The 57,671-nt window shown below is 29.2% G+C and carries 52 protein-coding genes and 1 other annotated feature; of the genes, 42 read left to right on the top strand and 10 right to left on the bottom strand.

Going from position 1 to position 57,671, the window contains the following annotated elements; genetic code table 11:
• The first annotated feature begins 45 nt into the window (after positions 1–45).
• On the top strand, positions 46–3,471 hold the full coding sequence (locus N4A48_RS13680; RefSeq protein WP_293666854.1) for a pyruvate carboxylase: 3,426 nt from the start codon (positions 46–48) through the stop codon (positions 3,469–3,471).
• Positions 3,472–3,505: 34 nt separating this feature from the next.
• Here the strand turns inward: N4A48_RS13680 and N4A48_RS13675 are convergent, their stop codons facing one another.
• A complete protein-coding gene (locus tag N4A48_RS13675; protein ID WP_330665139.1) occupies positions 3,506–5,719 on the bottom strand; it encodes a multicopper oxidase family protein in 2,214 nt (737 codons plus the stop codon).
• Positions 5,720–5,938: 219 nt separating this feature from the next.
• On the opposite strand from N4A48_RS13675, the gene N4A48_RS13670 reads away from it, so the two are divergent.
• The 30 genes from N4A48_RS13670 to N4A48_RS13525 all read left to right on the top strand — a co-directional run bounded on the left by N4A48_RS13670 (position 5,939) and on the right by N4A48_RS13525 (position 40,619).
• On the top strand, positions 5,939–7,612 hold the full coding sequence (locus N4A48_RS13670; protein WP_293666853.1) for an AAA family ATPase: 1,674 nt from the start codon (positions 5,939–5,941) through the stop codon (positions 7,610–7,612).
• A gap of 91 nt (positions 7,613–7,703) precedes the next feature.
• Entirely contained in the window at positions 7,704–8,093 is a 390-nt protein-coding gene (locus N4A48_RS13665; protein WP_293666852.1) for a ribosomal maturation YjgA family protein, read from the top strand.
• An 82-nt stretch (positions 8,094–8,175) separates the two neighbouring features.
• Positions 8,176–9,129 carry a tetratricopeptide repeat protein gene (locus N4A48_RS13660; protein WP_293666850.1) on the top strand — a complete coding sequence of 318 codons (954 nt, stop codon included), beginning with the start codon at positions 8,176–8,178 and terminating at the stop codon, positions 9,127–9,129.
• Positions 9,116–11,062, top strand: coding sequence for a YgiQ family radical SAM protein (locus N4A48_RS13655; RefSeq protein WP_293666848.1), 1,947 nt, complete (start codon positions 9,116–9,118; stop codon positions 11,060–11,062). The genes N4A48_RS13660 and N4A48_RS13655 overlap by 14 nt, the downstream gene beginning before the upstream one ends.
• A gap of 418 nt (positions 11,063–11,480) precedes the next feature.
• Positions 11,481–13,529: a methyl-accepting chemotaxis protein gene (locus tag N4A48_RS13650; protein ID WP_293666846.1), complete on the top strand. Its 2,049-nt coding sequence runs from the start codon at positions 11,481–11,483 to the stop codon at positions 13,527–13,529.
• Between the two features lie 126 nt (positions 13,530–13,655).
• Positions 13,656–15,221, top strand: a complete 1,566-nt coding sequence (gene murJ / locus N4A48_RS13645; protein ID WP_293666844.1) for a murein biosynthesis integral membrane protein MurJ — start codon at positions 13,656–13,658, stop codon at positions 15,219–15,221.
• A 180-nt stretch (positions 15,222–15,401) separates the two neighbouring features.
• Positions 15,402–15,680, top strand: a complete 279-nt coding sequence (locus N4A48_RS13640; protein ID WP_293666842.1) for a hypothetical protein — start codon at positions 15,402–15,404, stop codon at positions 15,678–15,680.
• 50 nt (positions 15,681–15,730) lie between these two features.
• Positions 15,731–16,354, top strand: a complete 624-nt coding sequence (locus N4A48_RS13635) for an HNH endonuclease (protein ID WP_293666840.1) — start codon at positions 15,731–15,733, stop codon at positions 16,352–16,354.
• Positions 16,355–16,823: 469 nt separating this feature from the next.
• Positions 16,824–17,546 carry a glycerophosphodiester phosphodiesterase gene (locus N4A48_RS13630; RefSeq protein ID WP_293666838.1) on the top strand — a complete coding sequence of 241 codons (723 nt, stop codon included), beginning with the start codon at positions 16,824–16,826 and terminating at the stop codon, positions 17,544–17,546.
• 555 nt (positions 17,547–18,101) lie between these two features.
• A complete protein-coding gene (locus N4A48_RS13625) occupies positions 18,102–19,472 on the top strand; it encodes an alanine/glycine:cation symporter family protein (RefSeq protein WP_293666836.1) in 1,371 nt (456 codons plus the stop codon).
• 899 nt (positions 19,473–20,371) lie between these two features.
• Complete coding sequence (locus N4A48_RS13620) at positions 20,372–21,043, top strand: MgtC/SapB family protein (protein WP_293666834.1); 672 nt, start codon at positions 20,372–20,374, stop codon at positions 21,041–21,043.
• A 565-nt stretch (positions 21,044–21,608) separates the two neighbouring features.
• Positions 21,609–22,145, top strand: coding sequence for a DUF6155 family protein (locus N4A48_RS13615; protein ID WP_293666832.1), 537 nt, complete (start codon positions 21,609–21,611; stop codon positions 22,143–22,145).
• Positions 22,146–22,365: 220 nt separating this feature from the next.
• Entirely contained in the window at positions 22,366–22,800 is a 435-nt protein-coding gene (locus N4A48_RS13610) for an RrF2 family transcriptional regulator (RefSeq protein ID WP_293666831.1), read from the top strand.
• A 12-nt stretch (positions 22,801–22,812) separates the two neighbouring features.
• Positions 22,813–24,003 (top strand): cysteine desulfurase NifS, encoded by a 1,191-nt coding sequence (gene nifS, locus N4A48_RS13605; RefSeq protein WP_293666829.1) that lies wholly within the window; start codon positions 22,813–22,815, stop codon positions 24,001–24,003.
• On the top strand, positions 24,000–24,446 hold the full coding sequence (gene nifU, locus N4A48_RS13600; RefSeq protein ID WP_443081762.1) for a Fe-S cluster assembly scaffold protein NifU: 447 nt from the start codon (positions 24,000–24,002) through the stop codon (positions 24,444–24,446). Before nifS ends, nifU begins: the two co-directional genes overlap by 4 nt.
• A 139-nt stretch (positions 24,447–24,585) precedes the next feature.
• Positions 24,586–25,671, top strand: a complete 1,086-nt coding sequence (mnmA, locus tag N4A48_RS13595) for a tRNA 2-thiouridine(34) synthase MnmA (protein WP_293666825.1) — start codon at positions 24,586–24,588, stop codon at positions 25,669–25,671.
• Positions 25,672–25,741: 70 nt separating this feature from the next.
• A complete protein-coding gene (locus N4A48_RS13590; RefSeq protein WP_293666823.1) occupies positions 25,742–25,930 on the top strand; it encodes a hypothetical protein in 189 nt (62 codons plus the stop codon).
• A 54-nt stretch (positions 25,931–25,984) separates the two neighbouring features.
• Positions 25,985–26,208 (top strand) — a binding site (T-box leader).
• A 98-nt stretch (positions 26,209–26,306) separates the two neighbouring features.
• Entirely contained in the window at positions 26,307–28,946 is a 2,640-nt protein-coding gene (gene alaS / locus N4A48_RS13585) for an alanine--tRNA ligase (protein WP_293666821.1), read from the top strand.
• A gap of 85 nt (positions 28,947–29,031) precedes the next feature.
• Positions 29,032–29,289, top strand: a complete 258-nt coding sequence (locus tag N4A48_RS13580) for an IreB family regulatory phosphoprotein (RefSeq protein WP_293666869.1) — start codon at positions 29,032–29,034, stop codon at positions 29,287–29,289.
• Positions 29,290–29,299: 10 nt separating this feature from the next.
• On the top strand, positions 29,300–31,441 hold the full coding sequence (locus N4A48_RS13575; protein ID WP_293666819.1) for a hypothetical protein: 2,142 nt from the start codon (positions 29,300–29,302) through the stop codon (positions 31,439–31,441).
• 66 nt (positions 31,442–31,507) lie between these two features.
• Complete coding sequence (locus N4A48_RS13570) at positions 31,508–32,458, top strand: aldo/keto reductase (protein WP_293666818.1); 951 nt, start codon at positions 31,508–31,510, stop codon at positions 32,456–32,458.
• Positions 32,459–32,467: 9 nt separating this feature from the next.
• Complete coding sequence (ruvX, locus tag N4A48_RS13565) at positions 32,468–32,887, top strand: Holliday junction resolvase RuvX (RefSeq protein WP_293666816.1); 420 nt, start codon at positions 32,468–32,470, stop codon at positions 32,885–32,887.
• A 70-nt stretch (positions 32,888–32,957) separates the two neighbouring features.
• Complete coding sequence (locus tag N4A48_RS13560; protein ID WP_293666814.1) at positions 32,958–33,218, top strand: DUF1292 domain-containing protein; 261 nt, start codon at positions 32,958–32,960, stop codon at positions 33,216–33,218.
• Positions 33,219–33,578: 360 nt separating this feature from the next.
• Entirely contained in the window at positions 33,579–35,465 is a 1,887-nt protein-coding gene (gene cooS / locus N4A48_RS13555) for an anaerobic carbon-monoxide dehydrogenase catalytic subunit (protein ID WP_293666812.1), read from the top strand.
• Between the two features lie 18 nt (positions 35,466–35,483).
• Positions 35,484–36,263: an ATP-binding protein gene (locus N4A48_RS13550; protein ID WP_293666810.1), complete on the top strand. Its 780-nt coding sequence runs from the start codon at positions 35,484–35,486 to the stop codon at positions 36,261–36,263.
• Positions 36,264–36,376: 113 nt separating this feature from the next.
• Positions 36,377–37,615, top strand: coding sequence for a hypothetical protein (locus N4A48_RS13545; RefSeq protein WP_293666808.1), 1,239 nt, complete (start codon positions 36,377–36,379; stop codon positions 37,613–37,615).
• Positions 37,616–37,745: 130 nt separating this feature from the next.
• On the top strand, positions 37,746–37,964 hold the full coding sequence (locus N4A48_RS13540) for a FeoA family protein (RefSeq protein WP_293666807.1): 219 nt from the start codon (positions 37,746–37,748) through the stop codon (positions 37,962–37,964).
• An 11-nt stretch (positions 37,965–37,975) separates the two neighbouring features.
• Positions 37,976–39,838 (top strand): ferrous iron transport protein B, encoded by a 1,863-nt coding sequence (feoB, locus tag N4A48_RS13535; RefSeq protein ID WP_293666805.1) that lies wholly within the window; start codon positions 37,976–37,978, stop codon positions 39,836–39,838.
• A gap of 77 nt (positions 39,839–39,915) precedes the next feature.
• Complete coding sequence (locus tag N4A48_RS13530) at positions 39,916–40,062, top strand: hypothetical protein (protein WP_293666803.1); 147 nt, start codon at positions 39,916–39,918, stop codon at positions 40,060–40,062.
• A gap of 122 nt (positions 40,063–40,184) precedes the next feature.
• Positions 40,185–40,619, top strand: a complete 435-nt coding sequence (locus N4A48_RS13525; protein ID WP_293666801.1) for a Fur family transcriptional regulator — start codon at positions 40,185–40,187, stop codon at positions 40,617–40,619.
• Positions 40,620–40,652: 33 nt separating this feature from the next.
• Here the strand turns inward: N4A48_RS13525 and N4A48_RS13520 are convergent, their stop codons facing one another.
• Entirely contained in the window at positions 40,653–41,393 is a 741-nt protein-coding gene (locus tag N4A48_RS13520; RefSeq protein ID WP_293666799.1) for a metal-dependent hydrolase, read from the bottom strand.
• 208 nt (positions 41,394–41,601) lie between these two features.
• Between N4A48_RS13520 and N4A48_RS13515 the strand changes: the two genes are divergently transcribed.
• Positions 41,602–43,263, top strand: a complete 1,662-nt coding sequence (locus N4A48_RS13515; protein ID WP_293666798.1) for a ribonuclease J — start codon at positions 41,602–41,604, stop codon at positions 43,261–43,263.
• 133 nt (positions 43,264–43,396) lie between these two features.
• Complete coding sequence (locus N4A48_RS13510) at positions 43,397–44,539, top strand: D-alanyl-D-alanine carboxypeptidase family protein (RefSeq protein ID WP_293666796.1); 1,143 nt, start codon at positions 43,397–43,399, stop codon at positions 44,537–44,539.
• Positions 44,540–44,691: 152 nt separating this feature from the next.
• Here N4A48_RS13510 and N4A48_RS13505 read toward each other — a convergent pair whose 3' ends face one another.
• Positions 44,692–45,339 carry a YhcN/YlaJ family sporulation lipoprotein gene (locus N4A48_RS13505; protein WP_293666794.1) on the bottom strand — a complete coding sequence of 216 codons (648 nt, stop codon included), beginning with the start codon at positions 45,337–45,339 and terminating at the stop codon, positions 44,692–44,694.
• Positions 45,340–45,423: 84 nt separating this feature from the next.
• Positions 45,424–45,672 carry a hypothetical protein gene (locus tag N4A48_RS13500; RefSeq protein WP_293666793.1) on the bottom strand — a complete coding sequence of 83 codons (249 nt, stop codon included), beginning with the start codon at positions 45,670–45,672 and terminating at the stop codon, positions 45,424–45,426.
• 209 nt (positions 45,673–45,881) lie between these two features.
• On the opposite strand from N4A48_RS13500, the gene N4A48_RS13495 reads away from it, so the two are divergent.
• From N4A48_RS13495 to scpB, 3 genes are read left to right on the top strand one after another with little or no spacing between them, the layout of a single operon-like run.
• Positions 45,882–46,475: a site-2 protease family protein gene (locus N4A48_RS13495; RefSeq protein ID WP_293666791.1), complete on the top strand. Its 594-nt coding sequence runs from the start codon at positions 45,882–45,884 to the stop codon at positions 46,473–46,475.
• Positions 46,476–46,485: 10 nt separating this feature from the next.
• The gene (locus N4A48_RS13490; RefSeq protein ID WP_293666790.1) at positions 46,486–47,190 is read left to right on the top strand and encodes a segregation and condensation protein A; all 705 of its coding nucleotides are present in this window, start codon (positions 46,486–46,488) and stop codon (positions 47,188–47,190) included.
• A 4-nt stretch (positions 47,191–47,194) separates the two neighbouring features.
• Positions 47,195–47,722 (top strand): SMC-Scp complex subunit ScpB, encoded by a 528-nt coding sequence (gene scpB / locus N4A48_RS13485; RefSeq protein ID WP_293666788.1) that lies wholly within the window; start codon positions 47,195–47,197, stop codon positions 47,720–47,722.
• 91 nt (positions 47,723–47,813) lie between these two features.
• Here the strand turns inward: scpB and N4A48_RS13480 are convergent, their stop codons facing one another.
• The 4 genes from N4A48_RS13480 to N4A48_RS13465 form a co-directional block, all read right to left on the bottom strand.
• On the bottom strand, positions 47,814–48,611 hold the full coding sequence (locus N4A48_RS13480; protein ID WP_293666786.1) for an ABC transporter permease subunit: 798 nt from the start codon (positions 48,609–48,611) through the stop codon (positions 47,814–47,816).
• Between the two features lie 33 nt (positions 48,612–48,644).
• Positions 48,645–49,442 carry an ABC transporter permease subunit gene (locus tag N4A48_RS13475; RefSeq protein WP_293666785.1) on the bottom strand — a complete coding sequence of 266 codons (798 nt, stop codon included), beginning with the start codon at positions 49,440–49,442 and terminating at the stop codon, positions 48,645–48,647.
• A gap of 3 nt (positions 49,443–49,445) precedes the next feature.
• Complete coding sequence (locus N4A48_RS13470; RefSeq protein ID WP_293666783.1) at positions 49,446–50,330, bottom strand: ABC transporter ATP-binding protein; 885 nt, start codon at positions 50,328–50,330, stop codon at positions 49,446–49,448.
• A 277-nt stretch (positions 50,331–50,607) separates the two neighbouring features.
• Entirely contained in the window at positions 50,608–51,147 is a 540-nt protein-coding gene (locus tag N4A48_RS13465) for a helix-turn-helix domain-containing protein (protein WP_293666782.1), read from the bottom strand.
• Between the two features lie 259 nt (positions 51,148–51,406).
• On the opposite strand from N4A48_RS13465, the gene N4A48_RS13460 reads away from it, so the two are divergent.
• The 4 genes from N4A48_RS13460 (at position 51,407) to N4A48_RS13445 (ending at position 54,620) form a co-directional block, all read left to right on the top strand.
• Positions 51,407–52,006: a hypothetical protein gene (locus tag N4A48_RS13460; RefSeq protein ID WP_293666781.1), complete on the top strand. Its 600-nt coding sequence runs from the start codon at positions 51,407–51,409 to the stop codon at positions 52,004–52,006.
• 2 nt (positions 52,007–52,008) lie between these two features.
• Complete coding sequence (gene ytfJ, locus N4A48_RS13455) at positions 52,009–52,488, top strand: GerW family sporulation protein (protein WP_293666780.1); 480 nt, start codon at positions 52,009–52,011, stop codon at positions 52,486–52,488.
• A gap of 156 nt (positions 52,489–52,644) precedes the next feature.
• Positions 52,645–53,592 carry a sulfide/dihydroorotate dehydrogenase-like FAD/NAD-binding protein gene (locus N4A48_RS13450; RefSeq protein WP_293666779.1) on the top strand — a complete coding sequence of 316 codons (948 nt, stop codon included), beginning with the start codon at positions 52,645–52,647 and terminating at the stop codon, positions 53,590–53,592.
• Positions 53,589–54,620, top strand: coding sequence for an FAD-dependent oxidoreductase (locus N4A48_RS13445; protein ID WP_330665138.1), 1,032 nt, complete (start codon positions 53,589–53,591; stop codon positions 54,618–54,620). The genes N4A48_RS13450 and N4A48_RS13445 overlap by 4 nt, the downstream gene beginning before the upstream one ends.
• A 14-nt stretch (positions 54,621–54,634) precedes the next feature.
• Here the strand turns inward: N4A48_RS13445 and N4A48_RS13440 are convergent, their stop codons facing one another.
• Both N4A48_RS13440 and N4A48_RS13435 read right to left on the bottom strand, forming a co-directional pair.
• Positions 54,635–56,227: a recombinase family protein gene (locus N4A48_RS13440; protein WP_293666778.1), complete on the bottom strand. Its 1,593-nt coding sequence runs from the start codon at positions 56,225–56,227 to the stop codon at positions 54,635–54,637.
• 106 nt (positions 56,228–56,333) lie between these two features.
• On the bottom strand, positions 56,334–56,609 hold the full coding sequence (locus N4A48_RS13435) for a helix-turn-helix domain-containing protein (protein WP_293666777.1): 276 nt from the start codon (positions 56,607–56,609) through the stop codon (positions 56,334–56,336).
• A gap of 412 nt (positions 56,610–57,021) precedes the next feature.
• Between N4A48_RS13435 and N4A48_RS13430 the strand changes: the two genes are divergently transcribed.
• Both N4A48_RS13430 and N4A48_RS13425 read left to right on the top strand, forming a co-directional pair.
• Complete coding sequence (locus tag N4A48_RS13430) at positions 57,022–57,150, top strand: hypothetical protein (RefSeq protein ID WP_293666776.1); 129 nt, start codon at positions 57,022–57,024, stop codon at positions 57,148–57,150.
• Positions 57,151–57,187: 37 nt separating this feature from the next.
• On the top strand, positions 57,188–57,493 hold the full coding sequence (locus tag N4A48_RS13425) for a hypothetical protein (protein ID WP_293666775.1): 306 nt from the start codon (positions 57,188–57,190) through the stop codon (positions 57,491–57,493).
• Positions 57,494–57,671: the final 178 nt, after the last annotated feature.

Below are 57,671 nucleotides of genomic sequence, written 5' to 3'. Positions count from 1 at the left end.
TATATGTTAATATAAAGATATAATTCGAAGAAAGAGGGGTTAGATATGGTTAAGAAATTTAAAAAAGTATTGGTAGCTAATAGAGGAGAAATAGCAATAAGAATATTTAGAGCATGTTCAGAATTAGGAATTAGGACTGTAGGGATATACTCAAAGGAAGATAAGTATAGTCTTTTTAGAAGTAAATCAGATGAATCATACCTAGTAGGAGAAGATAAGGGACCTATTGAAGCTTATCTAGATATGGAATCTATAATTCATATAGCAAAGAAGAAGCATGTAGACGCTATACATCCTGGATATGGATTCTTATCAGAAAATGCAGAATTTGCTAGAATGTGTAGAGAGAATGGTATTGAATTTATAGGACCATCTCCTGAGGTTATGGATAGAATGGGAGATAAAATAAACTCTAAAAAGGTTGCTAAAGAAGCAAATGTACCTACAATACCTGGAGTTGACCATTCTATACAAACTGCAGAAGAAGCAAAAGTAATAGCAAAACAAATAGGATATCCTATTATGCTTAAAGCTTCTAACGGTGGTGGCGGAAGAGGTATGAGAGTAATAGAAAAAGAAGAAGATTTAGTTTTAGAATTTGATAGAGCTGTTAGTGAATCTAAAAAAGCATTTGGGAAGGCTTGTATATTTATAGAAAAGTACTTGAAAAAACCAAAACATATAGAGGTTCAAATACTTGGAGACAAGCATGGTAATATAGTTCATCTTTATGAAAGAGATTGTTCTGTTCAAAGAAGACATCAAAAGATAATAGAATTTGCTCCGGCATTTGGACTTAGCCAAGATGTTAGAGATAGAATATGTGAAGATGCTCTAAAGCTTGCAAATCATGTAGGGTATCATAGTGCAGGAACTCTTGAGTTCTTAGTTGATGCTGATGAAAACTATTATTTTATAGAAATGAATCCTAGAATACAGGTTGAACATACTGTATCTGAAATGGTAACTGGAATTGATATAGTTCAAAGTCAAATACTTGTAGCTCAAGGTTATAAATTAGATAGTGAAGAAATAAACATAAAGTCTCAAGATGATATAAAGGTAAACGGATATTCAATACAGTGTAGAATAACTACAGAAGATCCTAAAAACAACTTTATGCCAGATACAGGTAAAATACATGTTTATAGAACAGGATCAGGATTTGGTATAAGACTTGATGGAGGAAATGGATTTACAGGGTCTGAAATAACGCCTCATTATGATAGTTTATTAGTTAAGACTATATCTTGGGATAGAACATTTAAAAACTCTATAAGAAAAATGCTAAGATCTATAAAGGAGATTAGAATAAGAGGGGTTAAGACTAATATAGGATTTTTGGTAAATGTATTAAATCACTCTGATTTTGTAGAAGGTAAGTGTGATACTAAGTTTGTTGATGAAACAGAAGAATTATTTGATATAAAAGAAAGTAAAAACAGAGGAACAAAGCTTTTACAATTCATAGGTAATGTAACAATTAATGAAGCTAAAGAAGCTAAGCAAGACTTTGATATGCCAAAAGCACCTAAGATAGATGAATCTATAGTAATGGAAGGTTCTAGAGATTTATTTAAAAAGCTTGGAACTAAAAAGTTTATGGAGTATGTTAAGGATGAGAAGAAGCTACTTATAACTGATACTACTATGAGAGATGCTCATCAATCATTATTTGCTACTAGAGTTAGAACTAACGATTTGTTAAAAGTATCAAAAGCAGTAAGCCATAATATGAATGATTTATTCTCTCTTGAGATGTGGGGAGGAGCAACTTATGATGTTGCATATAGATTCCTTAAGGAGTCACCGTGGCTAAGACTTGAAAAGCTTAGAGAAAATATACCTAATGTAATGTTCCAAATGCTTCTTAGAGCTTCTAATGCTGTTGGATATAAAAACTACCCAGATAACGTATTAAAAGAGTTTATTAAAGAATCATCAAATAAAGGAATAGATATATTTAGAATATTTGATAGCTTAAACTGGATTGAGAACATGAGACTTCCTATATACGAAGCTTTAAATACAGGAAGTTTAGTAGAAGGTACAATATGCTATAGTGGAGATATATTAGATTCTACTAAACTTAAGTATACTACTAAATATTATGTAAATATGGCTAAAGAACTTCAAAAAATGGGAGTTCATATGATAGCTATAAAAGATATGGCAGGACTTTTAAAGCCATATGCAGCATACGAACTTGTAAAGGCATTAAAGGAAGAAGTAGAAATTCCAATTCATCTTCATACTCATGATACTAGTGGAAATGGATTATCAACACTTTTAATGGCATCACAGGCTGGAGTTGATATAGTAGATACTGCTGTTGAATCTATGGCAGGACTTACAAGTCAACCATCAATGAATAGCTTAATAGAAGCATTAAGAAATACAAATAGAGATACTAAAATAAATCTTGAAGGAATACATGAAATAGGAGAATACTATAGAGAACTTAGAAAGGTATATTCTAAATTTGAAAGTGACTTAAAAACATCATCAGCAGAAATATACAAATATGAAATACCTGGAGGACAATATACTAACTTAAAGCCACAAGTTGAAAGCTTAGGACTTGGAAATAAGTTTAAAGAAGTAAAAGATAATTATAAAGAAGCTAATGAAATATTAGGAGATATAATAAAAGTTACACCTTCATCAAAAGTAGTTGGAGATTTATCTATATTCATGACTAAAAATAATCTTACTAAAGAAAACATAGTTACAAAAGGAGAAGAAGTTTCATTCCCGGATTCTGTAGTAGATTACTTTAAAGGAATGATAGGTCAACCAGAAGGTGGATTCCCTAAGGATTTACAAAAGGTTGTTTTAAAAGGAGAAGAGCCTATTGATGTAAGACCTGGAGAGCTTTTAGAAGATGTAAACTTTGATGAAATTAAGAAAATGTTAGACGAGAAATTCCATATGAATACTAATATGAGAAATATAATAAGCTATTGTCTATATCCTAAAGTATATGAAGAGTACTTATCTCATCTTAATGAGTATAATGATGTATCAAAGCTTGAGAGTGATGTATTCTTCCACGGACTTAATAAAGGAGAAGAATGTGAAGTAGAAATAGAGCCAGGTAAGGTTCTTACTATAAAACTAGTAGAAATAGCAGACGCTAAAGAAGACGGAAAGAGAACTCTTACATTTGAATTAAATGGTATGAGAAGAGAAGTTGAAATAGAAGATAAGAACTTTGCTATGAATGTAAAAACAGTTCTTAAAGCTGACCTTAACAACAAGATGGAAGTTGGAGCAAGCATTCCTGGAAAAGTTGTAAAGGTATTGGTTAAAGAAGGAGACGAAGTTAAAGAAAACCAACCTGTTATAATAATAGAAGCTATGAAGATGGAGACGACTATAGTTTCTAGAACTAATGGAGTTATAGATAAGGTTTATGTAAAGGAAGCTGATGTAGTTTCTGATAGAGAATTATTAATATCTATGAAATAATATAAAAAGAATCCTCAATTTGTGAGGATTCTTTTTATACACAACATTTTCTGATACAAATCTTAACAATATCCTTTTCCACAAAATTATAAGCTAAAGGCTCGTGTGTAATAGGATGCGTTCCAAAATTTTGAGTATGAGCAAAAACTTCACATAATATAGTTGAACCTACAATTCTAAATTCGTCACCTTCATTAGCATCTTCTCGGTCAATCATACACTCAAAAGGAACATCATCTACAATTTCTTTTTCCTCCTCAATGCCATTATCTAAAGCCGCAATATAGCTAATAGTTCGGCGAATAAAACCACTGATAACAACACTCTCAGGGCATACTTTTTCAATTTCAGCATAAACTGAGTTTTTATGAACAATAGGTAAATCTCTTAGAGCAGGTGGAACTAATTGAGTACTTCCCTCCACAATAACTTGGCAACAAGACTGCGGATTAGCTTCATTTTTATTACAAGAGGTAACTATAAGAGGTCTCATCATTTCATTATCCTCATGGTCTAAAATATGACAATGCCATACATATCCAGGACCAAATGTAGGGTCAAATGGAAATAAATTTACCCCTGGCTTAACTTTGTTAGGACTAGCATCCTGTGGTGCAAATCTAAGCTTAAGTCTAGTTACTTGTCCTGGTAGCATTATAACAGTATCTTTCCATCCACGCTCATTTAAAGGTGGATCAATAGGGTTACCTTCCAGGAATGGATCAACTGGTAATGGTATTGTTGGATGGTTAAGAGGAGGTTCACCATTGAGTCTAGTCCATTCTTCGCGATATGCTACATTATCAAAGTTCTGCTGATTTTTAACCTGGAATTGTATCAAGTGTATGTGGATTGGATGTGCACCATTAGTTAGATTCACAATTTCCCACTCAACCGTTGATCCCACTATAGGCAATTCTGAAATAGGGGAACCCCATGTCTGTCCATCCAGCAGTACCTCAAGTGCGCCTCCAGGTCCTCGTACCACATTTAGGGTTAAGATTTTTTTTGGCACATCTGGAGTCAGTACAGGTATTTTATTCAACTTTGCAGGAAGTTTATTTGGTGGTACTACAGCTGTATCAAGTACAGTGAACTGCATAATTTGCCCAACTGTCTCAGGATCTGGTACTCTACCATTTGGGAAAGGTGCATTAGCATCATTAGTCATAATAATAGTTGTTTCTGGCTCTAACATAGAAAAATCAATTAAGATATCAGCGCGCTCTCCTGGTGCAATTAGTAGTTCAGTCAACGTTACTGGAAAAGGTAGAAATCCTCCATCAGAACCAATTTGAATAAAAGACTGTTCATTTGAAAGTTTCAGGTTATAGGTTCTGGTATTTGACCCGTTAAGAAGTCTAAATCGGTATTGTCTTCTTTCTACATTCAAATTAGGCCATACCCTTCCATTTACCATAATAGTATTACCTATAAATGCAGGTCTCCAATAAGGATGAACATCAGGATTGACACCATTGCTAGGAAATAATAATGATCCATCCTCATTAAATGAACGATCCTGGATAACTATAGGAATTTCATATGGACCATTTGGAAGAAGTGGAGATATTTTATTATTTGGGTCTCTTAACAAATAAAACCCTGAAAGGCCTGCATATGCTCCAAGTCGTGTAGTTCCTAGGGCATGATCATGATACCAAAGGGTAGTTGGCTCTTGTGTGTTAGGATAGGTATAACGTGATTTTAAAAATGCTGGCCCCTTTTTTTCTTCTCCTGTTGTAAACCAGGCATCTGGACCACCATCAGAATCAGATCTAACCTCTGCACCATGTAAATGTGTAACAAGAGGAACTGGGCTCTGCGCTAAAGTATATCCAGGTGGAAATGGTAGAAATGGTGGTGTAGGTGTTGGTATATTATTGGGGTTTGCCCAATGTAGTGTAGGGTCTACTGCAAATAAATTTGGTTCAGTAATATTATTTACCCACTGTACATTGGCAGGGATTCCTCGAACAGTTTCAAAGGTGGCCCCTGGAGTACCACGAAAACAAGAAATTTCACCTGTACATGGATCTTCAACATTACCTTCATATCCCCAAACTGTTGTCTGAGGGAACGGAGTAGGAAGAATCTGCTGCATAAATTCACTCATACTAATTGTATAGTTATAACTGAGTTCTTCACCTGTAATTGGATCTTTTACAATAGCAGGTTTGAATACCGGAGGAATAGTTAATTGGTTGACATATTTAGGTATGCATTTTGAATCTAGTGGTTTTGTCATATCTACATTCTCCTTTTTTATAAAGATTATTTTCTCTATTTATATTTTATGAAACTGGGATGAAACCGTGATTAAATCTTTAGAAAAATTTGATAAGTCAAGGATTTTTTTGTTTTCAAATATATAATAAGAAGATTGATATTAGAATGGGCTATGGTATTTTTTCCTATTAAGTATGCTATAATAAATAAATAACCTTAAACTAGAGGAGAGAAATATATGAAAAAATTACCTATAGGAATAAGTGATTTTAAAGAATTAATAACCGATAATTATTACTATGTAGATAAAAGTTTATTCATAAAAGAAATAGTAGATGATGGATCTAAAGTTATATTGATTCCAAGACCTAGACGTTTTGGTAAAACTCTTAATATGAGTATACTTAAATACTTTTTTGAAAAGACAGAGGAAGATAATAAATATTTATTTGAAAATTTAAAAATAAATAAGTTCAAAGAGATTATGAATATTCAAGGAAAGTATCCAGTAATATATATAACATTTAAAGATATAAAATTTTCAAATTGGGAAGACTGTAATAACGGGATTAAAAGACTTATAGGCTCATTATATGAAAAGCATAGTTACCTTGTAAAAGAAGAATTTTTAAGTGAATTACAAAAAAAATATTTTAATAAAGTATTAAACAGGGATGTTGACATGGTTGATCTTTATCAAAGTTTAAAAATGTTAACACAATATTTATACGAATATCACAATGAAAATACTATAGTATTAATTGATGAATATGATGTACCTATTCAAAGTGGGTATTTAGATAATTATTATGACAAAATAATTGAATTTATGAGAATATTTTTAAGTAGTGCTCTTAAAGATAATGAATACTTAAAAAGAGGAGTATTAACTGGAATATTAAGAATTGCAAAGGAGAGCATATTCTCAGGTCTTAACAACAACTTGCATGTATGTACAATACTTAAAAATCATTATACTAAACATTTTGGCTTTTCAGAAGAGGAAGTTAAAGATATACTGAAGTATTATGATATAGAGTACAAAATAGATGATATAAAAAAATGGTACAATGGATATATTTTTGGTGATAATGTAATATATAATCCGTGGTCTATACTTAATTATGTAAAAAATCATAAGGATGGATTTAGGCCTTATTGGATAAATACAAGCAGTAATGATCTAGTAAAAATAGTATTAACAAAAGCAGGAGAAACGGTAAAAAAAGAACTTGAAGATTTGATACAAGAAAAGACTATTGTAAAGCAAATCAACGAAGATATAGTAATGAAGGATATAGAAAATGGAGCAGAGAATGTATGGAGTTTTTTATTATTTAGTGGATATTTAAAGGTTATAAATGAAGATTTAAGAATGGGAAGAAGTTTTTGTACATTAGAAATACCAAATCTAGAAGTAAAATATCTATATGAAGAAATAATAATGTCTTGGTTTAAAGAAAGTATAAACAATGAAAAATTTAACTATATGTTAAAAAGTCTGATAACAGGTGATATAGAAATATTTGAAGAAATACTCAGCGAATATTTGATAAAGAGTGCAAGCTATTTTGATATAGAAGAGAATGAAAAATTTTATCATGCATTTGTACTTGGAATTTTAGTTGCTTTAAATGAAGAGTATGAAGTGAAATCAAATAGAGAAAGTGGATATGGAAGATATGATATAATGGTCATTCCAAAAGATAAAAATAAACTTGGAGTAATAATAGAATTCAAAAAAGTGAGTAAGAGAAGAAAAGAAACTTTAGAAATAGCAGTTGATAAAGCTATAACTCAGATAAAAGATAGAAATTATAGACAAGAATTATTAGAAAGAGGAATAAATAATATAATAGAGCTTGGAATTGCCTTTGAAGGAAAAGAAGTTTTAGTAAAACAAGTGAATTAATATAATTAATTGAAATCTGCCAAAACTTATATGATGATATGGCAGATTTTATTAATATTGTAGATTGGGATAAAAAGAAAGGTGGGGTAAAATGAATAAAAGAAATAGATGTGTATATTTTATTTTTATAATTATAGTAATAATTATGGGATTATTATCTAGAAAATTAGACAATATGCAAGAATTTATTAAAAACTATCTTCCTGATACTTTATGGGGACTGATGGTGTTTTTTATGATGGGATTTATATTTAACAAATCTAGTTCATTAAAGATTGTTATATATTCTTTAATGTTTAGCTACTGTATAGAAATAAGTCAACTATATCATGGTGAGTTTATAGATAGTATAAGAAGAACTACAATGGGGGGATTAGTTTTGGGGTTTGGATTTTTGTGGTCGGATTTAGTTTGCTATAGTGTAGGGATTTTGATTGGATATTTATTAGATATTTATTATAGAAATTTAACAAAAAATTAGATTAAAACTCTAAATATGTTGTAAAATATCCTACTATTGATATAATTAATGGGTAATATAATACATTAGAGAGGTACAAAATATGAAAAATACTTATATGATAAATAATTATAAAAATATTGCTAATAAGTTCTGTGAAGAAGGAAACTTTATAAAAGCTATAAATTTTTACAATAAAGCTTATAATTTAGAAGGTGGAAGTGAGGATATAGATCTACTTTTAGATATGGCTCTTGCATACGATGATATGGGAAACTATGATTTTGCATATCAAAAATATGAAGAAGTTTTAAATATAGATGAAAATGAAGCTAGAGCTTATTTTGGGCTTGGAGCTTTATATGATAATAAGCAGGAGTATACAACTTCTATTAAACATTATGAAAAAGCTGTTGAGATTGATGATGAATACGATAGAGCTTATTTTTTCTTGGCTACTGCTTATGATGAGATAGGAAATAGAGAATTAGCTATAAAAAACTATAAAAAAGCTATAGAGCTTAATCAGGATGATTTTTGGGCATATACTAACTTAGGATCACTATATGAAGAAATAAATGAAAATGAACTAGCTTATGAAATGACAAAAGAAGCCTTAGGAATTATTTCTAACCATTTCACAGCACTTTTCAATATGGCAGTAATACTTAAAAAGCTAGGAAGAGAAGAAGAAGCTATAAAGTATTATGAAATGAGTATACAAAGAGATAAAGAAAATCCGTATTCTTACTTAAATTTAAGTATAATATATAAAGGAGAGCAAAAATATAAAAAAGCTTGTGAAGTTATAAGTGAGGGAATAAAAAATAGCCCTGAAACTTCAGTTTTATATTATAATAGAGCGTGTTTTTATGTTAAGCTTGGAATGAATGAATTAGCTCTTAAGGATTTGATAAAGGCAATTAAGCTTAGCGAGAGACTTCTTGAGTATGCAAATGAAGATGAAGAACTAGCTCCTATTAGAGAAATGAAAGCATATAAAATAATGTTTTCTACACAAGAAGAATTGGCAGGTGATAGATATGACACAAAATAAATTTTTACCTATTAACAAGCAAGATATGATAGATAGAGGATGGGAACAATTAGATTTTATAATAGTAACAGGGGATGCGTATGTTGATCACCACAGCTTTGGTACTGCTATAATATCTAGAGTTCTAGAAGATGCAGGATATAAGGTTGGAATAATAGCTCAGCCTGACTGGAAGAGTACTAAGGATTTTGAAAAGCTAGGAAGACCACGTCTTGGGTTCTTGGTTAATGCAGGAAATATGGACTCTATGGTAAACCACTACACAGTTAGCAAGAGAGTAAGAGAAAAGGATTTTTATTCTCCTGGCGGGAAGATGGGGCTTAGACCTGATAGAGCTACTATTGTTTATTGTAATAAAATACGAGAAGTATATAAAGATATACCTATAATTATAGGTGGAGTTGAGGCAAGCCTTAGAAGGTTTGCTCATTATGATTATTGGGAAAATAAAGTAAGAAAATCAATGCTTGTAGATAGTGGAGCTGATATGCTTATATATGGTATGGGAGAGCGACCTGTTGTTGAGCTTGCCAATAATTTAAATGATGGATTTGACATAAAGTATATAAGACATATAGATGGAACTTGCTATATAGTAGACGATAAGGAAGAACTGTATGAAGATTATATAGAAGTTCCATCCTTTAAAGATGTATTTAAAGATAAAATACAATACGCAAAAGCATTTAAAATTCAATACGAAGCTCAAGATCCTGTAATAGGAACTATGATTGTACAAAAGCATGCTAATAAGTATCTAGTTCAAAATAAACCTCAAATGCCTTTATCAAGAGAAGAGCTTGATAAGGTGTATAATCTACCTTATCAGAAAAATTACCATCCTATATATGAAAAGCAAGGTGGAATCGCTGCCATTGAAGAGGTTAAATTCAGTATAGTAAGTTCTAGAGGTTGCTTTGGAAGCTGTTCTTTTTGTGCTATAACTTTCCATCAAGGAAGAATAGTTCAAAGTAGAAGTGAAGAAGCTATAATAAAAGAAGCTAAAGAGATAACTAATTATAAAGACTTTAAAGGATATATCCATGATGTTGGTGGACCTACTGCAAACTTTAGAAAGCCAGCTTGTCAAAAACAGTTAAAGTCAGGTGCTTGTAAGAATAAACAATGTTTATCACCAAATCCGTGTAAACAAATGGATGTTGACCATAGTGAATATTTAAATCTTCTTAGAAAGCTTAGAAAGTTACCTAATATTAAAAAAGTATTCGTAAGATCAGGTCTTAGATATGATTATATAATGGCTGATAAAAGTGATAAATTCTTTAGAGAACTTGTAGAACATCATGTTAGTGGGCAGCTAAAAGTGGCTCCTGAGCATATATCTCCTAAGGTTCTTAAGTATATGGGAAAACCAGCAGGAAAAACTTATGATAAATTCAGAGAAAAATTCTATAAAATAAATGATCAATTAGGAAAGAAGCAATTTATTATACCTTACTTAATGTCAAGCCATCCAGGAAGTACACTTGATACTGCGATTGAGCTTGCTGAGTATTTAAGAGATATTAGATATCAACCAGAACAGGTTCAGGATTTTTATCCAACGCCTGGAACATTATCTACTACTATGTTTTATACAGGACTTGATCCTTTGACTATGAAAGAGGTATATATACCAAAGTCTAAGAGTGAGAAAGCTATGCAAAGAGCTCTTCTTCAATATAGAAATCCTAGAAATTACGATTTAGTTTATGAAGCCTTGATGAGGTCAGGAAGGGAAGATCTTATTGGATTTGGACCTAAGTGCTTGATAAAGCCTAGAGGTGCTAGAGGAAAAGAAGACTACAGGAAATTTAATAAAAAAAGTAGTGGTAAAAATAAGGGTAAGAATAATAAAAGATCGAATGATAAATTTAAAGGTAAATTTAATGATAAAGCAAATAAATCTAGAGGAAGAAAGAAAAAAGGATAACTTAAAGAGAATTTGTTCGCCTAAAATATATTGACATACAATATTTATAATGTTATGATATGTATGCTAAAATCAAACTTTAATGCTAGTCCAGAGAGACTAGGAAGGTTGTGAATATGGATAAATAATAAATATACATTTAACTGTGTATTTGTATAATTGTGTCTGTAATTATGCCTTTCTATATAGAAAGGCATTTTTTGAATAAAATTAATAGATATATTTTATAGAAGTTAATAAGGCATGTGAAAAAAATAAATAAGTCAGGTTACGAAGTAATTTTAATTATTTTCTAGGCACTCAATCACGAGCATACTCACTGTATGTAAGTGATTGAGTAACGACGAAAAGAAGCAAAAGGACGAGTAAGATGACTAGTTTATTTTTTGAATATGCCTAAGAGGGAGTGTATAGAAAGATGATTAAATTTAGAACTATAAAAGGTGCAATGCTGAGTATAATTATTCCTTTAATCAGTATAGCTATGCTTGCATTAGGATTACTGGGCTATTGTTATTCTAAATCTATAATAAATAATGAAATAGGCAAAAAGATGGATTATCATTTAAATTATGCTATAGAGGGTATTGAAAAAAGATTATCTAAGCATAATCAATTATTACTGGGATTATCAAAGTCTGTAGAAGCGAGCATTGAAACTGGAAAAGAAGAAACGTATTTTTCTATGGTTAAAAAAATTGCTTCTACAAATGAAGAAACCTTGGGTTGCGGTGTTTGGCTAGAACCGTACATATTAAATAAGAGCGAAAAATACTTTGGACCATATGCATATAAAGATAATGGAAAAATTAGTATTACAATGGATTATAGTAATGAGGAATATAATTATTTTCAATATGGATGGTATAAAAATGTAAAAAATATAGAGAATACTTCTATTTGGTCAACTCCGTACTACGATGAAACAACGGATATTACAATGATTACAACTTCAGCACCTCTTTATAATAATGATAAGTTTATAGGAGCTGTTACAGCAGATATAGACATAGGAACTATTCAAAAATTAATTCAGAATACACAAGTAGGAAAAAGCGGAAGAGCATTTTTACTTAGCGAGGATGGAACATATATAGCAGATAATGATAAGAAAAAAGTTCTAAATGTAAATATTTTAAATGATTCTAATAAAAGCCTTGCAAGTATTGGAGAAAAAATAATTCAAAACGAAAGAGGAAGCTATACATATAAGGATGAAAATGGACAAAATATCATATACTATAAAAAAATTCCACAAACAAATTGGATTGTTGCATTGACTATTCCAAAAAACGAGTTATATTCATCTTTAAACGATTTATTAAAAAAGATACTGATTACAATAGTAATAACTCTACTTATTATAAGTAGCTGCATATTGAATCATGCAAATCGTTTAACTAAAAATATATCTAAATTAAAAGAAAATGCACTAAATATAGCAGAAGGGGATTTTACTGTTGAATCAGATATTAAATTAAAGGATGAGATTGGACAATTATCAAATAGCTTTAATTCAATGACACAAAATGTTAAGACTTTATTATTAGAAGTAAAGGAAGTTAGTGATGATGTATCATTTTCTGCGAATAATCTAGCTGCAATATCTGAAGAGACAAGTGCTTTGGCAGATGGAATATCAAGAGCTGTTGAAGAAATAGCAGTAGGAGCAGTTGAACAGGCACAGGATGCAACAGATGGAACAAAGCTTTCTTCTAATTTAGATGACAAGTTCACACAATTAACAATTAATAGTAAAGATATGTATAAAAAAGCAAATAGCGTGAGAGAAATAAATAAATTAGGTGTAGAATCAGTTGAAGAGTTAAGACAGAATACAAATTTAAACAATAAATCTATTGATGATATTGAATCTGCAATAAAGCAATTAAGCATAAAGTCAAATAATATTGGAGATATACTTCAAACAATAAAATCTATATCAGAGCAAACAAACTTGTTAGCACTTAATGCATCAATAGAAGCAGCTAGAGCTGGAGAATCAGGAAGAGGATTCGCAGTAGTTGCTGATGAAATTAGAAATCTTGCAGAAGGGTCTAATCAGGCAACAGATAAAATAAAAGGAATTGTAGACTCTATTTTGCAGGAAAGTAATAATACAGTGAAAATTATGGAGAAAGTAAAAAGTATATCATCAGAACAGACAAAATCTGTAAAAAATGTAGATGAATCTTTTGAGAAAACATCAGATGAGATAAAAAATATTGTAATGTATATAGAGAATATAAATGAATTTATTAACAACATGACTACTGATAAGGATAATATTGTAGAATCTATACATAATATTTCATCAGTTTCAGAAGAAACAGTAGCTTCATCTGAAGAAGTAAGTGCATCTGTAGAGCAGCAGTCTTTAGCAATTGAAGAGGTAGCAAAAAGTGCAGAAAAGCTTACAGATTTATCTTTAAAGTTAAATAATCAGATAGATAAATTTAAAATATAGTGTATAAAAATATGAAGAAGCCATCAAGCTAATAATATTAGACTGGTGGCTTTTAATCAGTTGACATACTAATAGTTGAAAACTATAATTAGATAGTAAAACTACATATAACAAAAGGAGAATTTTATGAAAAATAAAAAGAAGACAACAAAAACAGTAGTACTTGTTATGCTAATTATGATACTTAGCAGGCTACTGGGATTTGTACGTGAAGTTATAATGACTAATAAATTTGGTAGAGGAATAGAAACTGATGCATTCTTTGCTGCATTTACTATTCCTGATATGATGTATTATCTTTTAATAGGAGGAGCTTTAAGTTCTGCATTTATACCTGTATTTACTAGCTATTTATCAAAGGGAGATGAAGAAGAAGCGTGGAGGGTTGCTTCTACTTTTATAAATATAACTGTTCTACTCTTGATTGTTTTATCTATTTTAGGTATGACCTTTGCTGAATATTTAGTTCCGCTTGTAGCTTATAATTTCAAAGGAGAACAGTTAGATCTTACTATAGAGCTTACAAGATTTATGTTTCCAGCTGTAACCTTTACTGCTCTTGCTGGTCTTGAAACGGGAGTATTAAATTCTTATAAGATATTCAATGCTCCATCAATAGGACCTATATTATATAATTTTGGAATTATATTTGGGACAATATTCTTGTCGTCTAGATTTGGAATAAAGGGGATGGCTATAGGGGTTGTTATAGGTGCTGTATCAAATGCTTTATACCAATTCGTATTTGTATCTAAAAGAGCTAAACACTATAAATTTATATTTGATTTAAAGCATCCTGGTGTTAGAAAGATATTCAAGTTAATACTTCCAGCAATGATTGGTTTATCTGTTACTCAAATAAATCTTGTGGTAAACCAAAATATAGCCTCAGCTTTTGATAAGGGTAGTATAACTGCTCTAAGGCTTGCAAATAGGATAATGCAGCTTCCCCTTGGGATTTTTGCTATGAGTATATCAACGGTTATATTCCCAACTATAACTTCTCAAATAGCAAAGGGAGAGATAGAGGATTTTAGAGATACTTTTGCTATGGGAATGAGAAATATATTCTTTGTTACTATACCATCAGCTGTAGGACTTATGACTTTGGGGGTACCTTTGATAAGATTATTGTTTGTAAGAGGTGCTTTTAAGGAAGATGATGCTATGGTAACTGCTAGTATACTTGTTTTTTATACATTGGGACTAGCTTTTCAAGGAGGAGTACAGCTTTTAATGAGGGGGTTTTATGCAAATCATGATACTAAAACTCCTGTTAAGATAAGCTTTATGGCTATGTTTGGAAATATAGTATTAAGCTTAGTTTTAGCTTATTATACACCTTTAAAGGTAAATGGATTGGCACTTGCATATTCTATAACAAGCTTTATAAATATGAGTATGCTATTTAAGACATTAGGCAAAAAAATGAACGGAATAAATTCAAAGGAAATAGTCAATTCCTTCTTCAAATCTACAATTGCAGCAGTTGTTATGGGTGTGGTTATTGTTATGTTAAATATGATGTTTAGTAGATATTTTGATGTTAATGATAAGACTATACAGATAATTCAAGTAACAGTTGATACGTTAATTGGAGCTGGAGTATTCTTTGTGGTTGCTAATATTTTAAATATGCAAGAGGTAAGTGATATTAAAGAGATAATTAAGAGAAAAAGAGGAAGAAGATAAAAAGGTATGTGCTTAAGCGCAAAATAAAGGGTACAGATTAATATTTTGATACCCTTTATTTTTTATGTGGTTGTTAAATTTTAAGCTTGCAAAATATGTCTAATGTATAATATTATAAGAATATATTGGTAAATAATATAATTATATGTAAAAATAGATATATATTTGGGAGGGATAGGTTTGGGGAAAAGCAATTTTACTTTTTTAGAATGTAAATGGTCAGTTCTTAGCGATTTAGGAGAACTTGATAAAAAAAATAAATTTAAATGTGATTTTGTATACCCACACAAATCAAATTTATGGTGCGTTGAGTCACCAATAATTGCCATTAAAACTTTAGATAAATCTGCTTTTGTACATAAAGGTAGTGGAATACCAAAAAATATAAGAGGATTTTTTGAAATACAGAACTTAAATAAGGGAGAAAAGAAAGGCATTATATTAATTTATAAAATATAGAGTATAGAGCTAATCTTGAATTAGAAAATCTAGATAGTCCAAGGAGTAGAATGATTTGGTATCAAGATTTTTCTAATCAAATACAGAATGAATATCCTAAATATTACAATATATTAAATGAAGGTATTAAAATAGATAAAGAAAAATTACCAAAACTAAAGTTTGAAAAAATACATAGCACTAAATATAAAGTTTACTTTATGGATATAGATAATAGTGATCAAGTTAAAGAAAGTAGTATAGAATATAATATAAATATTAAAGAGGATATAGAGTCAAATATAGTGAAAGAAACAGAAAAAGAACAAGTAATTAAAATAAGAATAGGTCAAAGCGAGTTTAGAAATAAACTTATTAAAAAGGATTGTAGATGTAAAATTTGTGGATTACAAGATGGTAGGTTCCTTATTGCAAGCCACATAAAACAATGGATCGAATCAAGTAATAAAGAAAGATTAGATGTATATAATGGATTTTTATTATGTCCACAGCATGATGCTTTATTTGATAAAGGATATATCACATTTGATGAAGTAGGAAAAATAATTATATCAAATGTATTAGATAGAAAAACTAGAAAAATTTTAAATGTACATGAGAATATAAGAATAGACATTGCAGAGAATCATAAAAAATATATACAATGGCATAGAGAAAATAGATTTGAAAAATAAAATTAATAGGTATACGGTATAAAATATCATGTGTATCTACTCATATTATGTTCGCCAAGAATTGCACTAATTAATAGTACAACTAATGACAAATACAGAAAGAATAATAGGGAATTTTTGAAAAATTTAACAAAGTAAATATTTACAGAAGAGAAAATATATGATATAGTATCCATGAATTTAATATAAAAAGACATGAGGAATGGAGAGTCGTACAAATAGACCTATGCAAATGGGTTTGATTTTATACGCTTTTTTTTATGTCACCAATATCTATTTAAGGGGCTAAAATTATGGTGACTATCCTAGGAGAGGATGTATATGAATTATCAATTGTATGAGAAAATAGAAGCAAATCCTGTTATTGCAGCAGTAAATAGTATGTAAAAACTTGATTTAGCTATTCAACTTCCTCGTGAAATCGTTTTTTGATACAAAATAAAATATATTTTTTTAGGAGGATAAGAAATTGATTAAAAATTTTGCACATAGAGGTTTTAGCGGAAAATATCCTGAAAATACAATGCTTGCTTTTGAAAAAGCAATAGAAATTGGTGCGGATGGTGTTGAATTAGATGTTCAATTGACAAAAGATGAACAAGTAGTCATCATTCACGATGAAACTGTTAACAGAACAACTGGAGGAGAAGGACGAGTACAAGATTATACATATGAAGAACTTTCAAAATTAGATGCTTCATATATATATACTGGAAAATATGGAATTAATAAAATACCTACTTTAAGAGAATACTGTGAATTTGTAAAAGATAAAGATATTGTTACAAATATAGAATTAAAAACGGGTATTTTTGAATATTTAGGAATAGAAGAAAAAGTATGGGATCTTATAAAGGAGTATAAGCTAGAGGAAAAGGTTATCATCTCAAGCTTTAACCATTTCAGCATACTTAGAATGAAGAAGATAGCTCCAAATTTAAAGTATGGTCTGCTTAGTGAAACTTGGCTAATAGATGCTGGAAAATATACTCATAATATGGGTGTTCAGTGTTATCATCCTCTATTTAGAAATCTTACGAATGAAGTAGTAAAGGAAATAAAGCAGTATGGAATTGAAATAAACACTTATACAGTGAATACTGAAGAAGATGTAAGAAATCTGATTAACAAGGGAATCGATATAGTAATAGGAAATTTCCCAGACATGGTAAATAAAGTTAGACAGGCCTAATGAGTGAATCATTTTTAATGAAAAACCAAGGGTTTAAGTTTAATAACGAAAAAAACATAAGAGATGATATAGAGCATGCTTGCTCATAAAAGTATAATGCTATGAAAAATCATGATCCCTTAGCTCAAATTGCAGATATTTTAAGATAACTTATTGAAGATAGTACTCAATGGACTAAATATATATACATATGTTTAAACTGATTTAAATAAATTGTATTATGGGGGGTGAGATAATTTTAAGCTTAAGACAGTTATCAAGTGAAACTTATCTTCAGGTGGAGTTTGTAACTCCATCTGAAGGTTAGTTGAACTTATCCAGAAGCTGTAGAGTTCTCATCTCCAATCTGAAGAGGATGGAGTCTTAGAACTCTTAGCTTTCGGATAAACTAAATTATTTATGATAGCATAATTTGTACTAGGGGATAGGTAAAAAATATATATGATATAGGGGCATTATACAAAGTCTTGAAATGGAAGATTAAGCTTAAATTCTGTTTATAACTCATATCAATGGGTTAATAATATAAGTTAAAATGAAGGAGTGTTGAGAATAATGGATAAATTAGAAAATATTCTTGCTGGTTTAAACTCAATTATTTGGGGGAAATGGCTGGTATATGTATTATTAGGACTTGGTATTTTATATACCATTACTAACGGTTTTGTTCAGGTAAAACATTTTCGTTTTATCATAAAAAAGACTTTAATTGATTCATTCAAAGACAGAAACAGTGAAAAAGGACAAGGTTCTATTTCATCATTTAAAGCGATGATGGTTACTCTTGCAGGTAATGTTGGAGGAGGAAACGTTGTTGGTGTTGCTACTGCTATCGTTTCTGGAGGTCTTGGAGCAATATTCTGGATGTGGATTGCTGCATTCTTTGGTATGGCATTAAAATATGGTGAAATCGTACTTTCTCAGTTGTATCGTGGTAAAGACTCTGAGGGAAATCTTTTAAGTGGTCCTATGTACTACATAAGAGATGGACTACGTATGCCTTGGCTAGGTGTTGTAATAGCAGTGTTAATGTGTACAAAGATGATGGGCGCTAACTTAGTTCAATCTAACACGATTGCTGGAATACTTAATACAAATTATGGAGTACCAACACATATTACAGGTATATTTTTAATATGTTTCCTTATGGTTATAACTTTAGGAGGTCTAAAGAGAGTTGCTAATATAGCTACAACTCTAGTTCCTGTAATGTCAATATTCTACATTGTTGTGGGTGTACTTGTTATATTCCTAAACATAGAAAGTGTTCCAAGTGTATTTGCTACAATATTCCATGAAGCATTTTCATTCCAAGCTGTTGGAGGCGGTACAGGTGGATTTGTAATCGCAAGAGCTATGCAGTTTGGTATAACACGTGGTATGTACTCAAATGAAGCTGGTGAAGGTACTGCTCCATTTGCACATGGTTCTACAATCGTTTCTCATCCAGTTGAAGAAGGTATAACTGGTGTTACAGAGGTATTCTTAGATACTATAATTGTTTGTACAATAACAGCTTTAGTTATTGGTGTAACTGGAATATATACTGATCCTAGTACAAATGCAGCAGTTATGGCAATAAATTCTTTTGGAACAATGTGGGCGCCATTAAAGCATGCAGGGGCATTTGCACTTCTTGTATTCTGTTTTACTACACTTATGGGACAATGGTTCAACGCAGCAAAGAGTTTCACTTATGCTTTTGGACCAAATGTAACATCTAAAGCTAAATATATTTTCCCATTTTTATGTATAGTGGGAGCTACAAATAAAATAAGTCTTGTATGGACTATTCAGGATTTGGCTATGGGATTAGTGGTAATACCAAATATGATTGCATTAATCGTATTATTCCCTAAGGTTAGTGCACAAACAAAGGACTATTTCTCAAAGCTAGGTAACAAAGAAGAAATAGGAAATAGATAATAGAAAATTATCATATAAAACTTTGATAAAAGACGTGTACAAATGAGTAATCATTGTACACGTCTTTTCAATTGTAAAATAAAGAAGAAAATAGGAGGGTAAAAGTGGAAAATAGCGAAGTTATATTAAGGTTGGTTCTATCTATATTGGTTGGAGGCATTATAGGATATGAAAGAGAATATAGGTGCGACACGTTGCAATATTAAAAGTATTGCCTAAACAATAAAATTGTTTAAGAACTAATAGTTTGAAAAGTCAAATGAGAGGGTAACGCCTTGAAGGGCTTTCTCTAATACTCCGAATAGCGTGGAAACTAATAAGAGTAGAAGCGTTATAAGCTCGGTGAAGTCGGCTGAGAGTACACCCTACGGGTAAGGCTGAGGAAAAGCGAACCAGAGGTGGTCGAGTGTATGATAGGTCGGGAGTCCATAAAATACCTATGGTAAGAATGGTTACAAAGGTAACTGACGAAATTCCGAATGTACGGGTCTAGATATTTACATAGCAGAAATGCTATGACTGCTCAAGATGTGGTGTTTGTGAGGGTGAGTAAGATTCTATGTTATGAAAATCCTTAAACTGTTAAAGGCAGTATCAAGCAAGCAGGCTTATAGGAATTACCTAAGGGTATCATGTAAGGATAAAACTATTGGAACGTGGTAAGCTGATAGCATGGAGGGCTTATTTCCAGTGAAATGGTAACAAGGAAAATGTAGAGATGCTAATAACTTGTTTTTATATCAGTGAAAGTAGTGGCATAGTACCGTTGAAACTCTGATAATAAGGAGTGGAGGGATAGCCACAAGTCAAGAAAATAAGAAATATCTGAGTATTCAATATACCAATAGAGTAAAATTTTGTTGATGGAACGCCGTATGAGTTCGAAAGTCTCACGTACGGTGTGGAGGAGGGGAAAAGATAGCGATAATTTCAAAGTCTTACCTATTCCTATAAATAGACCAGCTGGATTTAGAACGAATATATTAGTTTGTGTTGGAGCAGCCCTTATATCTATGATACAAGTGCATATGATAGATGATACTGTTCAAATGATAGGGAGCAATCCCCAGCTTGCAAATGCACTAAAAGCTGATATTGGAAGAATTGGTGCTCAAGTTATTTCAGGAATAGGTTTCTTAGGTGCAGGAACAATCATACATGAAAAGGGCTCGATTAAAGGATTAACAACAGCAGCGAGTATATGGGTAGTTGGATGTATAGGGCTTTCTATAGGAATGGGATATTACTTTTTAGCAGCAGTAGCTACAATAGGAATGTACGGAGTATTAGTAACCTTGAAAAGAATTGAAACGAGGATTATAGAAAGAACAAATATTATAAAAATTGAAATAGAATATTCCAGTGAGAAAGATTTAACTAAGTGCGTATATGAATATCTTGAAAATAGAAATATTAAAATCAAAAATATAGGATTTTATATAGATGAAGATTATGAATCACTTTTAAAAACAGCCATATATACTATATTAATTCCTAAAAACTTAAATGAATCAAGGATTATACACGATCTAAGTGTATATGAAGGAATTGAGAGAGTTAGTATTGTATAAAAAATAAATAGAAAGAGAATCTATATAAGTTTTGATGCGATAGTAATTCTCTTTTTGACTTTTGAAATCTTTGTAAATGATTTAAGTTTTTAATGCCCTGAGGCTATTCCTCTCCCCTCTTTTATAAGTGGGAGAGGAATAGCCTTTTTTGTAAAACAAACCAATACAGAAGAACATCAGCCATAACTAATAGATAAATGATTTTTAGCCCATCAAAACTTGTTCATCTTGTGGGTGAGTAAAAGATTAAGAATTTCTTTGAGAGTGATATTGTAGTGTGATTGTGGTCTTGCTCTGAGTCTGTTGTTTTTAGAAAATTATAATTTACATAAAATGTAAAAAAATACAATGTTGCTTTAAATGAGCAAATTCCATAACAAATTATTGAATTAAAATAGACATTCATAACATTTTATACTATTATATTTCTGTCAGAAAACATAAACAAAGGATGAATACGAATGTCTACAGAAAATAATATACCATATAATGGTCTTGACCCAAAAAAAGAAACACCTTTTTATGATTTATTTTGCGTATAAACTAAATATACAAGGAGGTAAAAATGTCAAATTTAAAAATAACAGATTTAAAAAAATATTTAAAAACACTAAGTGAAGAAGAGCTAAGAAATGAAATAGTAGCACTTGCCAAGAACTATAAAGAAATAAAAAATTATTATAATATAAAAATCAATCCAGAAAATGAAGAAGAAATATTAGAAAAATATAAAAGTATAATAAAAAAAGAGTTTTTTCCTGATAGAGGGTCTGAAAAAATGAGATATAAAGTTGTAAAAGATGCTATTAAAGATTATAAGAAAATATCAAATAATCATAAAAATATAGCTGATTTGATGCTTTATTATACAGAAATAGGGGTAAAGTTTACAAATGAATTTGGAGATATAGACGAAAGGTTTTATACAAATATTGAAAACGCATATGAAGATGCATTGAAATATATTTTTGAAAATAAATTAGAAGAGGAGTTTAATAAAAGAGCTAAAGAAGTTGTTGAAAATATAAATAATATGGGCTGGGGATTTAAAGATTCTATGAATGATAATTTCTATTATTACTATGTAAATTATGATGATTAAATCAAGACTTAAAAATAAATGGAATTTAAATCATTCTCGGTATTTTAATCCCATTTATTTTGAGCTTAAACACATGAGCTTACAAAGATGAGCATATGCGAATTTTGGTAAAATATTCACATAAAAATTTATTGAAATGAATGTTGACAAAATTACTTGGGTATAATATACTTAACTCAGAATTCATAGTTAAACACTAGGAATTAAAAGAGGTGATATTTTGAAATTATCAACTAAAGGAAGATATGGCTTAAAAGCTATGTTTGAACTCGCATTGAATCAAGATGATGGACCAGTTCCACTTAAACATATAGCACAAAATCAAAATTTATCAGAACAGTACTTAGAACAGATATTTTCAAAGCTTAGAAAAGCTGGACTTATAAAGAGTATAAGAGGAGCACAAGGTGGATATTTATTAGCAAGAGATGCTGATGATATAACTGTAGGAAATATAATAAGAATATTAGACGGTCCTATAGCTCCCTCAGACTGTGTACTTGAGAAAGAGACAGAATGCAAAAGATCGGGACATTGCGTAACTCAAGTTGTATGGGAAAGAATCAAAGAAAGTGTAGACACTGTTATAGACTCAATTACATTACAGAATATGGTAGATGATCATAAAAACAAAAATAGAGATAAAATGAAGTAGGAGGATGCGAAAATGGAAAAAAGAAGAGTTTATATGGATTATGCAGCTACAACACCTATGAAGAAGGAAGTTCTTGATGCTATGCTTCCGTACTACAATGATTTATTTGGAAATGCATCTAGTGTACATGCCTTCGGAAGAGAAGTTAAGGGATCTTTAGATGAAGCTAGAGATCAAGTAGCCAAGCTTATAAATGCACAATCTTCAGAAATATACTTTACTGGTGGCGGATCAGAAGCAGACAACTGGGCTATTAAAGGGGTTGCTTTTGCTAATAAAGAAAAAGGAAATCACATTATAACTACTACGATAGAGCATCATGCTGTACTTCATACTTGTGAATACCTAGAAAAACATCATGGGTTTGAAATAACTTATCTTGATGTTGATTCTGAAGGAAGAATAGATTTAGAAGAGCTTAAAAATAGTATTACAGACAAAACTATACTTATATCAATTATGTTTGCTAATAACGAAATAGGAACAGTTGAGCCTATAAAAGAAATAGGGCAAATAGCTAAAGAAAGAGGAGTATTATTCCACACTGATGGAGTTCAAGCTATAGGAAATGTTCACATAGATGTTAAACATTTAAATGTAGATTTAATGGCTATGTCAGCTCATAAAATATATGGACCAAAAGGAGTAGGAGCTTTATATATAAGAAAAGGTGTAAAGTTACATTCAATAGTTCATGGTGGAGCACAAGAAAGAAGAAGAAGAGCTGGAACTGAAAATATGGCTGGAATAGTAGGTTTTGGTAAAGCGGCTGAATTAGCAAGAATTAATTTAGATGAAAATATAAAAAGATTAACCAAGCTTAAAGAAAGACTTATAAATGGTGTTTTAGAAAGAATACCTTATACAAGAGTTAATGGAAGCTTGGATTATAGATTACCTGGAAATACAAGTTTTTGTTTTGAATTTATAGAAGGAGAATCACTTTTATTAAGTCTTGATATGATGGGAATAGCAGGGTCTAGTGGATCGGCTTGTACATCAGGATCGCTTGATCCATCTCATGTATTAATGGCTATAGGACTTACACATGAAATAGCACATGGATCTTTAAGATTATCATTAGGATATAAAAATACAGAGGAAGATGTAGACTACGTTTTAGAAACTCTTCCAAAGATAGTAGATAGATTAAGACAGATGTCGCCACTATATGAAAAGGTAGCTAAGGGAGGAAGCAAATAATGTATTCAGAAAAAGTAATGGATCACTTTATGAACCCAAGAAACGTTGGGGAGATAGAAAATGCAGATGGTATAGGTGAAGTTGGAAATGCTAAGTGTGGAGATATAATGAAAATCTACTTAAAGGTAGAGGATGAGATTATAAAGGATGTTAAGTTTAAAACATTTGGATGTGGCTCTGCAATAGCAACTTCAAGTATGGCAACGGAAATGGTAATAGGAAAGAGCCTTCAAGAAGCTTTAACTCTTACAAATAAAGCAGTTGCTGAAGCTTTAGATGGACTTCCACCAGTTAAAATGCATTGTTCAGTTTTAGCAGAGCAAGCTATAAAGTCAGCTATAATAGACTATGCTCAAAGACACAATGTTCATGTAGATGGACTTGAAGATGTAGAAATAGATGATGATCATGATCATCACCATGATATAGAGGAAGAATATTAAAAATTGCCCGGGAAAATTCCCGGGTTTAATTTTTTTAAAAATATTATATAATAGACTTGTATAATTTTGAATTAAAGATCGAAAATGCGAATAATTTGATCTCAAAGATTAATCATAAGAATAGATAGAGGTGGTTTAATTGAATAAAAGAGTAATGATAGGTATGAGCGGTGGAGTAGATAGCTCTGTTGCAGCATATTTACTAAAAGAGCAAGGTTATGATGTTATAGGAGTAACTATGAAGCTTTGGCAAGATGAAGATGAGGAAATAATGGAGAGAGAAGGAGGATGTTGTTCTCTATCTGCTGTTGAAGATGCTAGAAGAGTTGCAAATAAAATAGGAATTCCTTTTTATGTTATGAACTTTAAGGAAGTTTTTAAAGAAAAGGTAATAGATTATTTTGTAGATGAATATACAAAGGGAAGAACTCCTAATCCTTGTATAGCATGTAATAAGTATATTAAATCAGGAGAGTTCTTTGAAAAAGCTAAACAACTAGATTGTGATTATATAGCTACGGGGCATTATGCTAAGATAGAGTATGATGAATCTACTGATAGATACTTACTAAGAAAATCTATAACTGATGCAAAAGATCAAACTTATGCTTTATATAATATGACTCAACATGAGCTTAAGCATACTTTATTTCCTCTTGGATATTATACAAAGGATAAAATAAGAGAAATAGCAGCCGAAGTTGGACTTATAGTTGCAAATAAGCCTGATAGCCAAGAAATATGCTTTGTAAAAGATAATGATTATGCAGGATATGTAAAGAGTCATACGAATAAAAAGATAAAAGAAGGATATTTTATAGATAAAGAAGGAAATATATTAGGAAAGCATAAGGGAATAATACACTATACTATAGGTCAAAGAAAAGGACTTGGAATAGCTCTTGGAAAGCCTATGTTTGTAGTAGATATATTACCAAAGAAGAATGCAGTAGTTTTAGGAGATCATGATGATGTATTTAGTCAAGGATTAATAGCTACTGATGTGAATTTTATACCATTTGATGATATAGATGAACCTATTAAAGTTCAAGCTAAGGTTAGATATTCTGGTAAACCAGAAGATGCTACAGTTTATAAAGTAGGAGAAGATAAAATAAAAATAGTATTTGACCAAAAGCAAAGAGCAATAACTTCTGGACAATCTGTTGTTATGTATGATAAAGATATTGTGATAGGTGGAGCTATAATAGAAAAAAGAATCTAAATATGAAAATTTTACTCGGTATATATTTTTCCCCTTTGTAAAAAATAATTTTAGAAAGGGGTGAAGTACATTGAGAAATAACGATAAGAATATTGTGACAAATCCTATGGTTGTAGGTGGAGTAATAGGAGCAGCAGCTTCTATGTATGCGGTATCTAGAATGAATATGGGACAAAGAAGAAGAATGTATAAAACAGGAAGAAATGTAGCAAGAGTTGCAAATCAAGTAATGAATAGAATGGATAGAAATTTCTTTTAATTATTGACATAATTCGATTTTGAATATAAAATTTAATTATGTAAAATTTTATACTTAAATACTGTGAAGAGAATTAGTAGATTGATTGATTCTTATAGAGAGGAAATCCTAGGCTGGAAGGTTTCTAGATAGATCTGTCGAAGCTGTCTCGGAGTAGCGTTTTTGAAATAAATAAGTAGAAGACGTCGGATGTGACTCCGTTAAAACTAAGGCTTTATCCTGAGACTGCTTTGCAGTTGAAGTAGGGTGGTACCGCGAAATCAATCCTCGCCCCTATGTTCTTTCATAGAGGCGAGGATTTTTATTTTTGAATAATTAGTTAAAATGGACAGAAACTTCATACATAGTTATGATTATAAATTTAGGAGGGATACAAATGAAAAAATTAGGATTAAATGAAATAAGAAGTAGATTTTTAAATTTCTTTGAAACAAAAGAACATTTAGCAAAAGGAAGTTTTCCACTAGTTCCACAAAATGATAATAGCTTACTTCTTGTAAATGCTGGAATGGCTCCACTTAAGTCGTATTTTATGGGAAAAGAAGTACCACCTAATAAAAGAATGGCTACATGTCAGAAGTGTATAAGAACTGGAGATATAGAAAATGTAGGAAAGACTGCAAGACACGGTACTTTCTTTGAAATGTTAGGTAACTTTTCTTTTGGAGACTATTTTAAGAGAGAATCTATAAAATGGGGATGGGAGTTTATAACAGAGCACTTAGAAGTACCTCAAGATAAGGTGTGGGTTTCTGTATATGAAAATGATGATGAAGCCTATTATATATGGAGTAAGGAAATGAAATTCCCAGAAGAGAGAATGGTTAGACTTGGAAAGGAAGATAACTTTTGGGAAATAGGAACTGGACCTTGTGGACCTTGTTCAGAGCTATATTATGATAGAGGTGAAAAATATGGATGTGACAATCCAGATTGTAAGCCAGGGTGTGATTGTGATAGATATATAGAATTTTGGAATCACGTATTTACACAATTTAATAAAGATGAAGAAGGAAACTACAATGAACTTGAAAATAAAAATATAGATACAGGTATGGGTCTTGAAAGAATAGCTTGTATAATGCAGGATGTAGATAATATATTTGAAGTTGATACTATAAAATATATACTGGATTCAATAGTTAAATTATCTAATACTGAATATGGAAAAGATAATAAAATAGATACATCTATAAGAATAATAACTGATCATATAAGAGCTACATCTTTCTTAATTGCAGATGGAGTATTGCCTTCAAATGAAGGAAGAGGATATGTTCTTAGAAGGCTTTTAAGAAGAGCTGCAAGACATGGTAAGTTACTTGGTATAAAAGGAGCATTCTTATATGAATTAATGGAGATGGTTGCAGATATAAGTGGAGATGCTTACCCAGAGCTTGTTGAGAAAAAAGATTATGTTAAAAAGGTTCTTAAAATAGAAGAAGAAAGATTTGAAGAAACTATAGATCAAGGTATAGAAATATTAAAGTCTTATATAAATGAACTAAAAGAAAATAATAAAAAAGTTTTATCAGGAGAAAATGCATTTAAATTATATGATACTTACGGATTCCCTATAGATTTAACTAAGGAAATACTTGAAGAGGAAAATCTTGAGGTTGATGAAAGTTCTTTTGAAGAAGAAATGCAAAAGCAAAGAGAGAGAGCTAGAAATGCAAGACAAAATGGAGAATCAGAAGGATGGAAAGAGGATGTATTCTCAAAAATTGATAAGGATATAGTTAGTGAGTTTGTAGGATATACATCGTTAGAAGAAGAGTGTATAGTTAAGGCTATAGTAAAAGGTAATGAAATAGTAACTGAGGCTCATAATGGTGAAAAGGTAACTGTAATACTTGATAAAACTCCTTTTTATGCAGAAAGTGGAGGACAAGCAGGAGATAAAGGTATATTATCAAACGATAACTTTGAATGTGATGTATTAGATACAAAAAAAGGTATAAATAATAGAATACATCATGAAGTTACAATAAAAACAGGAAGTGTTAAGGTTAATGATAAGGTATGTGGTTTAGTAGAAAAGAATATAAGAATGAATAGCGCTAGAAATCACTCTGCAACTCATATTCTTCACAAGGCATTAAAAGAAGTTTTAGGAGATCATATACAACAAGCGGGATCACTCGTAACTGATGAAAGACTTAGATTTGACTTTACTCACTTTGAAGGTATTTCAAGTGAAGAAATTTCAAGAATAGAATTAATAGTAAACAGTCAAATTATGAATTCATTAGAGATTAGTGCAGAGGAAATGTCTATAGATGATGCAAAAAAAGTGGGAGCTACAGCTTTATTTGGAGAAAAATATGGAGATGTTGTAAGAGTTGTTTCTATGGAAGAATACTCTATTGAGCTTTGTGGTGGAACACACCTAAATAATACTTCTCAAATAGGAATGTTTAAGATACTTTCAGAATCAGGTGTAGCATCAGGAGTTAGAAGAATTGAAGCTATAACTGGAATTAGTGTTTATGAGTATTTAAATAAAAAGGAAAGTGTTATAAGTGAAGTATGTGCTACTTTAAAGGTTAAAGAAGATAATGTTGTAAATAAAGCTAAGTCTGTTGTAGAGGAACTTAAAGATTCTAATAAAGAATTAGAAAGTATAAAGAATAAATTAGCAATGGCTTCAGTTGATGATGCTGTTATTAGAAAAGAAATTAATGGTGTTAATTTAATAACAGCGAAATTTGAAAATATGGATATGAATGCCCTACGAAATATGGGAGATAATTTAAAAGATAAATTTAAATCAGGTGTTGTTGTAATAGCTAATAAATCAGGTGATAAGGTTAACTTTATAGTTACTGCTACTAAGGATGTTGTTGAAAAAGGAGTTCATTCTGGTAATATTATAAGAGAGGTTGCTAAGATGGCTGGTGGAAAAGGAGGAGGAAGACCGGACATGGCACAAGCTGGAGGTAAGGATTCTTCCAAGATAGCAGATGCATTAATGAAGGCAAAAGAAATACTAGAGAATCAAATTAAGAAATAAATAATAAAGACAGGGGCAAACTAATGCTCCTGTTTTATGTTATAATAAGTTATTATATGAACAAAAATATACAAAAGAGGTGTTAATTATGGAAAATATGGATTATACTATGAAATTTGAAGCACCAAAAGAAGATAACTTAAGTGTGGATGAAATAATAGAAAGTGTTTATGCAGCTTTAGTTGAAAAAGGATACAATCCTATAAATCAATTAATAGGTTATTTCTTGTCTGGAGATCCTACATATATAACTAGTCATAACAATGCTAGAAGCTTAATAAAAAAATATGAAAGAGATGAGATATTAGAAGAAATTCTAAAAAAATATTTAGAAGGAAAGTAGGTAGACGAGTTTGAAAAAAAAGTTTTTAGTACTATTCTTACTATTAATCGTACTAACTAATTCTGTACCTGATATGAGTTTTGCAAATGAAAAAGGAAAAGTTATATTAATAAATATAAATAGAACCAGTATAGATGATTTAAAAAATATACAATATTTAAATGATAAAATTAATAAAACTGGATATATAGGACTTATGAATGTAAAAGGCTCAAATGGAACCTCTGATATAAAGTCTTATGCAAGTATAGGAGCTGGAACTAGAGCTTATATAAATCCATCAGATATAGACTTTGAAACCATAGATGAAGATAATAAAGAAATATATTTTAGAAGAACTGGAATAAATCCTGAATATATAAATAATTTAAATATTAATAAAACTAATTCATCTAATCAAAGAGGAAAATTTGGGGCTTTTTTAGGAGCTATTGGATATGAATTTAATAATAACAATCTTAGTTTAGCTGTTTTGGGAAATTCAGATACAGATGAAGAAAAGCATAGAGAAATAGCTCTTATAGGAATGGATCAAAATGGGCAGATAAAAAGTGGAAATATAGATGATATAAATGTTAAAGATGGGGCTATGCCCTTTGGAATAAGAACAGACTATGATAAATTAAAAGAGGAAACAAGAAAGTATTATGGTGAAAATGATTTACTTATAGTAGAACTTGGAGACACTTATAGATTAGATCTTTACAAAGAAAATTTAAATGAAGCTTCTTATGAAAAAATGAAAAAAGAAATATATTCTAATATAAGTGATTATTTAAAAGAAGTATTTGAAATAACGAATAAAAACGATAGAGTGTATATTACTAGTCCTTATCCTAAAAAACAAGACTATGTAAATGGGTATAGATTATCTCCTATAGTTGTGTTTGATAAGGAAGAGAAAGGATTATTAACATCTGGAACAACTAGAAGAAAAGGTGTTTTATCAAATTTAGATATATCAGCTGATATATTCGAATATTTTGGAATAAAATCAGAGGTTATATTAGGAAAGAGTATACAAAAGATTCTATATGATAAAAATATAGAATTTTTATTAAAAGATTACGACAAAATAGTGTCTAATATGAAAATAAGAATACCTGTCCTGTATACTTATGCCGCGTTTGAGATGATAATGTGGATGATAATGCTTGTAGCAATATTATTTAGAGATAAGATTCCTAAAAATATATTTAAGATACTGTGTGCTATATTGAAATTTACAATAGCTATACCTTTTGTATTATTAATAGCACCTTTGTTTAACTACTCAACTAAAGGATCTATAATAACCTGTATAGTAGGATTATTAATAATTGTTTATTTCTTAGTATATAAGCTTGTAAAAGATGATTTGGGCAAATTGATACTTCTTAGTGCATTGGTTGCATTAGGAGTATTAATAGATGCTGCTACAGGCCAAAATATGATTAAAAGCTCATTGCTTGGATATGATCCTATAATTGGAGCTAGATACTATGGTATAGGAAATGAATATATGGGAGTTTTAATAGGTTCTTTAGTGTTCTCAGTTGTAGGTTTTTTAGAAAAAAATATAATAAATAAAAAAATAGCATCTGTTATACTTCTTTTATCAATAGTAATACTTGGACATCCCAAAATGGGAGCTAATGTAGGTGGTACTATAACCTCGGTATTCTCATTCTTGTACTTAATAATGAGACTTTACGATATAAAAATAGACTTAAAGAAGATAATCTTTATAGGAATTGCTGTTGTGGGGGTAGTATCTACTATGGCTGTAATAGATATATATTTTATAAAAAGTCAATCACATCTAGCAGGAGCTATAAAGAAAATATTATCTGGAGGACCTCTTATAATACTTCAGATAATAACTAGAAAAATTGAGATGAATATGAAATTAATAGGAGTATCTATTTGGAGTAGAGTTTTAATATTAGGGCTTTTAGTAGTTGTTGTACTATTTCAAAAACCAGTTGGAATATTTAAAAAAGTATGTGATAGATACATATATCTTGCTAAAGGGTGGACTAGCATTATAGTTGCAAGTATAGTAGGATTTTTAGTTAATGATTCAGGTGTAGTTGCAGCTGCAACTAGTATAGCTTACGTTATAATACCTGTTCTTGTATTACTTACAAAAGAACTTGATATATCAAAATGATTTTAAGTCCCTGTTAATCAGGGGCTTATTTTGAGAAGTTAAGTATATTTAGAGGGTGTGAAAAGTATGGATTACAATATATTAGGTAAAAGTGGGTTTAAAGTTTCTAAAATGTGTTTTGGAGGATTAACAATAGGGCCTCTTCAAAGAAACTTCAATTCACAAGATGGAGCAAAAATTATAATTGAAGCCTTTGAAAGAGGTGTTAACTTTATAGATACAGCAGAGCTTTATGGTACATACAAACATATAAATGAAGCGTTTAAAAGTTATCAAAGAAATAAGATAATACTTATGACTAAATCTTATTCTTATTCTAAAGATACAGCAGAGAAAAGTCTTAAAAAAGCAATGAATGAGATGAATACTGATTATATAGATGGATTCTTGCTACATGAACAAGAAAGTGAACATACACTAAGAGGTCATTGGGAGGCTATGGAATATTTTATTAAAATGAAGGAAAAAGGCTATATAAGATCAGTTGGAATATCTACTCATACAGTATCAGCAGTAAAAGCTGCTTCTAAAATTGATGAAATAGATATTATCCATCCAATAGTTAATAAAGCAGGTATTGGAATACATGATGGAACTATAGAAGATATGCTAGAAGCTATAAGAGAAGCTAAAAAAAATAATATAGGAATATACGCTATGAAGCCTCTTGGTGGAGGAAATTTAATACATTCATATGATGAATCCTTAGATTTTGTGCTAAACTTAGGTATAATAGATTCAATAGCTATAGGAATGCAATCAAAGGAAGAAGTAATAGCTAATATATATAAATTTGAAAAAAAAGATATACCTGATAATATAAAAAATAAATTAAATAATAAAAAAAGAGAACTTAAAATAGCTAATTGGTGCCAGAGGTGTGGTGCTTGTGTAGCTAAATGTCAACATAATGCATTGTCTATAATTGATGATAGAGTAGTTATAGATAAAAATAAATGTGTATTGTGCGGATATTGTTCAAAGTATTGTAAAGATTTTTGCATAAAGATAATTTAGGAGGAGTTTATGAAAAGAATAATGGGACTTGATGTAGGTAACAAAACAATAGGAGTAGCAGTTAGTGATTTGATGGGGCTTACAGCTCAAGGAATCACAACTGTAAGAAGAAAAGGAATAAAAAAAGATTTAGAAGAAATTGATAAAATAATAAAAGAAAAAGAAGTTGCAGAAATAGTTGTAGGTCTTCCTAAAAATATGAATGGAACACTTGGACCTCAAAGTGAGAAGGTTGTTAAATTTACTGAAAAATTAAAGACTATAACTGATCTTGAAATAAAATTTTGGGATGAAAGACTTACAACTGTTGCAGCTGAAAAATCTTTAATTCAAGCTGATGTAAGTAGACAAAAAAGAAAAAAAGTAATAGATATGCTAGCTGCCGTACTTATTTTACAAGGATATCTAGATATGAAAAGAAATATATAATATTTATATACTAAATTTAAAAATTTTAGTATATAATAATAGTAAATATAAAATTTAATGAGGTGACTTTATGGAAGAAAACATAGTAACGTTAGTAGACGAAGATGGGTTAGAAATTCAATTTGAAGTTATAATGACTCTAGAAGCTCAAGGTAATGAATATGCAATACTTATGCCTTTAGAAGAAAATGATGATGAAGAAGCATATATATTCAGAATGGAAGAAGAAATAGATGGAGAGTATGCTATCGTTCCTATAGAAGATGATGAAGAGTATGAAAATGTAGTTACTGTATATCATACTTTAATGGAAGAAGAAGGATTAGAATAATATAATATTTAAAGAGGCTATATCAAGGTGACTTTTCAACCACTTTGATATAGCCTCTTTTTTTTTGCTACAAGATTGTATAAAGTTTTTGACTTATATGACTTTGATGAATAGCAACTATACAAGTGATGGTTGAAAAACAATAAAATTTGACAGGGAAATATGTTAATATAAAATATTTTTTTATGGAAGATCTAATATTGTTGAAATTCAGCTTTTTCAGATGTTGTACTTTGAAATTAAGAGTTTAAATATTCTGAAAAAGATAAATAGAAAATTGCCATATGAAAAAAAATTTGCTATAATAACAATAATAAACGACATAATATGACAAAATTTAATTTTAAGAGGAGGTCTTGTATGAGAGAATATGAGAATTTGGTAAATGGTGATATGGTATCTTTGATAAAAAAAGGTGAAAAGGATGGAGCAGAAACAATTTGGGATAGAATGGAAAAAATGAAAACTCAGTGTGGTTTTGGAGTAAAGGGATTATGCTGTAGGAATTGTGCGATGGGCCCTTGCCGTATTAGCCCTGTTGCTGGAAAGGGAGCTGATAAAGGATTATGTGGTGCAACTGCAGATGTTATAGTATCAAGAAATTTTGCTAGAATGGTTGCAGCCGGAACAGCTGCTCATTCGGATCATGCTAGAGGTATTATTCATTTATTACATAAAGCTGAACCAAATGGAGATTACATTATCAAAAATAGTGAAAAATTAAAAAAATTAGCTGAACAATGGGATATTGATACAAAATGTAAAGATATCTATGAGATTGGTCGTCAAGTTTCGGAAACTGCTTTAAATAATTTTGGAAAGCCTTTTGGTGAAATAACATTACCAAAAACTGTACCTAATGTAAGAAAAGATTTATGGAGAAAAGAAAAAATAATGCCTAGAGCAATTGATAGAGAAGTTGTATCTATTATGCATGCAACTCATATTGGATGTATGGCAGATGCAAACGAAATGTTAAAAATGTCCTTAAGAACAGCTATATCTGATGGATGGTCAGGGTCGTATATGGGAACTTTTATTAGTGATATATTATTTGACACTCCTAAAGCTACTAAGACAGAATCAAATTTAGCTGTATTAGAAAAAGATCAAGTAAATATTGTATTACATGGTCATGAGCCTAGTTTATCCGAAATGATTGTATTAGCAGTATCAGATCCAGAATTAATTGCAAAAGCAAAAGAATTAGGTGCTCAAGGAATAAATTTAGTTGGTATGTGCTGTACAGGAAATGAATTATCTATGAGACATGGAACTAAGAATGGAGGTAATTTTCTTCAACAAGAATTAGCAGTTATTACTGGAGCTGTTGAAGCTGTAATTGTTGATGTTCAATGTATTTTTCCATCTTTAGCTGAATTATCAAAAAAATATCATACAAAGTTCATCACTACTTCTCCTTGTGCACGTATTGAAGGATCTGATTATATTGAATTTGATGAAAACATAGCTTATGAATCTGCAAAAAAAATTGTTCTCTCAGCTATTGAAAATTATAAAAATAGAAATAAGGAAAACGTTTACATTCCTGATAATAAAACAAGCTTTATGGTTGGATATAGTGTAGAAACAATAGTAGAACACTTAGATAAAGTAGCACAAGAAAATGAAAAAGGAACATTAATGCCATTAATAAAAGCTATTACAGGAGGAAGTATCAGAGGTATTGCTGCTTTGGTAGGCTGTAATAATCCAAGAATTAAACAGGATTACAATCATATACAAATAGCTCAAAAATTAATAGAAAACAATGTATTGGTTATTGCTACAGGATGTTCAGCTACTGCATTAGCAAAAGCTGGCTTAGCTAATAAAGAAGCGTCTAAATTTGCAGGTAATAAACTAAAAGGTATTTGTGAAGCTTTAGATATTCCTCCGGTATTACATATGGGATCTTGTGTAGATATTAGTAGAATACTTCAATTAGCAGGAGAAACTGCAAACTTACTAAATGTAGATATTTCAGCATTACCTTTAGCGGGATCAGCTCCAGAATGGATGTCTGAGAAAGCAGTTGCTATTGGTATGTATGTTATAGCCTCAGGAATTGATGCTTGGCTAGGTGTTATACCTCAAGTAACAGGTTCTGATAAGGTGGTAAGTTTTTTAACTAATGAGGTTGAAGAAATTACAGGATCAAAATTTTTTGTAGAAACAGATCCTATCAACACTGCTAATCAAATTATTGAAAGAATAGACATGAAGAGAAGTAGACTAGGTATATAAGAAGGAGAGAAAAATTATATGAAAATAGCTATTACTGGAAAAGGTGGAGTTGGAAAAACTACATTTGCATCTGTATTATGTAGAGTATTTGAGGCGGAAGGAAAAAATGTGTTAGCTGTAGATGCAGATCCAGATGATAACTTAGCTCTTGGATTAGGATTTCCTCAAGAAATTATAGATAAAATTGTTCCTATTTCAGCTATGAAAGAATTTATAAAAGAAAGAACACGTACTAATGCAAAGGGGTTTGGGAAAATGTTTAAACTAAATCCTGAGGTGGAGGATATTAAAGAAAAATATTCTTATAAATTTAAAAGAATTAGTTTATTGAATATGGGAACTGTAGATAAAGGAGGGAATGGCTGTTATTGTCCTGAAAATGTTTTATTGAAAAAATTGACGCATCATTTAATATTAGAAGATGAAGACATAATGATCATGGATATGGAAGCTGGGATTGAACACTTAGGAAGAGGTGTTGCAAAAGGAGTAGATGCATTCATTGTTGTAATTGAGCCTGGAATTAGAAGTATTCAAACTTATCATAAAGTAAAAAAAATGGCTTTAGATATAGGCGTTGAAAAAGTATTTATAGTAGCTAATAAGATAAGAAGTGAAATGGATATAGAATATATAATGAACAATGTTAGTAAAAACGATATTTTAGGAAATATATATTTTGGTGAAAAAGTTATTGATTCAGATAGACAAAATTTATCACCATATGATTTATGCAAGGATACTGTTAATAGTGTAAGAGCTATTAAAGAAAATTTAACAAATTTATTATTAAAATAAAAGTTATAGCATCTATAGTTGTTTCTCTAAGTGAATAAATAAGCTTTAAAAATTATATATATTTTTATATAATAATATATATAATTATATTCACTATTAGAGGAGATGTTTAATTGAAGAATAGCAAAAAGACAGATATAAGAAAGAAAATAATAGAATGTATGAAGTTCTTTAGTACATTCCCAACGGAAAAAGAGTTTGAAAGGAAGTTCCCACAAGTTTATAAATGTATGAAAAAAGAATTTGATTTAGAGTATAATGATTTATTAATAGAGATAGGATATGATCCATTTAAATCAAGTATTATAAAAAACTATGGAGAATTATCAGAAAATGAAATATATGATTTTATTAAAAAAAACATAAAGGATTTTGTTGATAAATACCATTACGTTCCAAATGAACACATATATAAAACATTACCACTTCCTTCTATAAAATATTTGAAACTAAGATTTAAAATAACTTATTCTTTGCTTTTGAAAAAAATTCATTATGATAAGATTAAAGGATTTAAAATTTATCGACATATTCCAAATGAAGTATTATTGAAACAAGTAAAATTGAAAGTAGATGAATATTTAAAAAATAACTATAGGTTACCCAATAAAAAAACATTTAACAAATTTAAAATAGGATCTGTTGATTTTTATGAACAGAGGTTTGAAAAAACATATGATGAGTTTTTAGAAAATTTAGGATATTCACTGTCTATGAAGCACAAACCTCTTGTTTACAAAAATTATACTCTAGATGAGTTGTTTGATCTTACAAAAAAAGAAATTCAAAAATTTATTGATGAGAACAAAAGTGTTCCCACTCAGTTTCAATATAGAAAACTAAGTCTACCATCAGAAATTTATTTTAAAAAAAGACACAATCTTACCTACAATGAATTATTGTTAAAGCTTGGCTTTGAACCAGTTAATCGTGGAGAAAAATATAAATATATGACAGATGACGAAGTTTTTTTGAAATTAAGAAGTGAAATTAATAGTTTTATATTAGAAAAAACAAGATTACCTAATACAGAAGAATTCCAAACTTTAGATACACCGTCCTATGGTTATATTAAGAAACGTTATAATTTTACTTATAAAGAATTAGTTAAGCATCTGGGATATAATGAAATTGATTTTATAGAAGGATATTTTGGATTAACAGAAGATGAGATATTTAAGAAAATAAAGAATCAGATAGAGTTATTCATACAAGAAAATGGGAAAAAACCAACTAAAAAGCAGTATGATAGTTTAGAGGTTCCTTCATTTTATTATATTAAGAAGTTATTCAGGTTAACTTATTGTGAATTATTGATTAAATTAGATGATTTGGATAATATTTGTGATTAATTTATGGGTTGTTTTAATTTAAAACAACCTCTTTTTTTGTATAAGCACAATATTGACATTCATTATCATATGAAATATAATGTATTTATGAAATGCGAGCTATTTTAAATTAAGAGTGGGAGGAACATTAATGACTTTAGATAAAATAGATAGAGGTCAAAAAATAAAAATATTACATATACCAAATGAAAAAATTAGAGTACAAGCTATAAGACTAGGTCTTTATGAAGGAGCTAATTTAGTTTGTTCTCAAAAGGTATTTGCAGGTCCTATAGTACTACAAAATAGATTTCAAGAAATAGCTATAGGGAGAAAGTTAGCTCAAACGATAAAAGTAAAAGCAGTATAGGAGGAAACTAAATGTCTACATGTCATACTTATAATCCAAGCGTAGCCATAAAAGATGGAGATATAAAATTAGTCTTAGCAGGTAATCCAAATGTAGGTAAATCTGTGTTTTTCAATTACTTAACAGGTATTTATGTTGATGTATCGAATTTCCCAGGTACTACGGTAGATATAAGCTCAGGAAGATTTGAAAATTATGTTGTAATGGATACTCCAGGAGTTTACGGAATATCTTCATTTAATGATGAGGAAAGAGTAGCAAGAGATGTAATACTTTATGCAGATGTAATATTAAATGTTGTAGATGCTCTTCATTTAGAAAGAGACTTATTTTTAACTCAGCAATTAATAGATACAGGAAAACCTGTAATAGTAGCTCTTAATATGATGGATGATATAAAGCGAAATGGAATAGAAATAGATATAGAAAAGTTATCAAAAGAACTAGGGGTAAAAGTAATACCTACTAGTGCTATAAAGGGACAAGGTCTTGAAGAGGTTAAAAATAGCTTAGATGAAGCAAGATTAGGAAATAGAATAGAAATAGTAAAAGATAAAACTAGTGATATACAAGAAATTGGAGACTTTGACTCAGAAAGATTATTAATACTTGAAGAAGATGAGAATTTACTAAAAAGGCATAATATAAGTAATTCGCCTAAATTAAGAGAAGAAATATATAAGCAAAGAAGAAGTAGGATAGATTTTGTTATATCTAGTATAGTAAAAGAAACTAATGAAGGTGCATCATTTAGAACTAAACTAGGAAGATGGATGGTGGAGCCTTTAACAGGAATACCTATATTACTTTTAACATTATATATGATATACCAAGCTGTTGGGGTATTTGTTGCTCAAACTGTAGTTGGTGTAACTGAAGAAATTATAATGGGGCAATATTACTACAATCTAATAATGAATACTGCCACAAAATTTGTATCTGATACCTCATTTATAGGACACTTATTAATAGGAGAGTTTGGAATTTTAACTATGGCTCCTATATATCTATTAGGTCTGTTACTACCACTTGTTGTAGGGTTTTACTTTTTCTTATCTTTATTAGAAGATACAGGATATCTTCCAAGAATAGCTACATTAGTTGATAGAATGTTAACTTTTATAGGACTTAATGGTAGAGCTATAATACCTATAATACTAGGATTTGGTTGTGTAACAATGGCAACTGTAACTACCAGAATACTAGGATCAAAAAGAGAAAGATTTATCGCTACTATGCTTTTGGGTCTTGCAATACCGTGTTCAGCACAATTAGGAGTCATAGCAGGTCTTATTGCATCTATGGGATCTAAATATACGCTTATTTATATAATTACAATAACACTTGTATTTGGTATTGTAGGAGTTTTATTAAATAAATTTATGGATGGTGAGTCTACTGATTTATTAATAGATTTACCACCGCTTAGAATGCCAAAATTTTCAAATGTTATGAAGAAAACATACCTAAAATCTAAGATGTTTATAATAGAAGCGGGTCCTTTATTCGTATTAGGAGCTATTATAATAACTGTTCTTCAAGATACAGGATCATTAGATGCTATAATAAATTTATGTGCTCCTATAACAAAAGGATTCTTAAAGCTTGACCCAAGAGTTACTCAAACTTTTATTATGGGTATTATAAGAAGGGACTTTGGAGCTGCTGGACTTACAGATTTAGCATCTCAAGGAGTTTTAAATACACCTCAGCTTTTAGTTTCTTTAGTAGTTATAACTTTATTTGTTCCTTGTATTGCCGCTATTATGGTTATATTTAAGGAAAGAAGCTGGAAAGAATCTGCTGCTATATGGATAGGAAGTTTTGTTATATCTTTTTTAGTTGGAGGAATATTAGCACAGTTTATAATATAATAATAAGTATAGACAAAAAATTCTTGAGCATAACAGCTCGAGAATTTTTTGTCTATATAAGGAAAGGTGGAGTTATTATGGAGATTAAATGTCCGACATGTGGGTATAATATAAAAGATAATAAAGATTTAAAGTGTCCAAGATGTAATTCAAGCTTAGCTGATTTTTTTAAGTGTGATGGAGCTTGTAAAAAATGTAATTTAAAAAAAGAATGTGGAAAATAACATCGATTTAAAAATTAAATTATCAGTTGAAAAAATATCAATTGATAAAACTTGACATTAACAAGATATTTAGATAAAATATTAAATGAAAAGAATTATTATTTGAAAATGTAGGTGATTAAATGGAAAATTATATAGACGCAGTAAAACTTAAATTAAAAGAAGAAGGATATAAGTTAACTCCACAGAGAAGATCTATAGTAGACATAATGATAAAGAATGAAGGAAAACATTTGAATAGTGAAGAAATATATGATTTAGTTAAGGTAGAGTGTCCTGAAATTGGGCTTGCAACTGTATATAGGACTCTTCAATTATTAGATGATATAGGAGCTGTATCTAAACTTAACTTAGATGATGGTTGCTGTAGATATGAAATTAATTCAAATGACGAAGCGCATAATCATCATCATCTTATATGTAAAAAATGTAATAAAATAATGGAAGTTGAAGAGGATTTACTGGAAACATTAGAAGAGCAAATAGAAAAAAATTATGGATTTAAAATATTTGATCACGATGTGAAGTTTTTTGGTATGTGTAATAGCTGTAAATAAGCCCCGTGGCATTTGCCATGGGGTTTTTAAAAATCAAAGCTTATATTTAAATGTACATATAACTATCAAAAAATATACGAAGGTATATACTAATTCAAATATATTACCAGATAAGCTTCCAACTTTAAATGGTGCTATAGAAATTTTTTTGTTAGATATAGGATAAAATATAGGTATACCCATTTTAGTAAAAATATCACCTAATAATATATGTGAAGCATAACTAATTGAGCTAAATAGTGCAAGGTATGGGCAGCTTATTAATATTTCTATTTCTTTTAATAAAAAATAAAAAAGTAGAATACCTATCAAACTATGAGTAAAGCCTCTGTGTTTTAGCCAAGGGGCTACTCCTATAAATATAGCTAATGAAATAAAAGCAAATGGAGCTTTTATATAATATAAAGATAAGCATAATATGAATGATAAAGCAGAAAATAATGATTTGCGAAGTGTAGTATGTTTTAATTTATTTTCTATGAATATTATAAGTATGAAGCTTAGTATAAAATTAAAAGTTAGATTTTTATTTATATATATTAATATAAAAAAAGTAATCATATTAATTAAGTAAAGTGTATATCTATAAATTGCTTTAGAGAATGAACTTTTTATCAATAAATTAGAAACTGTAGAATGAGATTCATCTATGTCTGGAAGCAAGGAACAAAATGAAGAAATCATGAATGTTAATGGAGAAAGTGGTTTGTCGATTAGAATCGAAGTTTCTACAATTGTCAATACTCCTATTGCAAAGTGACTTACGCCTCTCATAGGTAACCTCCTTGATTTAGATAAGATTTAATTTGAGAATATCAAAATAAAATAAATTTGTCAAAAAATTATTCTATTAAATATATATGGATATATGGTAAAATGTATAAGTACTATGGTAATAGTTGGACGTTTTTTATTATTACCTATTTAAAACAATGAACGGGTAAAACGGACAATTTAAATATAAAAGGAGATGATTTTATTGATGAGAAAATCGAACAAGTTAAAAATAATTCCTCTTGGAGGATTAAGTGAGATAGGAAAGAATATGACTGCTATTGAGTATAAAGATGAAATAATAGTTATAGATTGCGGTCTTAGCTTTCCAGAAGATGAAATGTTAGGTATAGATATAGTTATACCTGATATTAGTTATCTTTTAAAGAATAAGGATAGAGTAAAAGGTATATTCTTAACTCATGGACATGAGGACCATATAGGAGCTCTTCCTTATGTATTAAAAAAGATAAATGTACCTGTATATGGAACTAAATTAACTATAGGACTTGTAGATGTAAAGTTAAAGGAGCATAGACTTAACAATGTAAATCTTAACATAGTTAAGCCTAAGGATAAAATAAAGACTAATTTAATGGAAGTTGAATTTATAAAAGCTACTCATAGTATACCAGATGCGTGTTCAATAGCTATTCACACAGAACTAGGAGTAATATTCCATACGGGGGACTTTAAAATAGATTATACTCCTATTGATGGAGATGTTATGGATTTTCATAGAATAGCAGAACTTGGTAAAAAGGGAGTTCTGGTTATGTTAGCTGATTCAACTAATGCTGAAAGATCGGGTTCTACAATGTCTGAGAGAACAGTCGGTTCATCTCTAGATGATATATTTAAAGGGGCTAAGAAAAGAATAATAGTTGCTACTTTTGCTTCTAATATACATAGAGTACAGCAAATAATAAACTGTGCTTACAAGTATAATAAAAAGGTAGCAGTGTCTGGAAGATCTATGGTCAATGTAGTTAATGTAGCTAAGGAGTTAGGATACTTAACTCTTCCTGAGGATATATTGATAGATCTTAATGAAATAAACAATTATGATCACAATGAGTTGGTTATAATAACTACAGGATCTCAAGGAGAGCCTATGTCAGCTCTTTCTAGAATGGCAGCATCAGAGCATAAAAAAATGGAAATTGAAAAAGGAGACTTAGTAATAATATCTGCTCATGCTATACCTGGAAATGAAAAAACGGTTTCAAGGGTTATAAATCAGTTATTTGAAAAAGGGGCAGATGTTATATATGATGATTTAGCTGATATACATGTTTCAGGTCACGCTTGCAAAGAAGAATTAAAGCTTATGCACAGACTAGTCAAGCCTAAATACTTCATACCTGTTCATGGAGAATATAGGCACTTAAAGCAACATGCTGAACTTGCAAAATCATTAGGAATGCCAAGTGAAAATATATTTACAATAAATACAGGATCTGTTGTTGAATTTGGGAGAAACCACGCAAGGCTAGCAGGTTATGTTCCTTCTGGAAACATACTTGTAGATGGACTTGGAGTTGGAGATGTTGGAAATATAGTTTTAAGAGATAGAAAGCATTTATCAGAAGATGGACTTATGGTGGTTGTTGTAACTATATCAAAGGAAAATGGAAAAGTTATAGCAGGTCCTGATATAATTTCAAGAGGTTTTGTATATGTTAGAGAATCAGAAGATTTAATAGATAAAGCAAAAGTTGTTGTAAGAGAAGCTTTAACTCAATGTGAAACTAAGCAAATAAGAGAATGGGCATATTTAAAAAATGCTATAAAGGATGAGCTTAAGAATTATTTATATGAAAAAACTAAGAGAAATCCTATGATATTACCTATAATTATGGAAGTTTAAATAGATAGTAGAAAAGGATGCAATTAATATTAATTGCATCCTTTTGATTATTCTTTTTTTTACCAAATCTCAAATTGTATAATAAACCCTTTAAAGTGTCAAAATATAACTAAAATGAGATGAGGTGAAAAAAATGAAAAAAAAGTTAAGTTTAGTTTTAACTATGATAATGATCATATCTTCATTTACTTCATTTGCAAATGAAGATATGAAATTAAGTTCAAAATCTGCTATATTGATAGATGCAAATAGCGGAACTATTCTATATGAGAAAAATTCTCATGAAAAATTACCTCCAGCTAGTGTAACAAAGATAATGAGTATGCTACTTACTATGGAAGCTTTGAGTGAGGGAAGAATAAAATTAGATGATAAGGTGACTATAAGTGAAAAAGCATCTAGTATGGGAGGAAGCCAATTATTTCTAGAACCTGGAGAAGTCAAAACGGTTGATGAATTAATTAAAGGTATAGCTGTTGCTTCTGCTAATGATGGATGTGTAGCTATGGCAGAGCACATATATGGAAGTGAAGAAGCCTTTGTAAAGAAAATGAATGAAAAAGCACAAGAATTAGGAATGAAAGATACACACTTTGCAAATACAAATGGATTACCTGTAGAAGATCATTACACAAGTGCCTATGATATATCATTAATGTCAAAAGAGTTAATAAAGCATAAAGACATTCATAAATATTTAAAAATATGGATGGATGAAATTATAGTAGGTAAAAAACAAAAGAAAATAGGACTTGTAAACACTAATAAGCTTATAAGATTCTATAAAGGTGCTAATGGTATAAAAACTGGATTTACAAATGAAGCTAAATTTTGTTTATCAGCATCAGCAACTAGAAATGATTTAACATTAATAGCTGTGGTATTAGGTGCACCTTCGTCTAAAGAAAGATTTAATGAAGCATCATCTTTATTAAACTATGGATTTGCCAATTATGAAACTGTAAAAATATATGATCAAGGACAAGCAGTAAAGAAAATAAAATTAGAAAAAGCAGATCCTGAGAACATAGAACTTACATGTGAAAAACCTCTTTACTATTTAAACAAAAAAGGAGATAAAAAAGATTTTAGTAAGAAAATAGTTATAGATGAAAATTTTAAATTCCCTATTAAGAAAGGTCAAAAAATAGGAGAGGTTCAAATATATAAAGATAAAAAGGTTGTTATGAAGTCTAATTTAGTATCAAATAAAGATATTAAAAAAGCTGGTTATATAAAAATGTTAAATAAGGTTTTAAACTCAATATTCAATTAAAAATAAAAAATTCGTCTACTCGCTAACGCGGTGACTCATGTTGCCAACGATCCTTACAGGCTCCGTTTCTCAAAAACAGTTCAAAGTATAAATGATGTAATTTTCTATAGAATAAAAAAACAGTCTAAGTTTTACTTAGACTGTTTTTTTTATTATCTATTACCTAATCTGTCGAATATATTTTGAATCTCATTGTTAATATCTGTTATAGGTCTTCCAGATTTAACACCTTGTCCTAAGTTTTGTAATTGATCATATACATTATTGTCTTGAGTTATAACTACTTTTGCTATAGTCTTATCCGAATTCTTACAAGTAGATTCTATTTGACTTTTTAAAGCTTCATTTAAATTTCCTTTTGGATCTACAGCAACAATACAAGTATCTCCACTTACAGCTACGGAACAATCATCTACTCCCTGTAGATTGTTACATTTATTTCTTATTGTGTTATTTAAACCTGCATTTTTGTTATTCATATTATTTTGATAATTATAATTTGCATTTCCTGTATTTCCTGTATAATTATTAGGGTTATAATTAGGTGTCTTAGTATTTCCTACATAACCTGTATAATTATTAGGATTATAATTTGGATTTTTAGTATTTCCTACATATCCTGTATAAGGGATTCCTCTAAAGTTATTTGCGGTATTAGGATATGTTGTTTGATAATTAGGTGATACATTTCTATCCATTCGATTTCTAGCAGCTTGTTCATTAGTACAGCCTATCATAAATGTAGATAAACCAAGTACTGTTACTGCGGTATAAATTAGTGGTTTTGAATTTTTTTTCATAAATACACCTCCTATAAATAGTTTTTCTATTTGGAGGAATTTTATAATATTAGATAATTAGCAAGATATGAAAAAAATTCAAAATTAATCACAAGAGCTAAATGTAAATTTTCTAGAGATTCTAGTACATTCATTTACAACTACTGTTATTGTAAGTGTTGCTGGATTTCTGCGAGTTTTTGAGGTAAATATAGAATCAAAATCTATATTATTTTTTATAAGTAGCGAAGTTAGCGCATTGACTTGTGCCAATTTAATTTTATCTGAATTTAAAAAACATTGGAATGCTTCACTTTCTAGTAGACAAGCTAATTCGCTACAAAAACCTTTCATAAAAAAGCTCCTTTCTATATTATTCGTCTTCTTTTTATAGTATGAACTATATATATTTTATGCTACTTAGATATAAAGTTGAACTTTATTTAGATGAGTTCTAATTTTACTAAATTGTTAAGTTCTGGATAAAATTAAATTTCTTTAAAAAAATATGTGAGTTTGTTATAATAAGTAGTATCGTAGAATAAGAATGGAGAATGAAAAACATGATTGATTTTTTAATAATTTTTCCTGGAATATTAATGGCTATATCTATACATGAATTTGGGCATGGGTATGCAGCATATATACTAGGAGATGATACAGCAAAGAAGGCTGGAAGACTTTCTTTAAATCCTTTAAAGCATATAGATCCTATAGGGTTTTTGATGCTAATTATTGCTCATTTTGGATGGGCTAGGCCTGTTCCTATTAATTCTAATAAATTTAAGAATGAAAGAATAGGACTGTTCATAGTTTCAATAGCAGGAGTTGTTTGTAATATAATACTTGCAATATTATGTTTATATTTATATAAATATGAAAAAATATATATAGATATGTATGTTCTAAACAATATAATTTCAGCTGCGGCAAGTATAAACATTGGATTTGCTGTATTTAATTTATTACCTATACCTCCCCTAGATGGTTCAAAGATTATACTATCTATTCTTCCAAATAAATTGCATTATTATTATTTTAAATATGAGCATATAGGAAGTATTATATTAGTAATATTAATTGTTACTGATAATATAGGTATAGTTGCGTATCCTATATATAATGCTATATTAAGAGTAATAAATATTATAGTTTAGGGTGATTGAAATGGGATATAATATAGCTTTAAATTGTTATGAAGGCCCAATGGATCTTTTATATGATTTAATAGCAAAAAATAAAATAGATATATATGATATATCTATTTTTGAAATAACAAATCAGTATCTAGATTATTTAGATGAAATGGGTAAAATGGATCTTGAGATAACTAGTGATTTTATAAGAATGGCGTGTAAACTTCTTGAAATTAAATCTAAATACTTACTTTATAAAAAAAATGAAGAAGAAGAAGACCCTAGAACAGAGCTTATGCAGCAGCTTATAGAATATAAAAACTTTAAAAATGCATCAAGTTATCTAAAGGATAGAATGTACTTAGGGGAAGGGGTATTTTACAGAAAAAAAGAAGAAGTTTATATAGAAGAAAAAATGGATTTATCAAATTTAAATATAGATATGCTTATTAAGTTCTTACCAAGTGTTGTTAAGGAAATAAGAAAAGAAAAAACGGAAAATAAATTAGATGCAATATATAAAAAAAGTACTATATCAATAGAAGAAAAAATTTATTATGTCAAAGAGCAAGTAGATAAAAAAGGAAGCTTATTATTTAAAAATTTAATAAAAACTTCAGATAAAGAAGAAATTATAGTAACTTTTTTATCTGTTCTTGAACTTATAAAAACAAAAAACGTAGTAGTAAAACAAGAAGACTATTTATCAGATATAATAGTTAAAAAGGTAGAGTGATTTTATGAATAACAAAAGAATAAAGCATATTATAGAATCTGTATTATTTTCATATTCAGATCCTATAACAGTAAGAGAAATAAAAGAGATAATAAATGAAGATACGAGTTCTAATGATATAGAAAAGATATTAATAGAAATGCAAAGAGAATATGAAGAACAAAACAGAGGAATACAAATATATAAGGTTCAAAATAAGTATCAAATGGGAACAAATAAAGAGTATCAAGAGTATGTACGAAAGTTATTTGAGCCTAAAAAAAAGAAAAGTTTAACACAAGCTACTCTTGAAACATTAACTATAATAGCTTATAAACAACCTATAACCAAGGTGGAGATAGAAGAAATACGAGGGGTCAAGTGTGATAAGGCCATATCTACATTGGTTGAACATGGCTTTGTAAAAGAAGCTGGGAGGCTTAATAAAATAGGAAAGCCTATAATATATAAAACAACTGAAGAATTTTTAAAGTTATTTGGACTTGATAAGATAGAAGATTTACCACCTGTTCAAGAAGAAAAGCAAGAATAAAAATTTATATAATTACAGGGTTATTAATATTTACTACAAAAACCAAGTATATATTATTGTAGTAGATGTTAATAACCCTTATTTCAAACAATTATACCTTTAAATCTCTCTTTTTATAAAATACATATGTTCCAACCAATGATATCCCAATAATAATAAATGAAAGTATTATAAAAATAGGATTAATAGAATTTTCTAAAATTATAAGTTCAGCTTCAAAATATTTAAAAGGAGTAAAATATTTTAGATTTTCAAGATTATCATGCATATTTGTTATCATATATATAATAAAGGTTAAAAGAATTACTCCAGTTGAAATAGAAGATGCAGACTTAGTATTTTTGAGTATAGAAGCTAATAGTGAACCTATGCACATAAAGATTAGTTGAAGACAAAACATACCTAACATTAACATTAATACATTTCTTAAGAATGCATAATTTTCATTAAAATAGTTTAAAGCAACTAATGATGCAATTAATGTAACTATATTTAGAATTATGATATTTAAAAGACATGCTAATAGTTTTGAAGTTATAACATTATTTCTTGAAATTGGTTTTACAAGTAAAAATTCTGTAGTTTTATCGATTTCTTCTTTTGAGATAATATTTGACCCCATCATAACCGAATGTACACTAGCAATTAATACAAGATATAAGAAAAGAACGCCATAAAATCCAATAGCTGTTGACAAATCAAACTTACTTATGCCAAGTATATTTAATAAAGATTTAGGGTATATATCTATTATATCGTTTATAGATTCACCTGATTTAGAAAATCCTACAAATTTACCCATACCACTACCAATCATTGTAATCATACTTATACACCATATTATAAGTGATTTCACATTAGCATTCATTTCTCTAATAAATATATTCATTAATTACGCCTCCTAGATTTTGAAATTAATACGTTAAACAACATGAATATCTTTTTTTGAATAAATAATATAGCTTGCTGCAATAGAAACTGCAATAAAAACTAAAGTTATAATAATAAAGGGCATCTCATAGTGAGCATTTTCTATTATATAAGTAGAATCAAAATACTTAAAAGGAGTTATATATCTAATCATATCATTAGTATCTGTCGAACTTAAAAAACTTATAAAATAAAAGATAAATACAGTAGAGAGCGAAATAGGGAGTACTGATTTGATTTTAGGTAATAAAACTGAGATAATAACACCCAGTGACATAAATATTAGTTGAACGAATAACAATGTTATAGAAATCATAAAAAATATTTTAAAACTATAGTCTTCATTATTTACAAAAGAAATAATGATATTTGTAGCTATTATATAAATAATATTAGTAATTAATAAAGATGTAAGTACAGCTAATAATTTAGAAGTTAAAATTTCTATTCGTGAAATAGGCTTTGTTAAAAGAAAATCTGATGTTTTTTCATGTACTTCTTTTGATACGATTGAAGTACCTAAATTCATAGCTTGAATTGCTCCAATTAAAGTTATAAATGTTAAGGGAAAAGAATAGTATCCTAAAATATTATTAAAACTTTCTAAGGAAAGTCCTATACCACTTCTTATAGCTTTTGGGAAACCTTGTAATAGATTGGTTAGTTTTTGAATATCTTTTGAAAAAGAAGGAAACATTGAAAAAAATACAATAGCTACAACAATCAAAGAGACTGTCCATATAATAGTAGATCTTCTATATGATTTTAATTCATGTAGAAATATATTCATTTTTTAATCCTCCTTTGAATAGTAATGCATAAAAATTTCTTCAAGATCAGGTTCATCTACCCAAATATTGGATATATTAATTGATGAAATTTTATGAATAATAGTATTGATATTACCTTTGAATATGAAATTAGCTGTATTTTCTTTTATATCTAACTTATTTACACCTGGTATATTAAATTGATTTTTATCTAGTTTTGATGCTGCTTCAATTTTGAACTTCTTATAATTATTTTCTTTTAAAGTGCTAATTTTTTCTAGCTTTATTATTTTACCTTCTTTAATTATAGCAACACGATCGCAAAGTTTTTGAACTTCACTCAAAATGTGAGAAGAGAAAAAAATTGTCGAACCTTTCTTGTTTTGTTCTTTTAATAAATCAAAAAAATTCTGTTGCATAAGAGGATCTAATCCACTAGTTGGCTCATCAAGAATAATTAATTTAGGCTCATGAAGCAAGCCTTGAACTATGCCAACTTTTTTTTTGTTTCCAAATGATAAATCGTCTATTTTTTTATTTAAGTCAAGATTCATTACATCTGCCAAATAATAAATTCTTTTACTGCAATCCTTTTTATAAAAACTAGCTGAATACATTAAAAGATCAATAACCTTCATATTATTGTAATAAAAAACTTCAGATGGCAGATATCCTATTTCTTTTCTAATTTCAGGACCATGCGTTATAATATTTTTGTTAAATATTGTAGCACTTCCACTAGTTGGATATATTAAAGATAACAGTGTTCTAATAGTAGTTGATTTGCCAGCACCGTTTGGACCTATAAATCCAAAAATCTCTCCTTCTTCAACACTAAAATTTATATCAATAATACCTCTTGATTTTCCATAACTTTTAGTTAGATTATTTGTTTGGATAACATTCATTTTTTACAACATCTCCTTGAAAATATTAAGTACTGTTTACAGCATAAAAACTTAATGTTATTGTTTACAAATAAATGTATAGTATTCTTATAAAAAAATTCGTCTACTCGCTAACGCGGTGACTCATGTCGCCAACGATTCTTACAGGCTCCGTTGCTTAAAAATAGTCTCAAGTGTAACTTTGTTAATAAGTTATTCACAAAACAAAAACATTATAATTTGCTTAAGCATAAAAAAGCGCATTAAGCTATAGCTTAATGCGATTTGAGTTAGATTTTTAAAATGATGGAGGAGTAGAAACCCATAGTATAGAAGCAATTTTGTTTGTATTATTTACAATATAATGCTCCTTATCTGGAGTAAAGTAGAAACTTTCTCCTTTTTTAATTTTGAACTTTTTATTACCTATATGAATTATTACAGAACCTTTTACTATATAACCGAATTCTTCTCCTTGATGAGGTCTGTCTATCACAGTTTTACCTCCTGGTTCTATATCAACTAAAATAGGTTCCATTTCATTCTTTTGAGAGTTTGGTATAAGCCAATGGATTGTATGTTTTAATTCATCATTAACAGATTCGTATATATCATCTTTTTTATAAACAATCTTCTCTTCTACAACTTCATTAAAAAATGCCTTTAGATCAGTTCCTAAGGCTTCTAGAATATCCATCAAGGTTGCTATAGATGGAGAGGTTAAGTCCCTTTCAATTTTAGATATAAAACCTTTTGTAAGGTCACATCTTTGAGCTAGTTCTTCTTGTGTTAATTGGTTTAATATCCTCAATCTATTAATTTTTGCTCCTATTTTCAAAATAATCACTCCTAAGTAAGGGAAAAAAGTTTTATCCAAAAGCTAAAAGTTCTAATGATTTATCCTTTTTGAGGTAAAATAGTAAGAAATTAACAACTTTTAGATTAGTTCAAATTGAATCAAGTTTTATTTTATGAATACATTATTTACTAGAAGTAAACTTTTTGTTTACAAATATTAAATATACAGCAAAATAAAAAAAAGTCAACAGATTTTATAAAAAAAGTATGTATTTTGTTTTTTAGGAAACAATATATGTATGAAAATTGTTGTTTATATATTCATCTTTTTGATATTTTTAGGAATTCTCATATTAAGTTCCCATGTAAAAATAAGCATACAATTAACTAAAAATGGACAAAATGATGAAATAACATTTAAAATGGAATGTTTATTTGGAATTATAAAGTATGAAAAAAAATATTCTCTTTTAGGTTTATCCTTCAATCAAAAGGGAGTAAGTGTAAAAGTTGAAAAAAACACTTCTAAGAAAGGAGAGTTAATTAATAATTTTAAAGAAAGGATTAGTAATAAAGAAATATTAAAGGATTTTGAAAATCTGAAAGGTTCAATTAAATATCTTTTGAAAAAAGCTGATGTTAGAAAAATGAATATAGATGTATATGTATCTAATGAAAATGTGTTTTTAAGTATATTTTTGTTTAATTTTGCAAATACAATATATAAATACATATACGATAAAGTAGATACTAATGATTTGAAATTAAATATAAAACCTGGTTTTAATGAAAATATATTTAAAATATATATGATAACAAATTTTAACTTAAGAATAATAAATTTTATGAAGCTTTTAAAGCATTATAGAATTTTCAAAACATATAAAGGCGGTGTATAATAATGTCAGAACAACAACAACATCCAATAGAAAATTTAATGAAAACTACTATGGAAAATATGAAAGAAATGATTGATGTCAACACTATAGTTGGAAATCCAGTTGAAACATCAAATGGATCAGTTTTAATACCTATATCAAAGGTTTCATTTGGATTTGCATCTGGAGGAGGAGAATACAACAAGGGATCTGATGCAAGAGAGGAAGAAGCAAATGATGCATATCCATTTGCTGGAGGAACTGGAGCAGGTATAACTGTTCAGCCAGTGGCTTTCATGGTAGTAGAAAAAGAAGAGACTAAGCTTATGTATGTAGATCAAAATGCAAATATGCTAGACAATATACTTAATAAAACACCTAAGCTTATGGAGAATATACAAGGTATGTTCTCTGGAAAAAGTAAAAGTAACAATCAATCTAAAAAACAAAATGAAAGTAAACAAGGAAATGAAGATTCTAAAAATAATAAAGAAGAAAATTAAAGCTGAAGGCAAAAACTTGCCTTCAGCTTTTCTAGTTGTAACCAAAACAAGCGAATGTAAATAAATTATATTAATGAGTATGGTTTAAAATGAATCAAAATAAAGTGAAACGTAATTTAGAATTTGTTAGTTATATTATACGAAAGGGGGATTGTTATGGGTAACAAAATATGCGTTGATGCAGGCAGTGAGTATTGCCCATGTCACTTAGCTAAAAGTGGGGATTGTATAAGTTGTTCTTTGCTATCAGGTAAAGATTTATGTGAATGTAATTTAAAAGGAATATGTATATACCAAAATTTCAAAAAAAATAATGAAAAAATAAGTGATGCTAGGGAAGGGATTTTGTGTAAGGTATTAAAAAAGAAAGAAATAGAAACTAATGTATACTTAATTAGTATAAGTATACCAAAATACTTGGCACATGAATTAATACATCCAGGATCATATATACTTTTAAAAGATAAAAAAAGAAAAGATGATATGTTTAATAGTCCTATTTCTGTAATGAATATAGATTTTAAAAACTATATATTAGACATAGTTATAGAAAGCTTAGGACCTAAAACAAAAGATTTATTAAATAGTGATACTGTCTTCATAAAAGGACCATATACTAATGGTATATTTGGAATTAAGTACTTTAAGAAATTAAAAAGTAAAAAGGTATTAATTTTAGCAAAAGGCCTATCAAGTGTAACTTTAGTAAATGCAGTTAATAATCTTTTGAAAAATAATAATGAAGTAAGAGTATTTTTTGATAATTCTGGCAAGAAAATTCAAGAAGTAGAAAAAATATTAAAAGAATCAAATATAGATATTAAGCACTTTGATTTTAAAAACAATGAAAACATAATAAGAAAAGAATTAAAAAAAGGTGTAGATATGGTATTTAGTGCAGGATCTAATCACTTTAATAAAAATACTATGAATATAGTTGATAGTATAGACACTACAATAAGCCTAGCTATAACTAATAATAATTTGATATGCTGCGGAGAGGGCATATGTGGTGCTTGTATTGTAAAAATTAAAGGTGAGAAAATGAAAACCTGTAAGACTCAAATAGAGCCAAGATTATATCTAAAGGAGGCTTTGAAATGAGAAAAGTTGTAGTTATAGGTGGAGGTTGGGCAGGATGTGCTGCCGCTATTAGTGCTAAAAAAGCAGGGGCCGATGTCATTTTAATAGAAAGAACCGATATGCTACTTGGACTTGGAAATGTCGGTGGTATTATGAGAAACAATGGAAGATATACAGCTACAGAAGAAAATATACTTTTAGGTGGTAGAGAGCTATTTGAACTTACTGATGAATATGCTAGACACAAAAACGTTAATTTCCCAGGACATAATCATGCAAGTTTATATGATGTGACACTTATAGAGAGCGCCGTTAGAAATAAATTAATTGATATGGGAATAAATATAATCTTTAAAACAAGGGTAATAGATGCATATGTTGAAAATAAAACTATTAAATATATAAAACTTGATAATGATACTAATATTATAGCAGATTCATTTGTAGAGACGACGGGGTCAACAGGACCTATGGGAAATTGTTTAAAGTATGGTAATGGATGTTCTATGTGTGTTTTAAGATGTCCTTCATTTGGTGGAAGAGTTAGCATTACTAAAAAATGTGGTGTAGAAGATATAATTGGAAAGAGAAAAAACGGAACCTATGGAGCTTTTAGTGGATCTATAAAGCTTAATAAAGAATCTTTAAGTGATGAAATAAGAGAAGAACTAAATAAAAATGGGGTTTGTATAGTACCACTACCTAAAGAAGAAATTAATGAAGAAAAATTAGATATAAAAGTATGTCAGCAGTACGCGTTAGATGCATTTGCTAAAAACCTAGTTTTACTTGATACAGGTCATGCAAAATTGATGGCTCCTTTTTATCCTCTAGAAAAACTTAGAAGAATAAAAGGATTTGAAAATGTAAAATTTGAAGATCCATATTCAGCTGGTATAGGAAACTCTATAAGATATTTATCTATTGCTCCAAGAGATAATAACTTGAAGGTAATAGGACTTAATAATTTGTTTGTTGCAGGTGAAAAATGTGGTCTTTATGTAGGTCATACTGAAGCGTCCCCCACCAAACTGCAATACATTCAATAAACTAGGAGGGGATCCTAATTTTTTTTTACCCCTCCCCAATAAATAAGCTGGATATCACCAGTTTCAAAATCCCAAATTATTTTATCGAGCAACATTGATATTAGAAATCTCTTATCTTCTACATTTGCATTATCTATTTCATCATTAAATCTATTTAGAGCCTTTAAAACCATATCTATGCTAAAAAAGTCATCATCCAATACTTGTTTATCTTTATTCATTTCACTTAGATCTTCTTTTAATTTAGATATTTCTCCGTTAAGTTTTTCGATTTCGGATATGATATAAGTAGATGCTGTACTTTCAGTATTCATAGATAACTGTTTAACTAAATTAGAAATACATAATTCTTTATCTGATATTTTTTTATCTATATTTTTTATTTCCACTGAATTATCATCGTTTGATATAGCATCTTTTAAAGCGTTGTATTCATGGATTAATACATCTTTATTTATTTCTTTTAGCTTATTAATAACTATATTTTCTACTTGTTCTCCATTTAAATTCTTGCTTTTACATCTAGTACCTCCAGAATCATTCTTCATGGTACAAGTATAATAAAAAGGTTTGGTGCTATCTTTTCTCTTTGTACCATAAATAACTCTCATGCCTGAACCACATTTACATTTAAGTACACCAGTAAGTATTGCTGTATGGCTAGTATCAGTTCGAGGGGCTTTAGATTTATTTTTTTGTAATAGTTTCTGAACTATCAGCCAATCTTTAGGCTCTATGATTCCTTTATGCTTACTTATAGCAGCTATCCATTTAGTTGTGTCTGTTCCTTTTTTATTTCTATGTTTAGAATAAGTTAAAATACCGCGTTTATTATCAGGAACACCTACAACAGTAACACCCATGTTTTGTAGATGATCTAATACGTCTTGATTAGCTTTAACATACACAGGATTTTTTAATATATCATTTATACTTTTTTTTGTTAAATTCCCACCATTTTTACCTTTCATGTTATTGCTTAGCATATATTTATGAACTTGAGATAAAGATTTCTTTTCTATATATTTATCAAATAGAAGCTTAACAGTTTTAAGCTCTTCTTCATTAGCAGAAAGTTTATGCATTTTCCTTTCTTTCATGTTTTCATCAAAATATAGTATTTGCTCACTATCATATCCAATAGGAGCTTGTCCTCCGAGCCACCTGCCTGTTTTAGCAAGTTCATGCATATTATCTCTAATACGTTCGGATATAGTCTCTCTTTCGAGTTGAGCAAATACAGAGGCTATATACATCATAGCTCTACCCATAGGAGTAGACGTATCAAATTGTTCTCTAATAGATACAAAAGATATGCCTAAGTTTTGAAGTTCTTCAATAAGTACAGAAAAGTCAGCTATATTTCTACTTATACGGTCCAATCTATAACATATAAGAATATCAAACTTCTTTTCTTTAGCATCTTTAAGCATTTCTTGAAACTTAGGCCTATCTGTATTCTTACCAGAGAAACCTTCATCTTCATATACAAAAAAATCTTCTATTCCTATATTTTGAGCATGATTTATACACATTTGGACTTGATTTTCAATAGATTCACCTTTGCCAGTAAATTTAGATTTACGAGAATAAATTGCAGCTTTCATAATAAGCTCCTTTTTCATTTATTATAGTACATGGTATCTATTATATCATAAGGAACAAATTGTATTTAAGACTACTACAAAGCAATAGAAAAAAACAAGTGTTGCATTAACACTTGTTTTTTTCTTGCTTCAATTTTATAAATTCGATTATATCTTTATCCGTTCCATACACATATTTTAAATCTCTTTCTAAAAGCCAGTCAATGGATACGCCTAACGTATCGGCTATTTTGGTTATGGTAACTAATTCAGGATGTTTTCTGCATTGTTCTATGCTTTGATATGTTTTTAAGGGGATATTTAAAAATTCCGAAAAACTTTTTTGTGACATTTTAAGACTTTTTCTGATGAATTTCAAGCGATTTCCGATTATATTCTTCAATTTTCAACACACCTCTATTAACATTATAAATCAAAAAATACTCTTAGAGGATGTGTAAATATTGGTAAAATAGATTGTTTTACAATATTTTTTAAATTAAAAAGTACTCCTTCGGGAGTACTTAAAGCCAAGTGTTTGCAATGAATTGACAAGTTTTAGTTAGAGATGTATACTAAAATCGAAATAGCAAAAGGAAGAAAAAACCAAAAACTATAAATTTCTTAATGGGAGATTTTAAATTACCAATCGCTTGGTATTTTAAATTAATTATACCGAAAGGTATACACTTTCACAGAACATATGTTCTTGACTAGTGTAAGATAGTGTCATATAATGGCAATATAACATACAGAACATACGTTCTAAAAGGGTGCAGATTATTATTTCAAACAATCAAAAAGGGGAGATAGTTATGGAAATAAATAAGCATGAAAAGCAAAACAAATCAGATAAGAAAATAAAATTAGATATAAATTACATAGATGAAATTAAATTAGAAAAAGAGTTATGCATTAATGAAAATTACAGATTTAATTTATGATATAATAAAAGTATAATTATATAGAAAGGATGATACTATGGAAACTACATTAAATCTTATTTTGGAAAAATTAACTTCAATGGATGGTGAAATAAAAAAAATAAATACACGTCTTGATAATATGGAAATTGATATTAAAGATCTAAAGCAAGGACAACATGAAATTGAATCTAAACTAGACGTAGCATCTGATAAGCTTGATGATTTTGAATCTAAGAACGCTCAAAGGCATATAGAGATTATTGATAAGTTGAATGCTGATATTGAATTTATCAAACACAAAGAATTTAAAAATGAAGAAGATATTTTTAATTTAAAAAAGAATCTTCAAATTATCAAATAAAAAAATGACAACTATATCAAATGGTTGTCATTTTTTAATTGTATATATGAAAACCACCTGCTATGCGGGTGGTTCTAAAAAGCTTCCAGCGGTGAGTAGAAAAGAAAAAACTCCTTTGTTAGAATAGTATTTAGGTTTGCCGACCAAATACAAAACAAAGGAGAATGCCCAAATGGAC

The sequence above is a fragment of the Tepidibacter sp. genome (genome assembly GCF_025210165.1).
In the GTDB taxonomy this organism is placed as follows: Bacteria; Bacillota; Clostridia; order Peptostreptococcales; family Peptostreptococcaceae; genus Tepidibacter_A.
The sequence above is the reverse complement of the archived record's forward strand: the minus strand, read 5'-3'. Positions and strand labels throughout refer to the sequence as shown.

What these genes read in the sequence shown, in the direction of transcription:
- N4A48_RS13680 (WP_293666854.1), top strand. Translation starts at nt 46, where the DNA reads ATGGTTAAGAAATTTAAAAAAGTATTGGTAGCTAATAGAGGAGAAATA.
- N4A48_RS13675 (WP_330665139.1), bottom strand. Translation starts at nt 5,719, where the DNA reads ATGACAAAACCACTAGATTCAAAATGCATACCTAAATATGTCAACCAA.
- N4A48_RS13670 (WP_293666853.1), top strand. Translation starts at nt 5,939, where the DNA reads ATGAAAAAATTACCTATAGGAATAAGTGATTTTAAAGAATTAATAACC.
- N4A48_RS13665 (WP_293666852.1), top strand. Translation starts at nt 7,704, where the DNA reads ATGAATAAAAGAAATAGATGTGTATATTTTATTTTTATAATTATAGTA.
- N4A48_RS13660 (WP_293666850.1), top strand. Translation starts at nt 8,176, where the DNA reads ATGAAAAATACTTATATGATAAATAATTATAAAAATATTGCTAATAAG.
- N4A48_RS13655 (WP_293666848.1), top strand. Translation starts at nt 9,116, where the DNA reads ATGACACAAAATAAATTTTTACCTATTAACAAGCAAGATATGATAGAT.
- N4A48_RS13650 (WP_293666846.1), top strand. Translation starts at nt 11,481, where the DNA reads ATGATTAAATTTAGAACTATAAAAGGTGCAATGCTGAGTATAATTATT.
- murJ (WP_293666844.1), top strand. Translation starts at nt 13,656, where the DNA reads ATGAAAAATAAAAAGAAGACAACAAAAACAGTAGTACTTGTTATGCTA.
- N4A48_RS13635 (WP_293666840.1), top strand. Translation starts at nt 15,731, where the DNA reads ATGATTTGGTATCAAGATTTTTCTAATCAAATACAGAATGAATATCCT.
- N4A48_RS13625 (WP_293666836.1), top strand. Translation starts at nt 18,102, where the DNA reads ATGGATAAATTAGAAAATATTCTTGCTGGTTTAAACTCAATTATTTGG.
- N4A48_RS13615 (WP_293666832.1), top strand. Translation starts at nt 21,609, where the DNA reads ATGTCAAATTTAAAAATAACAGATTTAAAAAAATATTTAAAAACACTA.
- nifS (WP_293666829.1), top strand. Translation starts at nt 22,813, where the DNA reads ATGGAAAAAAGAAGAGTTTATATGGATTATGCAGCTACAACACCTATG.
- alaS (WP_293666821.1), top strand. Translation starts at nt 26,307, where the DNA reads ATGAAAAAATTAGGATTAAATGAAATAAGAAGTAGATTTTTAAATTTC.
- N4A48_RS13570 (WP_293666818.1), top strand. Translation starts at nt 31,508, where the DNA reads ATGGATTACAATATATTAGGTAAAAGTGGGTTTAAAGTTTCTAAAATG.
- ruvX (WP_293666816.1), top strand. Translation starts at nt 32,468, where the DNA reads ATGAAAAGAATAATGGGACTTGATGTAGGTAACAAAACAATAGGAGTA.
- N4A48_RS13560 (WP_293666814.1), top strand. Translation starts at nt 32,958, where the DNA reads ATGGAAGAAAACATAGTAACGTTAGTAGACGAAGATGGGTTAGAAATT.
- cooS (WP_293666812.1), top strand. Translation starts at nt 33,579, where the DNA reads ATGAGAGAATATGAGAATTTGGTAAATGGTGATATGGTATCTTTGATA.
- N4A48_RS13550 (WP_293666810.1), top strand. Translation starts at nt 35,484, where the DNA reads ATGAAAATAGCTATTACTGGAAAAGGTGGAGTTGGAAAAACTACATTT.
- N4A48_RS13540 (WP_293666807.1), top strand. Translation starts at nt 37,746, where the DNA reads ATGACTTTAGATAAAATAGATAGAGGTCAAAAAATAAAAATATTACAT.
- feoB (WP_293666805.1), top strand. Translation starts at nt 37,976, where the DNA reads ATGTCTACATGTCATACTTATAATCCAAGCGTAGCCATAAAAGATGGA.
- N4A48_RS13530 (WP_293666803.1), top strand. Translation starts at nt 39,916, where the DNA reads ATGGAGATTAAATGTCCGACATGTGGGTATAATATAAAAGATAATAAA.
- N4A48_RS13525 (WP_293666801.1), top strand. Translation starts at nt 40,185, where the DNA reads ATGGAAAATTATATAGACGCAGTAAAACTTAAATTAAAAGAAGAAGGA.
- N4A48_RS13520 (WP_293666799.1), bottom strand. Translation starts at nt 41,393, where the DNA reads ATGAGAGGCGTAAGTCACTTTGCAATAGGAGTATTGACAATTGTAGAA.
- N4A48_RS13515 (WP_293666798.1), top strand. Translation starts at nt 41,602, where the DNA reads ATGAGAAAATCGAACAAGTTAAAAATAATTCCTCTTGGAGGATTAAGT.
- N4A48_RS13510 (WP_293666796.1), top strand. Translation starts at nt 43,397, where the DNA reads ATGAAAAAAAAGTTAAGTTTAGTTTTAACTATGATAATGATCATATCT.
- N4A48_RS13505 (WP_293666794.1), bottom strand. Translation starts at nt 45,339, where the DNA reads ATGAAAAAAAATTCAAAACCACTAATTTATACCGCAGTAACAGTACTT.
- N4A48_RS13500 (WP_293666793.1), bottom strand. Translation starts at nt 45,672, where the DNA reads ATGAAAGGTTTTTGTAGCGAATTAGCTTGTCTACTAGAAAGTGAAGCA.
- N4A48_RS13495 (WP_293666791.1), top strand. Translation starts at nt 45,882, where the DNA reads ATGATTGATTTTTTAATAATTTTTCCTGGAATATTAATGGCTATATCT.
- N4A48_RS13490 (WP_293666790.1), top strand. Translation starts at nt 46,486, where the DNA reads ATGGGATATAATATAGCTTTAAATTGTTATGAAGGCCCAATGGATCTT.
- scpB (WP_293666788.1), top strand. Translation starts at nt 47,195, where the DNA reads ATGAATAACAAAAGAATAAAGCATATTATAGAATCTGTATTATTTTCA.
- N4A48_RS13480 (WP_293666786.1), bottom strand. Translation starts at nt 48,611, where the DNA reads ATGAATATATTTATTAGAGAAATGAATGCTAATGTGAAATCACTTATA.
- N4A48_RS13475 (WP_293666785.1), bottom strand. Translation starts at nt 49,442, where the DNA reads ATGAATATATTTCTACATGAATTAAAATCATATAGAAGATCTACTATT.
- N4A48_RS13470 (WP_293666783.1), bottom strand. Translation starts at nt 50,330, where the DNA reads ATGAATGTTATCCAAACAAATAATCTAACTAAAAGTTATGGAAAATCA.
- N4A48_RS13460 (WP_293666781.1), top strand. Translation starts at nt 51,407, where the DNA reads ATGAAAATTGTTGTTTATATATTCATCTTTTTGATATTTTTAGGAATT.
- ytfJ (WP_293666780.1), top strand. Translation starts at nt 52,009, where the DNA reads ATGTCAGAACAACAACAACATCCAATAGAAAATTTAATGAAAACTACT.
- N4A48_RS13450 (WP_293666779.1), top strand. Translation starts at nt 52,645, where the DNA reads ATGGGTAACAAAATATGCGTTGATGCAGGCAGTGAGTATTGCCCATGT.
- N4A48_RS13445 (WP_330665138.1), top strand. Translation starts at nt 53,589, where the DNA reads ATGAGAAAAGTTGTAGTTATAGGTGGAGGTTGGGCAGGATGTGCTGCC.
- N4A48_RS13440 (WP_293666778.1), bottom strand. Translation starts at nt 56,227, where the DNA reads ATGAAAGCTGCAATTTATTCTCGTAAATCTAAATTTACTGGCAAAGGT.
- N4A48_RS13430 (WP_293666776.1), top strand. Translation starts at nt 57,022, where the DNA reads ATGGAAATAAATAAGCATGAAAAGCAAAACAAATCAGATAAGAAAATA.
- N4A48_RS13425 (WP_293666775.1), top strand. Translation starts at nt 57,188, where the DNA reads ATGGAAACTACATTAAATCTTATTTTGGAAAAATTAACTTCAATGGAT.